At 62.3% G+C, this 54339-nt stretch carries 62 protein-coding genes and 1 tRNA gene (1 of these 63 only partly in view); 17 read left to right on the top strand and 46 right to left on the bottom strand.

The annotated features are described in order from the left end of the window. The 3 genes from JWP26_RS04260 to JWP26_RS04250 form a co-directional block, all read left to right on the top strand. A protein-coding gene (locus tag JWP26_RS04260; protein ID WP_299723969.1) for a serine hydrolase crosses the window boundary here: on the top strand, positions 1-935 show its 3' portion. Its footprint begins 640 nt before the window's first position; 935 of the gene's 1575 nt are visible here — the last part of the coding sequence; its start codon lies beyond the left edge, outside the window; its stop codon occupies positions 933-935. Between the two features lie 130 nt (positions 936-1065). Further along, positions 1066-1335: a hypothetical protein gene (locus JWP26_RS04255; protein ID WP_299723967.1), complete on the top strand. Its 270-nt coding sequence runs from the start codon at positions 1066-1068 to the stop codon at positions 1333-1335. Positions 1336-1394: 59 nt separating this feature from the next. Further along, a complete protein-coding gene (locus JWP26_RS04250) occupies positions 1395-2102 on the top strand; it encodes a hypothetical protein (RefSeq protein ID WP_299723965.1) in 708 nt (235 codons plus the stop codon). Here the strand turns inward: JWP26_RS04250 and JWP26_RS04245 are convergent. The 6 genes from JWP26_RS04245 to mgtE form a co-directional block, all read right to left on the bottom strand. Further along, positions 2099-3322, bottom strand: coding sequence for a GGDEF domain-containing protein (locus tag JWP26_RS04245; protein ID WP_299723963.1), 1224 nt, complete (start codon positions 3320-3322; stop codon positions 2099-2101). The genes JWP26_RS04250 and JWP26_RS04245 overlap by 4 nt on opposite strands. Before the next feature lie 180 nt (positions 3323-3502). Beyond that, complete coding sequence (locus tag JWP26_RS04240; RefSeq protein ID WP_299723961.1) at positions 3503-4393, bottom strand: division plane positioning ATPase MipZ; 891 nt, start codon at positions 4391-4393, stop codon at positions 3503-3505. A 223-nt stretch (positions 4394-4616) separates the two neighbouring features. Next, the gene (locus tag JWP26_RS04235; protein WP_299723959.1) at positions 4617-5477 is read right to left on the bottom strand and encodes a division plane positioning ATPase MipZ; all 861 of its coding nucleotides are present in this window, start codon (positions 5475-5477) and stop codon (positions 4617-4619) included. A 298-nt stretch (positions 5478-5775) separates the two neighbouring features. Beyond that, the gene (locus tag JWP26_RS04230) at positions 5776-6201 is read right to left on the bottom strand and encodes a DUF1489 domain-containing protein (protein ID WP_299723957.1); all 426 of its coding nucleotides are present in this window, start codon (positions 6199-6201) and stop codon (positions 5776-5778) included. Next, the gene (locus tag JWP26_RS04225; protein WP_299723946.1) at positions 6198-6875 is read right to left on the bottom strand and encodes a glutathione S-transferase family protein; all 678 of its coding nucleotides are present in this window, start codon (positions 6873-6875) and stop codon (positions 6198-6200) included. The genes JWP26_RS04230 and JWP26_RS04225 overlap by 4 nt, the downstream gene beginning before the upstream one ends. Positions 6876-7329: 454 nt before the next feature. Then, positions 7330-8745 (bottom strand): magnesium transporter, encoded by a 1416-nt coding sequence (gene mgtE / locus JWP26_RS04220; RefSeq protein ID WP_299723943.1) that lies wholly within the window; start codon positions 8743-8745, stop codon positions 7330-7332. 171 nt (positions 8746-8916) lie between these two features. On the opposite strand from mgtE, the gene JWP26_RS04215 reads away from it, so the two are divergent. After that, entirely contained in the window at positions 8917-9285 is a 369-nt protein-coding gene (locus tag JWP26_RS04215; RefSeq protein ID WP_299723940.1) for an MmcQ/YjbR family DNA-binding protein, read from the top strand. Between the two features lie 537 nt (positions 9286-9822). On the opposite strand, the gene JWP26_RS04210 is transcribed toward JWP26_RS04215, so the two are convergent. The 6 genes from JWP26_RS04210 to JWP26_RS04185 form a co-directional block, all read right to left on the bottom strand. Further along, positions 9823-11364 carry a DHA2 family efflux MFS transporter permease subunit gene (locus JWP26_RS04210; protein ID WP_299723937.1) on the bottom strand — a complete coding sequence of 514 codons (1542 nt, stop codon included), beginning with the start codon at positions 11362-11364 and terminating at the stop codon, positions 9823-9825. A gap of 98 nt (positions 11365-11462) precedes the next feature. Then, complete coding sequence (locus JWP26_RS04205) at positions 11463-12605, bottom strand: HlyD family secretion protein (protein WP_299723934.1); 1143 nt, start codon at positions 12603-12605, stop codon at positions 11463-11465. Further along, entirely contained in the window at positions 12602-13102 is a 501-nt protein-coding gene (locus tag JWP26_RS04200) for a MarR family transcriptional regulator (RefSeq protein ID WP_299723931.1), read from the bottom strand. Before JWP26_RS04200 ends, JWP26_RS04205 begins: the two co-directional genes overlap by 4 nt. Before the next feature lie 150 nt (positions 13103-13252). Beyond that, positions 13253-13690, bottom strand: coding sequence for a pseudoazurin (locus JWP26_RS04195; RefSeq protein ID WP_299723927.1), 438 nt, complete (start codon positions 13688-13690; stop codon positions 13253-13255). A 161-nt stretch (positions 13691-13851) separates the two neighbouring features. Further along, positions 13852-13936, bottom strand: a tRNA-Leu gene (locus JWP26_RS04190). A gap of 273 nt (positions 13937-14209) precedes the next feature. Further along, positions 14210-14443 (bottom strand): FliM/FliN family flagellar motor switch protein, encoded by a 234-nt coding sequence (locus tag JWP26_RS04185; protein ID WP_299723924.1) that lies wholly within the window; start codon positions 14441-14443, stop codon positions 14210-14212. Positions 14444-14580: 137 nt separating this feature from the next. Between JWP26_RS04185 and lipB the strand changes: the two genes are divergently transcribed. Beyond that, positions 14581-15303 carry a lipoyl(octanoyl) transferase LipB gene (lipB, locus tag JWP26_RS04180; RefSeq protein ID WP_299723921.1) on the top strand — a complete coding sequence of 241 codons (723 nt, stop codon included), beginning with the start codon at positions 14581-14583 and terminating at the stop codon, positions 15301-15303. A gap of 65 nt (positions 15304-15368) precedes the next feature. Beyond that, positions 15369-15914, top strand: a complete 546-nt coding sequence (locus tag JWP26_RS04175; RefSeq protein WP_299723918.1) for a DUF4282 domain-containing protein — start codon at positions 15369-15371, stop codon at positions 15912-15914. Between the two features lie 207 nt (positions 15915-16121). Here JWP26_RS04175 and JWP26_RS04170 read toward each other — a convergent pair whose 3' ends face one another. Next, complete coding sequence (locus tag JWP26_RS04170) at positions 16122-16499, bottom strand: DoxX family protein (RefSeq protein WP_299723915.1); 378 nt, start codon at positions 16497-16499, stop codon at positions 16122-16124. Positions 16500-16823: 324 nt separating this feature from the next. Here JWP26_RS04170 and rimO point away from each other — a divergent pair, with 324 nt between their 5' ends. Then, positions 16824-18155 (top strand): 30S ribosomal protein S12 methylthiotransferase RimO, encoded by a 1332-nt coding sequence (gene rimO / locus JWP26_RS04165; RefSeq protein WP_299723912.1) that lies wholly within the window; start codon positions 16824-16826, stop codon positions 18153-18155. A gap of 217 nt (positions 18156-18372) precedes the next feature. Here rimO and JWP26_RS04160 read toward each other — a convergent pair whose 3' ends face one another. Beyond that, a complete protein-coding gene (locus JWP26_RS04160) occupies positions 18373-20256 on the bottom strand; it encodes a diguanylate cyclase (protein WP_299723909.1) in 1884 nt (627 codons plus the stop codon). A 346-nt stretch (positions 20257-20602) separates the two neighbouring features. On the opposite strand from JWP26_RS04160, the gene cysP reads away from it, so the two are divergent. From cysP to cysW, 3 genes are all read left to right on the top strand, one after another. Beyond that, on the top strand, positions 20603-21601 hold the full coding sequence (gene cysP / locus JWP26_RS04155; protein ID WP_299723906.1) for a thiosulfate ABC transporter substrate-binding protein CysP: 999 nt from the start codon (positions 20603-20605) through the stop codon (positions 21599-21601). Between the two features lie 67 nt (positions 21602-21668). Then, positions 21669-22505: a sulfate ABC transporter permease subunit CysT gene (cysT, locus tag JWP26_RS04150; protein WP_299723903.1), complete on the top strand. Its 837-nt coding sequence runs from the start codon at positions 21669-21671 to the stop codon at positions 22503-22505. Further along, entirely contained in the window at positions 22505-23320 is an 816-nt protein-coding gene (gene cysW, locus JWP26_RS04145) for a sulfate ABC transporter permease subunit CysW (RefSeq protein WP_299723900.1), read from the top strand. Before cysT ends, cysW begins: the two co-directional genes overlap by 1 nt. Here the strand turns inward: cysW and JWP26_RS04140 are convergent. Together JWP26_RS04140 and JWP26_RS04135 are read right to left on the bottom strand one after the other, a co-directional pair. Next, a complete protein-coding gene (locus JWP26_RS04140) occupies positions 23317-26025 on the bottom strand; it encodes an autotransporter outer membrane beta-barrel domain-containing protein (protein ID WP_299723897.1) in 2709 nt (902 codons plus the stop codon). The two genes, cysW and JWP26_RS04140, sit on opposite strands and share 4 nt — an antisense overlap. A gap of 190 nt (positions 26026-26215) precedes the next feature. Continuing rightward, the gene (locus tag JWP26_RS04135) at positions 26216-27151 is read right to left on the bottom strand and encodes a phytanoyl-CoA dioxygenase family protein (protein WP_299723894.1); all 936 of its coding nucleotides are present in this window, start codon (positions 27149-27151) and stop codon (positions 26216-26218) included. A 131-nt stretch (positions 27152-27282) separates the two neighbouring features. On the opposite strand from JWP26_RS04135, the gene JWP26_RS04130 reads away from it, so the two are divergent. Beyond that, positions 27283-28140 (top strand): AraC family transcriptional regulator, encoded by an 858-nt coding sequence (locus JWP26_RS04130; protein ID WP_299723892.1) that lies wholly within the window; start codon positions 27283-27285, stop codon positions 28138-28140. Between the two features lie 4 nt (positions 28141-28144). Here the strand turns inward: JWP26_RS04130 and JWP26_RS04125 are convergent, their stop codons facing one another. Then, entirely contained in the window at positions 28145-29356 is a 1212-nt protein-coding gene (locus tag JWP26_RS04125; protein ID WP_299723889.1) for an MFS transporter, read from the bottom strand. 177 nt (positions 29357-29533) lie between these two features. Then, positions 29534-30061 (bottom strand): hypothetical protein, encoded by a 528-nt coding sequence (locus JWP26_RS04120; RefSeq protein ID WP_299723886.1) that lies wholly within the window; start codon positions 30059-30061, stop codon positions 29534-29536. A gap of 18 nt (positions 30062-30079) precedes the next feature. On the opposite strand from JWP26_RS04120, the gene JWP26_RS04115 reads away from it, so the two are divergent. The 4 genes from JWP26_RS04115 (at position 30080) to folK (ending at position 32710) form a co-directional block, all read left to right on the top strand. Continuing rightward, the gene (locus tag JWP26_RS04115) at positions 30080-30838 is read left to right on the top strand and encodes a hypothetical protein (RefSeq protein ID WP_299723883.1); all 759 of its coding nucleotides are present in this window, start codon (positions 30080-30082) and stop codon (positions 30836-30838) included. 170 nt (positions 30839-31008) lie between these two features. Then, positions 31009-31875, top strand: a complete 867-nt coding sequence (folP, locus tag JWP26_RS04110; RefSeq protein WP_299723880.1) for a dihydropteroate synthase — start codon at positions 31009-31011, stop codon at positions 31873-31875. 4 nt (positions 31876-31879) lie between these two features. Next, positions 31880-32260, top strand: a complete 381-nt coding sequence (gene folB, locus JWP26_RS04105; RefSeq protein WP_299723877.1) for a dihydroneopterin aldolase — start codon at positions 31880-31882, stop codon at positions 32258-32260. Positions 32261-32263: 3 nt separating this feature from the next. Then, positions 32264-32710 carry a 2-amino-4-hydroxy-6-hydroxymethyldihydropteridine diphosphokinase gene (gene folK, locus JWP26_RS04100; RefSeq protein ID WP_299723874.1) on the top strand — a complete coding sequence of 149 codons (447 nt, stop codon included), beginning with the start codon at positions 32264-32266 and terminating at the stop codon, positions 32708-32710. Here the strand turns inward: folK and JWP26_RS04095 are convergent. From JWP26_RS04095 to JWP26_RS04070, 6 genes are all read right to left on the bottom strand, one after another. Next, positions 32707-33483 (bottom strand): ATP12 family chaperone protein, encoded by a 777-nt coding sequence (locus tag JWP26_RS04095; RefSeq protein WP_299723871.1) that lies wholly within the window; start codon positions 33481-33483, stop codon positions 32707-32709. The genes folK and JWP26_RS04095 overlap by 4 nt on opposite strands. Next, positions 33476-34150: an HAD-IA family hydrolase gene (locus JWP26_RS04090; RefSeq protein WP_299723868.1), complete on the bottom strand. Its 675-nt coding sequence runs from the start codon at positions 34148-34150 to the stop codon at positions 33476-33478. The genes JWP26_RS04095 and JWP26_RS04090 overlap by 8 nt, the downstream gene beginning before the upstream one ends. Next, entirely contained in the window at positions 34147-35139 is a 993-nt protein-coding gene (locus JWP26_RS04085; RefSeq protein WP_299723865.1) for an RluA family pseudouridine synthase, read from the bottom strand. The genes JWP26_RS04090 and JWP26_RS04085 overlap by 4 nt, the downstream gene beginning before the upstream one ends. Continuing rightward, on the bottom strand, positions 35136-35519 hold the full coding sequence (gene crcB / locus JWP26_RS04080) for a fluoride efflux transporter CrcB (RefSeq protein WP_299723862.1): 384 nt from the start codon (positions 35517-35519) through the stop codon (positions 35136-35138). The genes JWP26_RS04085 and crcB overlap by 4 nt, the downstream gene beginning before the upstream one ends. Then, positions 35519-36835, bottom strand: coding sequence for a replication-associated recombination protein A (locus JWP26_RS04075; protein ID WP_299723859.1), 1317 nt, complete (start codon positions 36833-36835; stop codon positions 35519-35521). Before JWP26_RS04075 ends, crcB begins: the two co-directional genes overlap by 1 nt. Before the next feature lie 781 nt (positions 36836-37616). Further along, positions 37617-39074 (bottom strand): Do family serine endopeptidase, encoded by a 1458-nt coding sequence (locus JWP26_RS04070; protein ID WP_299723856.1) that lies wholly within the window; start codon positions 39072-39074, stop codon positions 37617-37619. Positions 39075-39276: 202 nt separating this feature from the next. On the opposite strand from JWP26_RS04070, the gene JWP26_RS04065 reads away from it, so the two are divergent. Further along, the gene (locus tag JWP26_RS04065; protein ID WP_299723854.1) at positions 39277-40458 is read left to right on the top strand and encodes a hypothetical protein; all 1182 of its coding nucleotides are present in this window, start codon (positions 39277-39279) and stop codon (positions 40456-40458) included. Between the two features lie 154 nt (positions 40459-40612). Continuing rightward, entirely contained in the window at positions 40613-41200 is a 588-nt protein-coding gene (locus JWP26_RS04060; RefSeq protein WP_299723851.1) for an AAA family ATPase, read from the top strand. A 25-nt stretch (positions 41201-41225) separates the two neighbouring features. Here the strand turns inward: JWP26_RS04060 and JWP26_RS04055 are convergent, their stop codons facing one another. The 22 genes from JWP26_RS04055 to rpsC all read right to left on the bottom strand — a co-directional run. Continuing rightward, the gene (locus tag JWP26_RS04055; protein ID WP_299723848.1) at positions 41226-42635 is read right to left on the bottom strand and encodes an MFS transporter; all 1410 of its coding nucleotides are present in this window, start codon (positions 42633-42635) and stop codon (positions 41226-41228) included. 241 nt (positions 42636-42876) lie between these two features. Further along, positions 42877-43905: an NAD-dependent epimerase/dehydratase family protein gene (locus JWP26_RS04050; protein ID WP_299723845.1), complete on the bottom strand. Its 1029-nt coding sequence runs from the start codon at positions 43903-43905 to the stop codon at positions 42877-42879. A 67-nt stretch (positions 43906-43972) separates the two neighbouring features. Then, entirely contained in the window at positions 43973-44401 is a 429-nt protein-coding gene (gene rplQ, locus JWP26_RS04045) for a 50S ribosomal protein L17 (protein ID WP_299723842.1), read from the bottom strand. A gap of 32 nt (positions 44402-44433) precedes the next feature. Then, entirely contained in the window at positions 44434-45453 is a 1020-nt protein-coding gene (locus JWP26_RS04040) for a DNA-directed RNA polymerase subunit alpha (RefSeq protein ID WP_299724239.1), read from the bottom strand. 100 nt (positions 45454-45553) lie between these two features. After that, the gene (gene rpsK, locus JWP26_RS04035; protein ID WP_035102656.1) at positions 45554-45946 is read right to left on the bottom strand and encodes a 30S ribosomal protein S11; all 393 of its coding nucleotides are present in this window, start codon (positions 45944-45946) and stop codon (positions 45554-45556) included. Between the two features lie 79 nt (positions 45947-46025). Further along, positions 46026-46394 (bottom strand): 30S ribosomal protein S13, encoded by a 369-nt coding sequence (gene rpsM, locus JWP26_RS04030; RefSeq protein ID WP_299723831.1) that lies wholly within the window; start codon positions 46392-46394, stop codon positions 46026-46028. Positions 46395-46571: 177 nt separating this feature from the next. Continuing rightward, entirely contained in the window at positions 46572-47135 is a 564-nt protein-coding gene (locus JWP26_RS04025; RefSeq protein ID WP_299723828.1) for an adenylate kinase, read from the bottom strand. Next, complete coding sequence (secY, locus tag JWP26_RS04020; protein ID WP_299723825.1) at positions 47132-48472, bottom strand: preprotein translocase subunit SecY; 1341 nt, start codon at positions 48470-48472, stop codon at positions 47132-47134. Before secY ends, JWP26_RS04025 begins: the two co-directional genes overlap by 4 nt. Positions 48473-48601: 129 nt before the next feature. Then, entirely contained in the window at positions 48602-49102 is a 501-nt protein-coding gene (rplO, locus tag JWP26_RS04015) for a 50S ribosomal protein L15 (protein ID WP_299723822.1), read from the bottom strand. 15 nt (positions 49103-49117) lie between these two features. Next, a complete protein-coding gene (gene rpmD, locus JWP26_RS04010; protein WP_299723819.1) occupies positions 49118-49306 on the bottom strand; it encodes a 50S ribosomal protein L30 in 189 nt (62 codons plus the stop codon). Positions 49307-49332: 26 nt separating this feature from the next. Beyond that, a complete protein-coding gene (gene rpsE / locus JWP26_RS04005; RefSeq protein ID WP_299723816.1) occupies positions 49333-49863 on the bottom strand; it encodes a 30S ribosomal protein S5 in 531 nt (176 codons plus the stop codon). 25 nt (positions 49864-49888) lie between these two features. Beyond that, positions 49889-50251 (bottom strand): 50S ribosomal protein L18, encoded by a 363-nt coding sequence (gene rplR, locus JWP26_RS04000; RefSeq protein ID WP_299723813.1) that lies wholly within the window; start codon positions 50249-50251, stop codon positions 49889-49891. Between the two features lie 12 nt (positions 50252-50263). Beyond that, positions 50264-50797, bottom strand: coding sequence for a 50S ribosomal protein L6 (rplF, locus tag JWP26_RS03995; protein ID WP_299723810.1), 534 nt, complete (start codon positions 50795-50797; stop codon positions 50264-50266). Positions 50798-50836: 39 nt separating this feature from the next. Beyond that, positions 50837-51235, bottom strand: a complete 399-nt coding sequence (gene rpsH / locus JWP26_RS03990; RefSeq protein ID WP_299723807.1) for a 30S ribosomal protein S8 — start codon at positions 51233-51235, stop codon at positions 50837-50839. 12 nt (positions 51236-51247) lie between these two features. Then, on the bottom strand, positions 51248-51553 hold the full coding sequence (gene rpsN, locus JWP26_RS03985; RefSeq protein WP_299723804.1) for a 30S ribosomal protein S14: 306 nt from the start codon (positions 51551-51553) through the stop codon (positions 51248-51250). A 30-nt stretch (positions 51554-51583) separates the two neighbouring features. Further along, entirely contained in the window at positions 51584-52141 is a 558-nt protein-coding gene (gene rplE, locus JWP26_RS03980) for a 50S ribosomal protein L5 (RefSeq protein ID WP_299723801.1), read from the bottom strand. Continuing rightward, the gene (rplX, locus tag JWP26_RS03975) at positions 52134-52445 is read right to left on the bottom strand and encodes a 50S ribosomal protein L24 (RefSeq protein WP_299723798.1); all 312 of its coding nucleotides are present in this window, start codon (positions 52443-52445) and stop codon (positions 52134-52136) included. Before rplX ends, rplE begins: the two co-directional genes overlap by 8 nt. Continuing rightward, complete coding sequence (gene rplN, locus JWP26_RS03970; protein ID WP_299723795.1) at positions 52445-52813, bottom strand: 50S ribosomal protein L14; 369 nt, start codon at positions 52811-52813, stop codon at positions 52445-52447. The genes rplX and rplN overlap by 1 nt, the downstream gene beginning before the upstream one ends. Before the next feature lie 63 nt (positions 52814-52876). Next, a complete protein-coding gene (gene rpsQ, locus JWP26_RS03965) occupies positions 52877-53128 on the bottom strand; it encodes a 30S ribosomal protein S17 (protein ID WP_299723793.1) in 252 nt (83 codons plus the stop codon). Positions 53129-53140: 12 nt separating this feature from the next. Then, positions 53141-53338 (bottom strand): 50S ribosomal protein L29, encoded by a 198-nt coding sequence (gene rpmC / locus JWP26_RS03960; protein WP_299723790.1) that lies wholly within the window; start codon positions 53336-53338, stop codon positions 53141-53143. 11 nt (positions 53339-53349) lie between these two features. Then, positions 53350-53763 (bottom strand): 50S ribosomal protein L16, encoded by a 414-nt coding sequence (gene rplP / locus JWP26_RS03955; protein ID WP_299723788.1) that lies wholly within the window; start codon positions 53761-53763, stop codon positions 53350-53352. 15 nt (positions 53764-53778) lie between these two features. Next, a partial coding sequence (gene rpsC, locus JWP26_RS03950; protein ID WP_299723785.1) for a 30S ribosomal protein S3 occupies positions 53779-54339 on the bottom strand: 561 nt, incomplete at its 5' end.

Raw genomic sequence — 54339 nt, 5'->3', positions numbered from 1 at the left:
TCGACGGCATCAAGACCGGCTATATCAATGCCGCCGGCTCCAACCTGCTGACCGCCGCCCGCAAGGATAATCGCCATATCGTCGTCGTCGCCTTCGGCTTTAACAGCGGCGGCGCCCGCGACCAGAAGGTGCGCGAACTGGTCGCCACCTATCTGCCGAAAGGCCGCCAAGGCAATTATCTGCAAACCGCAATGATCCCGCAACCCGGCCGCCAGGGCAATATCCAGGTCGCCGTGGCGCAATCGCCCGCCGAGACGCCCGCCGCCGGCACCTTTGTCATGCCCATGCCCCTGCCTGGCTTCCGCCTGGCTCAGCTCGTTGCCGGCAACGGTGCCCAGCCCCAGCAAGTGCCGTTCCAGCAGGCCGTGCCCGAAGTCACCCTCGCCAGCGTCGCGCCGCAGCCCGCTCCCATGCCCGCCGATCTGGGCCTGCAGCCGGCCGTCCAGGCCGCCAACACGCTCGCTGCGCCGAGCCAGGCGCCATCGCCCGAATATCCCAGCCAGGACGTCATCGGCGCCTGGCTCAGCGATACCTATAGCCTTGGCGCGCCGCCGGCTGCGCTCGGGCAGACCGCTCCGTCCGCGCCGCTGCTGCCGCCCGTCGGCGTTGGCGCCGAGGGCCAGCCTGTCGATCTGTTGACCAGCGGTTCCATCGGCACCGCCGCCAATGACAACAAGGCAGCCGTGCCGCCCGGTGGCTGGATCGTCCAGATCGGCGCCGCCCCATCCGAGTCCAATGCCCAGGGCATGCTGACCGATGCCGCCGGCAAGGTCGCCACCCTTGGCGATTTCCGCTCCTACGTCGAACGCTTCGAAAAGAACGGCAAAGTGTTCTACCGCGCCCGCTTCGTCGGCTTCGGTGGCCGCGATGCCGCGACCGACATGTGCAACCGCCTCAAGCAGCAGAACCTCTCCTGCCTGGCAATGCAGGGCTGATCGCCAGCCCAACCGTAGCGGACCTGCCGCTGCGGCGATTGAAACGACAATGAGCCGGACGCGCCGTGTATGGGCGTCAAATGTTCGGCCGATAGGGAAGCAAATTGGTGCCTGTGTTTGGAGTAGCCCAATGAGCGAACGTACTGCCTTGAACGAGTTGGCCAATTTCGTCGGCCGTTCCAAGCTTGCCTCCCCCGATCCTAAGGTGCGCCGTCGCACCATGGACGGGATTTCCGCCCGCCTGCTGCATCAGCGCCGCACCGTCGGCGAGCTGCTGGCCGCCGTGCTGGCCCTCTCCTCCCGGACCCGCCGGGTCGTACAGCCGCGCGTGGCCATCGAGATCGACGTCTTCGCCCCCGGCGGCAAGCGCGCCCTCGATCTCACCTTCGGCCAGGACTGAACCGCTTCATTCCCGGTTCACGCAGCTTGGGCTAGCCATCCCTCAACCGGAGGCTGCCAATGTCCAAGCTCACTCTCGCCGCCTTGCTCTGCCTGCTGGCTAGCCCCGCCATGGCCGCCGATTGCGACGGCCTCAGCGACCTGCGCGGCGACAATCCGCATCCCAAAACCTATCAGGTCTCCGGCCCCGGTCTGCTGACCATGCAACCCATGGCCATCGAGGGCTGCCCACGAGGCGGCGACGCCTGCGCGCCGGTCAGCCGCCAATTACATCCCGGCACCGTCGTCATCGTCACCAGCACGATCGGCGACATGGCCTGCGCCTCGATCCTGGGCGATGCCCCCAACTACATGCTCATCAGCGCCCTGCTGCCCAGATCGGCCCTGGTTACGGCCGATTACTCCGGCGCGGTCTGGACCGGCTCGTGGCGCTATTCCATCGAACAGCAGATCGTCATCAAGGGGGCTCCCGAAGGCAAGATCGCCATCGACGGCACAGCCACCTGGGGCATGTTCGATCCGCTGCGGGTCTCCAGCGGCAGGGTCAACCAGGGCAGCATCGTCGCCACCGTCCAACCCAAGAAGGGCAGCGTGGCCTTCACCCAGGACTATGACGAGACCCTCTTGCCCTACGATCCGGCATCCACCAGCTGCTCGGTCCGCATGTGGCAACTGGGGCCCTATCTAGCCGTCGCGGACAACAACGCCTGTGGTGGCATGAACGTCACCTTCACCGGCCTCTATGCCCACGGCAGTTGGGCCGATTAGGCCCGCAGCTTGGCCACCCTGATATCAGTAACATTGCCGAGCAAAGGCGTTGCCGGCGCCATCGGCTTGGCAATTGCAACCACCGCGCGATTGCGCCCGCTGGCTTTGGCCTCGTAGGTCGCGGCATCGGCCTCGTTGAGCAGGTCTTCCAGCACATACCCGCAGATATCCGTCGATGAAATGCCGATGCTGACCGTGCCACGCACGGAGCCGCCCAGCACTTCCACAGTGGTCGCCTGGAACGCCTGGCAAATCCGCTCTGCAGTCGCCTGCGCCTCGCGGATGGTCAGCCCCGGCAGCAGGCAGCAGAATTCCTCGCCGCCCATGCGGTAGCGGAAATCGTCTCGACGCAGAGCGCCGTCGAGCACCGCCCCGAATTCCACCAGCACACGATCGCCGGCATCGTGCCCAAAGCGGTCATTGATCGACTTGAAGTGATCCAGATCCAGAATCAGCAGCGCCAGCGGCGCTCGGTTATACTTCTGCCGGCGCATTAGCCGCTCGGCCTCGGTGGCAAAGGCTCGCCGGTTGGGCAAGCCCGTCAGCGCATCGCTTTCCGCCAATGTCCGCTGCGTGGATTCGCGGCGTTCCTTGGTCATGCTGATCATCAGCACCGTGAGGAACATCGCATGCACGAACGTGATGAAATTAAACGCCGCCGTCGCCAGTGGATGGATGCTCAGCCCGCCAAGCGGAAACGGCAAAGCACCCACCGAGACAATGCGGAACGCAAAAAATAGTCCCGCACTAACGTGAAATGCGATGGCTGCCTTGCGTGATGGCAGAATTTCGAACCGGCCGCGCCAGAGTTCCAAGCCGCCCAGCAGCAGGAAGGTCGAGGCCGGGATTGAGGCGATCACCACCCGAAGGCCCAGCATATTGCTGAAATCGGGAATGAGGAATGAGGACAGCCACAGCGCGGGAGCCATGACCAAGGCCCACCACACAGCCTTACGGCGCTCGAACGCCCGCGCGCCCGTCCACATGCAGCCGAAGCACAGCAGCAGCAATGCGGTGGCCACGCCGGTATTAACGAAGGTTGGGCCACTGGCGCGCGTCCCCAGCAGGATCGCCGCCGATGCTCCGAGCACATAGCTCAGTCCCAGCCAGCCGAACCATGGCGCGCTGCGATCCTGGCGCCACATGTAAAACAACACGAAACCGAGTACGCAGATTACCGCGCCCGATGCAGCCACCAGTGTGAAGTTGTCGATGGCCATCCGGGCTCCGCTTCGTCCAGCGCCGCTACCGGCTAGAAGCCGGCAGGTCGGTCACTCGAACAATAGCGGCCAGACTCGTTTCACTCGAAACGGCCACCCGCATGTTCATCCTATGGTGCGATGGTTTCCGCAACCTGAACGGGGCGACCCCGATAGGGATTTCTTTGTATGGCTCGAAACCTAGATTTCGCTGCCCAGCATTTCTTCAAAGCCCTGCAAATCCGAATCGCCCGTCAGATCTACGGCCCGCCCCGGCTTGCGCATCGGCAAATGCAGCGCCGCCACCAGAGTGCGATATTCCTGCCGCGCGCTCATATGCGACATTGAGGGCAACCCGCCCAGCAATTCGTCATCAAGGGTATCGAACACGGTCATTCCCGTCGGAAACAGCGAGCGAAAAATCACCCGCTCGGCGATGCCGTCCACTACCCGACACCCCAGCCGCGCCGCGATTCGCTCCAGCAGCGTCTGCACCTGCCGCGTATTGCGCGACGACAACATGGAAATGCGGTTGCGCACCAGCACCCAGTCGATGCTTTGGCCATCGACCGCCATCCGCTCCGAACGCGCCCGCTGCACCAGCCGCGCATAATGGCTCATCTCGGTCGGTTCGCCGCTGACCGGATCGATATGGGCCATCACGTTGATATCGATCAGGCTGTCATTGACCGGCGTCACCAGCGTATCGGCCAGGCAATGCGCTAGCCGCGTCATATGCGTGTCGAAACCCGGCGTATCGATGATGAGGAAATCCACCTCATGCTCGACGTCCCCGATCGCCTGCCGGAACAGGTCGAACTCGGCGCCCTGGTTTTCCTTTATGGAATCCCCGCGTGCCAGCGGCAGGTGATAATGAATGGGATGCAGCAGCGTCAGGCCCTTGTTCCGGGCCCAGTCGCGGCGGTTACGCACGTAGTGCGTCAGCGTCTGCTGCCGGCTATCCACATCCATGGTAGCGACCGTATGGCCCTGGTGCAGTAGGTAAACGGCCAGATGAAAAGCGGTCGTGGACTTGCCCGACCCACCCTTCTCATTGCCCACGACAATGACATGCGCCCCGTTCCGCGTCATCCGACACCCCAAATCACTCGGCGCGGAGTGTTGCCGCTTCCCCCGTCGCATACAAGGGGCGGCAAACCGCTTAGAGGCTGTTTGAAAACTCGCTTTGGTGAGTCAGCTGCCGTGGTTTTCGAGAACCGGAGCGCAGCGTACGTTTGGTACGTGAGCACCGGAAGCGGAGAAAATCGCGGCAGATGGCCGCCAAAGTAGAGTTTCCAAACGGTCTCTCAGGGACTTATGCGGATAGAAGCATCGGCTCGGCCGGCAGGTCCGCCTTGGGCTTGATGATCGGCAGGTGCATCGCCGCCACCAGGTCGCGATACTCGTTGCGCGCCGTGATATGGGACACCGAGGACGGCCCGCCCATCAGATCGCCATCCAGCGGATCGAACACCGTCATCCCCGTGGCAAACAGCGAGCGGAAAATCATCCGCTCGGCAATGCCATCGGCAACCCGGCAGCCGAACCGCTCTGCGATCCGCTCCATCGTCGCATGCACCTGCTTGGCATTGCGCGAGGCCAGCATGGAAATGCGATTACGCACCAGCACCCAGTCGATGGTCTTGCCATCCATCGCCAGCCGCTCCGCGCGAGCGCGCTGCACCAGCCGCGAATAATGGCTGGCTTCGACCGGACCGTCCCCGCTCGGATCGATCCGCGCCAGCACGTTGAGGTCGATCAGGCTATCATTGACCGGGGTCAGCAGCGTATCGGCCATGCAATGCGCCAGCCGCGTCAGATTGGTGTCGAAGCCTGGCGTATCGATGACGAGGAAATCGACATTGTCCTCGACCTCGGTCACTGAACGGCGGAATACGTCGAATTCGGCCTTCTGGTTTTCCTTGACCGAGTCGCCCCAGGCCGATGGCAGGTGGAAATGCCGCGGCGTCGGCACCGCCAGCCCTTTTTCCTTGGCCCAACTGCGCCGGTTGCGCACATAGTGGGTGAAGGTCTGCTGCCGGCTGTCCGCGTCGATCGTAGCGACCCGGTGCCCCTGATAGCTCAGATAAATGGCCAGATGGAACGCGGTGGTCGACTTGCCCGACCCGCCTTTTTCGTTTCCCACCACAATGACATGCGCGCCTTGACGCCCCATCGCTATCCCCAAATCACGGAATATTCCTTGCCTTGCAGACAAGGCCGTTATGGTTAACAGCGCCTTAACATCATCCCCGCGAAGGCGGGGCAACGATCAAATATCGGCCTTGACCACGGCCCCTTCGCGCCGCTTGGCGAGAAGGAGCTGCGACCGCAGGACCCGTTGCCAGTCAGCTCAGGCCGAGTCGAAAATGTTGGTTCTCGAGAACCGGACCGGAGCGTACGTCGGTACGTGAGGACCGGAAGCGCAGAGAACCGGCATTTGCAGACCGGCATCAGCTGACTGGCGACGGGTCCTAAATCAGCCCCAGCCGAGCCAAGTCCCGCGCAATCTCTTCCGCCCCTTCATTGCCGTTCGCCGCCAGGTCCGGCGGCGCATCGGCTGGCGGCAGGTAGCGCCAGCCCTGGACCGGCCGCTTCGGATACGGCACCGTCCGCACCATGTCGGGGCTCATAATGATGTCGCAGTAATTCTTGCCCTCGCCGTCGGTGTATTGAGCCAGCCGCAAGATCGGCTGCCGCACCCCGATCACGCCGGCAATCACCCAATAGATCGAAGATTTCCCCTCCATCTCGGCGGCGCGCTTGGGCATCATCCGGGTGCGGTGTACATGCACGTCCTCGCCATAATCGGCGTCCCACCAATGCGCCCGCTCATTGCGATAGCTCTCCAGCTCCTCGATGCTGGATACGCCGACGCATAACTTCACCATATGGATCATGCCAGCACGCCCCGCGCCACGCGGCCCTGAATGACGTCGATCTCGTCGTCGTCGACGATCCACGGCTCATGCAGCGCCAGCCCCAGCCATTGCTGGAAGGCCGGCAGGCTGTAGATCGCCTCGACATAGGCGCCCGCACAATCCGACACCGCAAGCCCGTACGTGCGGATTCGCGTCGCCACCGGCGCGAACATCGCGTCCGCCGCCGTAAATTCGCCAAACAGGAACGGCCCACCCGACTTGGCCAGTAGCTCGCCCCACAGCGTTTCCAGCCTGTGCATGTCCTTGGCCACCGACTCCGGCGAAACCTTGCCCACATGCGAGGCCCGCAAATTCATCGGCGCATGGCCACGCAGGCCCATGAAGCTGGAATGCATTTCGGCGCTTACCGCCCGCGCCATGGCCCGCTGCTGGATATCTGCGGGCCAGATCGCCTTGTCGGGAAACCGGTCGGCCAGATACTCGATGATGGCGATGGTTTCGGGCACCACCAACTCGCCATCGATCAGCACCGGCACCTTGCCGGTCGGCGACCGCTTCGCCAGCGTCTCGCGCCACCCCTCGCCAGACAGCATCAGCACTTCGTCCTCAAACGGAATGCCGAAATGTGCCAGCACCAGCCACGGCCGCAGCGACCAGGTGGAATAATTGCGATTGCCGATGAGCAGCTTCATGGATTTGTCTCCTAGACGAGCAGAAGGGCGCCCCGTGGCTGGGCGCCCTTCCTTGTTCGTTTCGCTAATAAGTGGGGTCCTAAACCCCGGCGACGACGGAAAAAACCAGTCCCATTGAAAGCAGGCAAACCAGTGTCCAGGTTGCAGCCCGCCAGATATTGGCCTTTGGTTGACTTCGCATATGCCGCTCCTTGTCAGCCTCATCCCCCGCGAACTGCCAGTGGTGTGACCCCCCTAGCAGCACCCGGTCATAAAGCGTTAACTGCGACATAAACTCTTGGCAAGCGGCAGAGTTGCCACACTCCACAGCGTTGCGGAAGATTTCCTTAACCGTCCGACATCACAGTCTGTAAAGGTTTAATGACAGTTTGCCGCCAGTCAGGCGAACAAATCGCCGCCAAAAAAACGCCTTGGTCCTGCCACTTGTCCCCAGCCTCGCAGAATCACCAGAGGCTCAGAACAGGTGGAACCACAGCCCCGCAATGCCGAGGAACGCAAAAAACCCGACCATGTCGGTGATCGTGGTCACGAATACCGAGGAGGACACCGCCGGATCGGCTTTGGCCTTGTCCAGCGCTACCGGGATCAGAATCCCCGCCGTTCCGGCCACGATCATGTTGATGACCATCGCCAGCCCGATGACGATGCCCAATTGCACATTGCCGAAGCGAATTGCCGTCACCAGCCCGATCAGGATGGCGAAGATCACGCCATTGACCACCCCAACGACCATTTCGCGCGTGATCAGCCGGCGCAGCCTGCGACCGTCCAGTTCGCGCATCGCCAGCGCCCGCACCGTCACCGTCATGGTCTGCGTGCCCGCATTGCCGCCCATCGAGGCCACGATCGGCATCAGCACCGCTAGCGCCACCATCTGCTCCAGCGTGGCATCGAACAGCCCGATCAACAGCGAGGTCAGCACCGCCGTGATCAGGTTGACCACCAGCCAGGGCGATCGGCTGCGCACGGTGTCCAAGGTGTTGTCGGAGGTATCTTCGTCGCCGACGCCGCCGAGCAGTTTCATGTCCTCGTCGGCTTCTTCGTGGATAACGTCGACCATGTCGTCGATGGTCAGCACGCCGACCAGCCGCCGGCTTTCGTCCACCACGCCCACTTCGACCAGATCGTAGCGCTCGAAATCGCGCGCGGCTTCTTCCTGGTCTTCGCTGGCATCCACCAGGATCACCTGGGTATTCATGATGTCTTCGATCCGCGTCTCGCGGTTCGAGCGCAGGAATTTATCCAGCGGGATAGTGCCCTGCACCTGGTAGCCCGCATCCACCACGTAGATCTGGTAGAATTCGTCCGGCAGGTCCTGCTCGCTGCGCAGATAGTCGATGGTCTGCCCCACCGTCCAGAATGGCGGAATGGCGATGAAATCGGTCTGCATCCGCCGCCCGGCGGATTCCTCGGGAAAGTCCAGGCTGCGCTTGAGGCTCAGCCGCTCGAAAGTCGGCAGCTTGGACAGGACCTCTTCGCGGTCCTTGTGCTCAAGATCTTCGAGAATGAAGACGGCGTCGTCATTGTCGAGGCCCGACACGCCGCGCGCGATGTCGGCATTGGGCAATGCCTCCATCAGTTCGACGCGCACGCTCTCGTCGATCTCGGTCAGCGCCGAATAATCGAAACGGTCGCCGAGCGTCAGCACCAGAGCCAGCCGCTCGTCGTGATCCAGCGATTCCAGCACGTCGCCGGTATCGGCGGCATGCAGTGGCTCCATCAGCGCGACGACGTCCTCGACCTCGCCCTCGGCTAGCGCCTCGCGTAAATTCCATAGCCAGGTCGCACTGATGCGGTCTTCGCTGTCGCGAAGCATATTGGCATTGATCCCGGTCTCGGTTCCGGGTGCAGTATCTGGCTCTGTGCTCATTGGGAGCCCTTTGCGTGTCGCAGGTTTCAGGGGCATTCCAAGCCATAGCCAATGCTGTTCCGATGCGCCAGACTCAGGCAGCGCCTTTCCGTCCGCGCACGATCATTTTTTACAGGTCGCATCTTAAGGCGCGGCCGGCGCATTGTGGCCGCAGCAGAAGGAGTTGATCGCATGACCGATCTTGACGCCGCCTTCAACCGCATCGTCGCCCTGGCCGAGGCCCGCGGCCTGCCCGGCCTGGCGCGCTCCACCAGCTATGGCACTCCTGCTCTCAAGGTCGCCAGCAAGTCGTTCTGCCGCCTCAAGGACGCGCAGACGCTGGTGCTGCTTTGCCCCGCGGAACAGAAGACGCTGCTGATGGAAATTTCCCCCGAGATCTATTTCGAAACCGACCACTATGTCGGCTGGCCAGCGGTGCTGGTCCGTCTCGACGTCATCGCCGACGAGGAACTATCGCTGCGGCTGGAAGACGCCTGGCGCTCTAAAGCGCCCACAGCCTTGGCCCAACAACGCCCGCTCACTACGCGCGCGCCGGACTGAACATCAAGGTAAAGGGCAGGCAATTCGCCGCAACCCACTGCAACCGCCAAGAATCGGCAAAAACGCCTGCCGGTTTTCCGGCGTCAGCCGCCCGGCGATTATTGGCCCGCGCGCCCTGTGGCTCGGAACAATCTTGTCCGGCTATGCAACGATTCAGCACCTGGCGCCATTATGGTCGCATCTTTGCCTTATTAGGCCACGACGTTCACGTGCGCTTGAACACAAATTCAAAAGCAAATCATAAGGTGACTAATGTCCAAATTCCTGCTCGTTCCGGCTGCTTTCGCGCTTGCCCTGACCCTGGCCGCTTGTGGCGGCGACGCACCGAAGAATGCAACGCCCCCGGCAGCCGAAACCACGGCGCCTGTTACCACCCCGGCACCAGCCACTCCGGCGCCAGCAACGCCAGCTCCGGCAACCACCACTCCGGCTCCCGCCGATACGATGGCCCCCGCACCGGCCGATACAATGGCCCCGGCGCCAGCCGCGCCATAAGCCAAACAAAAGGCCGCCCTTCGGGGCGGCCTTTTTCTTTGTCTAGTCGGCCATCGCATGGGCCGGATCAACCTTCACCGGACCCTTCGCAGGTCGCAACAGGAACACGATCGGCATCGACACCAGCGTCACGATCATCATCAGCTTGAAATCGTCGAGGAAGCCCAGCATCGCGGCCTGCTGGCTGATCATGCCGTTGAGCGTGCCGACGACATTGCCGAACCCGCCATGAGCCGCCGCAAAGTCCCGCAGCGGTGCTGAATCCAGCGTAATTCGCGCCGTCAGCTCGCTGTAGTTCACCATCTGCATCTGCGCCAATACGGTCGTGACGATCGAGATGCCGACGCCCTGCCCCACGTTACGAACCAGGCTAAACATCGCCGTCGCATCGACGCGGTACTTGGCCCCGATAGTGGCAAACGCCAGCGAGTTTAGCGGCACGAACACAAAGCCCATCCCCACGCCTTGGATCAGCCCTGATATCAGGATCGGTCCGCTGCCCATGACAATGTCGAACTGGGTCATCATGTAGAGCGAATACCCCATCAGCAGAGTACCGCCGATGATCAGGATGCGCGGATCGACCTTGGCCACTAGCCGGCCCACCACGATCATCGACACCATGGTGCCAATACCGCGCGGCCCCATCAGGATACCGGTTTCGATCACCGGGAATCCCATCAGGTTCTGCAGCATCGGCGGCAATAGCGCCAGGCCCGAGAACAGCGTGATGCCCGTGGCAAAGATCAGGATCAGACCCATGACGAGGTTCCGATCCTTGAACATCGCCAGGTCGATAAACGGGTTCTCGGCCGTCATGCAGTGGGTGACGAACACCCACAACCCCGAGATGGCCAGCAGCAGATAGGTCCAGATTTCGATCGAGTTGAACCAGTCGACGCCCTGCCCGCGATCGAGCAGCATCTGCGTCGAAGCCACGGCCAGCGCCAGCATGCCGAAGCCGAAGAAATCGAAGCGCCGGATCTTGATCACGGTATTGGGCATCAGCCCGAACAGCATGAAGAACGCCAGCGCGCCGACCGGCAGGTTCACCAGAAACACCGCGCGCCAGTTGAACGTCTCGGTCAGCCAACCACCCAGAGTCGGCCCGATGATCGGCCCGAACATGATGCCGGCGCCGAACAGCGCCATCGACTGGCCCAGCTTTTCGCGCGGATTGATATCCATCATCGTCGCCTGCGCCAGCGGCACGAGGAACGCGCCACAGACGCCCTGAACCACCCTGAACAGCACCATCTGCACGAGGTTGCTGGCGACGCCACACAGCAACGAGGCGCCGGTAAAGCCCACAATGGCGATCAGCAGCAGGTTGCGCCGGCCCAGCCGGTCGGAAACCCAGCCGGTCAGCGGCGTGGCGATGGCTGCCGCCACGATGTAGGACGTCAACACCCAGTTGATCTCATCCTGGGACGCACCCAGGCTGGCGCGCATATGCGGCAGCGCCACATTGGCGATCGTGGTGTCGAGCACCTGCATGATGACCGCAACCATGATCGCGGCCGTCAGCAAGCCCTTGTTCTTCACCACCACTGTGGGCAGCGAGTCGGGTATCTGTTGCGCCATTTTTATGCGGCTTTCCGCTCTGTTTCAGAGCACGTGCAAAATCAAGCACCGGCCCACACGGGCCGGCGCAATCATCAGGAATTAAGGCGCTTTGAGCTTTAGAGCAGCTTGTCCAGCACGGTTTTGCCCGTATCGACCGCCACGACGGCGCTCATGCCGGCGCGCAGCAGATCGGCGTCCTTCTGGTCGTCCAGCTTGACCCGCACCGTGATGCGTTGGGTCACCTTAACCCAGTTGCCCGTGGCATTCTGCGCCGGGATCAGCGCGAACTGCGACCCCGTCGCCGCCCCGATGCTGTCCACCGCGCCATGCAGCTTCAGCCCCGGATAGGCATCAACACTCACTTCGACCGGCTGGCCAAGCTTCAGGCCATCCAGTTGGGTTTCCTTGAAGTTGGCTTCGATCCAGGTGTCGGTCGATTTGATCAGGCTGGCGATCGTCGTGCCGGTGGAAACGAATTGCCCGATATTGAGGCTGGCCATCTGGCTGATCACGCCAGCCGCCGGAGCGACGACCGTGGTCTTGGCCAGGTCGCGCGCCGCGCTTTCGCGCGCTGCGATAGCAGTCCGCACCGCAGGGTGCATATCAGTCTGGATATTTGGATCGCCGGCCAGTGCCGCCACCGTGCCCGCCAGGTCTTGCTCCGCCAGCGCCACATCGGACTTGGCGTCCTGCAGCGACAGCTTCACGGCATCCAGGCTCGCCGTCGCCGACACGCCCGTATTGACCGAAGTCTGCTGGCGATCGAACTCACCCTGCCGCAGATCGAGCGTCCGCTGCGCTGCCGTCAGCTTAGCCTGCGCAGTGCCATAGGCCACGCGCAATTGCTCGACATTGACGCGCGCCGATGCCAGCGCCGCTTCGGCCTGGTCCATGGCGATGCGATAGGGTTCGGGATCGATCTTGAACAGCACGTCGCCGGCCGCGACCTCCTGATTCTCCGCCACGTCCACTTCGGTTACGCGCCCGGCGACGTCGGCCGACAGCGACACCTTGACCTGCTGCACATAGGCGTTGTCGGTGTCCACGAAACGCCCGCCATTCAGGTAAAAATACGCGCCGCCCCCGGCCAGCACCAGCGGCAGGCCGAACATCAGCAGATTGCGGCGAAGCCTGCCCTTCTTCTTGGGCGGGGCGACAGCCTCCACCGCTTCCGGCGCCGGCGGCACTGCCGTTACGGGCTTTGGGGCAGCCACCGGCGTGGCATCGGCTTCGGCATTCTTCTTCATGGGAGCGTTCATTTGTCTGCGTCCTTTTGCCGGTCGCTCTGACTGGTCAAATTGTCGAAAATCTTGTTGAGGGAGCGGACCAAAACTTGCCTGTCCGCCTCCGAAATGCCTTCGAGCATCGTCTCGTGCAGCTCGCCCGCCACAGCCTTCATCGCCTCAACCATGGCCGTAACCGGCGGCGTCGCCCGCACGATCTTGGCCCGGCTATCGGCCGGGTCCGGCAGCCGCTCGATCAGCCCGCGCGTCTCCAGCAGTCGCAATATCTTGCTGGTGGTCATCTGATCGGTCTCGATCAGCGCGGACAGAGCCGCCTGCGAGAGCCCGTTCGATTGCACCAATTGCCCCAGCGCCCGCCACTGCGGCAGCGTCATGTCCTGCAACCGCGCCTGCTGCTCGAAAACCCGGCGCATCTGCTTGGTCACCGAGAAAATCAGTTTGCTGATCGGCGCCACGTCGGCGATGCCGCTCGTGGGTTTGCAATCCAGTGTCTGAGTATCTTGCTGATCCATAGTCGCACATATAATAAGTACACTTAGTAAGTCAATTGCACCCATACGTCGTCTGTCATGCGGGCGTCGCATAGCTGCGCCGACGGTTAAGCAAAAAACAAAGGCCACCCCGAAGAGTGGCCTTGTGCATCGTCCTGAAAGTAGAGCTGCTTACTTGATCTGGGGGTACAGCGCTTCGAATCGCTCAGCCGCCTTGGGTGGCACCTTGACGGCCTTGACGGCATCGAGGTTGGCCGGCGCATCGCCCACAACCACCAAAGCCACCATGCCCATGCCAAAATGCGGCAGGCACTTGATTCCGTAGGCGCCGGGAACCGTGAACGTCACCGTGACGTCCTTGCCCGAAGCGCCCTTGAAAGGCTCGGCGCCATCGGGAAGCATGCCCGGGATTGTCTCTGCATTGTGCCCCTTGTCCGTTGCAACAAAGGTCACCGTATCGCCGGGCACGATCGTGGTCAGCGCGGGTTCGAAAACCATCCTGGCATCGTCGCTGCCCTTGTTGAGCATCTGCACCTGATAGTCCGCCGCCATCGCCGACGATGAGAACAGCAGGGCCGCGCCAAAAATTATCCGTCCAATATGCATCATAGTTCTCCTAAAGCAGATTTGGATGATCATGTTTTCCGTGAGTGGTCAACGCACCGGCGCGTGACCTGGCCATCAAAAAACCAATGAAAGCTATTGGAGTTCCGGAAACAAAAAAGCCACCCCAAGGGGTGGCTTGTTTTCGTGTCGCTTTCGAAGGCGACTGGTGCGGTCGAGAAGACTCGAACTTCCACATCTTGCGATACAGCGACCTCAACGCTGCGCGTCTACCAATTCCGCCACGACCGCACGCCATGGTAGAGCTTCCCCCTGCGGCGAAGCGTGATGGGCATGTAGCAAAGCTCATCCGTAACCTCAAGCGGTTAAATTGCCTAAGATGAGATAGTGCGTAAGAGAATTGTGGATGTCCCAGTCAGCACCAGGCGCGTCGAGCTTTGGGGCAGGCCGAGTCGAAAATGCTGGTCGTCGAGAACCGGAGCGGAACGTACGTTCGGGTACGTGAGCACCGGAAGCGCAGACGACCGGCATTTGCAGACCGGCATCCCCCAAAGATCGATGTGCCTAGCCGCGGCGGTAGACTTTTTCGGAGATGAGAACCCGCAACCGCCCCTCATCCACGCGCACTTCGCCATGCGCGACCAGCGTATTGTTCGCATAAATCCGCAGCGGGTCGTTCTCGGTTGTGTCCAGCTCGATCACCGCACCGCGGCCCATGCGCAGCAGATGATGCACCGGCATCGTCGTCGCGCCGAGCTCGACGGTGATGTCCACTTCAATATTGTCCAGAGTGCTCATAGATATGTCTCGAACCTTTGTCCGGCGCGCCACCTGGCGCTGTCGAAATTCAGGGCCGCTTCAGCTAAGCTGCACCGTGACTCTCGGGCGGAATCTCTCCGGGTAATCTTCTGGCAACTATGGTTATCAAAGTGTTAATGCCGCGATCCGACATCGAGCCCCCTGCTCATAAAATGCTGCGGGCCGATGCCAAACCGGTCGAGTGGATCATTTCCGCCACGCCCGTGCCCTACCCCCAGGCGCTCGACGCCATGCGCGCCCGCGCCGCCGCCATCGCGGCCGGCGAGGCGGCCGAGGCCGTCTGGCTGCTCGAACACCCCCCGCTTTACACCGCCGGCACCTCGGCCCACGCCGATGACCTGCTGTCCGACCGCTTCCCGGTCTATGATGCGGGCCGTGGCGGCCAGTACACCTATCACGGCCCCGGCCAGCGCGTGGCCTACATCATGCTCGACCTGCGCGAGCGCGGCCGCGACATCCGCGCTTTGGTGCAGTCCCTGGAACAATGGGTCATCGACACCATGGCCGCCTTCAACATCCGCGCCGAACGCCGCCCCGGCCGCGTCGGCGTCTGGGTTGCGCGCCCCGACAAAGGCATCGGCCGTGAGGACAAGATCGCCGCCATTGGCGTGCGCGTCTCCAAATGGGTGACTTTCCACGGCATTTCGCTCAACGTCTCGCCGGACCTGAGCCATTACGACGGCATCGTCCCCTGCGGAATCGCCGACCAGGGCGTCACCAGCTTCGAGGACCTCGGCCATCTCGTCTCCCTGCCCGAAGTCGATTCGGTCCTCCGCCAGACCTTTGAGGCGCAGTTTGGGCCAACTATTGCCGTCTCAGCAGAGCTGCCAAGCGCGTGAGATTTGCCAGCGCCGCCCCAAATAGTGCAGACATGGCGAAACCGGCCTGAATCGTGGAGACCGAAATGACCCTGGATGACCTCAAGCGCCTGTTTACGAGACAAACGCTGTTCAAGCTCGACTCCATCTTGTCACCGCGCCTGGTGCCGATCCTCTACGCGCTCGGCCTCTGCGCCATCCTGCTCTGGGCCATTGGCCATCTGTTCTTCACCTTCGGCTCCGGCTTCGGCAATGGCCTTTGGGGCCTGCTCGAAATTGCCGTCTTCAGCCTCCTGTCGTGGATTCTCCTGCGCATCGGCTGCGAGGCCTTGCTGGTCTATTTCAAGGCCCACGAATCCAGCAGCGACAGCGTCAACCGCTCGCGCTACTCGGCCTCGCTGCTCGATGAAGTGCGCGACGCCATTCGCGACCTGGCCGAAGAAGGCGAAGACCGCGACTACGCCGAGGCCGACGAATACATCACCCCGGCAACCGAACCCGGCCCCTATTACCCGCAGACGACGCCGGCTACCCCACCGGGCACGCCGCCCCTGCGCGCTCCCGCGACCGAGCCCGGCGAAGTGTTCAAGCCCAAACGCACCGCAAAGCGCACGCCGACACCAAGGACTTAGAGTTCGCGAAGGCGAAACCTCCTCTCCTTTGCGTTGATCCCTCCCCCACTCGATCCTTCCCGGTGGCTTGACCCCGCGGGCCGCTCTCACTACGGCCCAAGCGGCGAACGGCCCGCGGATTAAGTCCGCGGAAGCCCGGTAGATGCCGTAAAAAAGCCGCCGCGAACTCAATCGCGGCGGCTTCTTCATCTTCAGGCCAAAAAGACCCTACTTCTTGTTGACGCTCCACGCGCCCGGCCCTGCAAACACCAGGTACAGGAACACGAAGCAGAACAGGATCGCCGCATCGCCGCCATTGTTGGACGGGAACACGCTGTTGGGAGCATGCGCCATCCAATAGGCAACGGCCATTTCGCCGGCGGCGATGAAGGCGGCGGGGCGCGTGAAGAAGCCGACGAGGATCAGCAGGCCGCCGACGATCTCGATAAGGCCGGCCAGACCGAACAGGCTCATCAGCGGCGGGGAGAATTCCGCTGCGGGAAAGCCGATAAGCTTTTGCGTGCCATGCAGGATGAACAGGATTGCAGCCACGATGCGGAGCACCGCGAGGGCCTGCGGCGCGTAAACGGAGAGACGATCGAACATTGGTGGACTCCTTAAGCGTTTCCAGGAAAAGTGCGAAGCGGTTTTCCGGTTCGGAAGCGCGGCTCAGTTGAAGCAGTTCATCTTCGATGAGCTGCTGCGGATATGACGGCGCCACCTCAACTGACGCTCGAATATCTTCCCCACTAGCTCAGTCCATTGCAACCCATAACCTGCACAGTAACGATCACACTGTTCACCGATCCCGGCTTTCAACCCTGCGTGTTCACCGCTGCGCACACGCCAGCCCCGCGACAGTCACATTGCGTAACCGTCAGATTTTCTGTATGACGCCGCCAACCTTCGAACATTGGAATACAAGCTCACATGAGCCAAGCGCCAAAAATTGGCCTCGTCAGCCTCGGCTGCCCCAAAGCCCTCGTCGATAGCGAGCGCATCATGTCCACCCTTCGCGCGCAGGGCTATTCGTTCAGCCGCGACTATGCGGGCGCCGATATCGTGCTCGTCAACACCTGCGGCTTCCTCGATAGCGCCAAGCAGGAATCGCTAGAAGCCATCGGCGAAGCGCTGGCCGAAAACGGCCGCGTCATCGTCACCGGTTGCCTCGGCGTCGAGGAAGAGCTGATCCGCAAGACCCATCCGTCCGTGCTCGCCATTTCTGGCCCGCATCAGTACGAGAACGTCGTCAGCGCCGTGCATGAGCATCTGCCGCCGGTGCCGAACCGCTTCGTCGACCTGGTCCCCGAACAGGGCCTCAAGCTCACGCCGCGCCATTACGCCTATCTGAAAATTTCCGAAGGCTGCAACAATCGCTGCTCCTTCTGCATCATTCCCCAAATTCGCGGTGATCTGGCTTCCCGCCCCGCTGCCGGCATTCTGGGCGAAGCCGAAGGCCTGATCCGCGGCGGCGTCAAGGAACTGCTGGTCATCTCCCAGGATACCAGCGCCTACGGCGTCGATATCAAATACGCCGAGAGCAATTATCGCGGCCGCCCGGTCAAGGCGAAGTTCTATGATCTCGCCAAGGAACTCGGCCAGCTCGGCGCCTGGGTCCGCCTGCACTATGTCTATCCCTACCCGCATGTCGATCAGGTCATGGAGCTGATGGCCGAAGGTCTGGTCCTGCCCTACCTGGACATCCCCTTCCAGCACGCCTCGCCAAAGATCCTCAAGGCCATGCGCCGCCCGGCCCATCAGGACAAGACGCTGAATCGCATTCTCAACTGGCGCGAGCAAGTGCCTGATCTGACTGTGCGTTCCAACTTCATCGTCGGTTTCCCGGGCGAGACCGAAGAAGATTTCGAGATGATGCTCGACTTCATCGAAGAAGCCGAAATTGACCGTGCCGGCTGCTTCAAATACGAGCCCGTCACCGGCGCCCCCGCCAATGAGCTCGCCGATATCGTCCCCGACGACGTCGCGCAGGATCGTTTCGAACGCCTGATGGAAGTCGCCCAGAACGTCTCGACCGGCCAGCTCGCCAAAAAGGTCGGCCGCACCATCCAGGTGCTGGTCGATGATGTGCAGCCCGACGCCAACAAGGCCATCGCCCGCTCCAAGTGGGATGCTCCCGAGATCGACGGCCAGGTCATCGTCTCCAACGCCACCGGCATCAAGCCCGGCGACATGATCGACGTCCTGGTCACCGACAGCGACGAATACGACCTCTTCGCAACGCCCGTGAAGGCGCTGAACTAGCCTGCAAAATCGATGTCACCCCGGCGCAAACCGGGGTGCATCCCGCGACGCTCGATCTCCACTAGGTTGACCACCGCAAAGTGCGTTGCGCTTCGGGTCAGAGCGAGTCGAACCGAAGCTCCGCGCAAGCGAACACGGTGGGCCTCGAGAACCGGAGCGGAGCGTACTCAAGTGCGTGAGCACCGGAGGGCAGCAAGCCGCCGTTTGCAGACCGCCCTCACCCGAAGCCCAATGCACTTTTGTCGCGTGCGCCGCGCCAGCCCGTGAGCCGATCCCGCCCGGCGAGCTTGGCGCCATACAGCGCCTGATCGGCCCGCCCCACCAGCTCTACCGCCCCGCGCAAATCCTCGTCCGGACGATAGCACGCAATGCCGATGCTGGCCGTGACAATGCCCTTCTCGCTGCCGGCATGGGCCATCCCCAGCGCCCGCAAGCCCTTCAGAAACTCATCGGCGATGGCGAACGCCCCGTCCTCGTCGGTATCGGGTAGGATCGCCACGAATTCCTCGCCGCCATAGCGCGCCGCCACGTCGCTCGACCGCTTCAGCACCCGCTTGAACTCGGCACTCACGGCGCGCAGGCACGTGTCGCCTTCCTGATGGCCATAATGATCGTTGAACGCCTTGAACCGATCGATATCCATCAGCAACAGGCTGATCCAGCTCTTGTCGCGCGCGCTGCGCGCCAGTTCGCCCTCCAGCGCCTCGTCGAACGCCCGCCGGTTCAACAGCCCGGTCAGCCCGTCGGTCACCGCCTGCTGCTGCAGCAGGTTGGTCAGCGCCCGCAGATTGGTCTCCGCCGTCTTGATCTTGGTGATATCCGACACCACCACCATGCTCGCCCCGTCGGGAGACGCGCTGGTGCGAAACTGAACCCAGCGTCCGCCAACCAACGGCACGTCATGTTCGGTGGGCGTATACAGCGCCGCCTCCGTCAGATTGACCCATTCTTCCAGATCATCCACTTCCAGCACGGTCTGCTCGCCGCGTTGCGCCGACGCCCGCAAGATATCGCGCACATGGTTGCCCGGCACGCGCACATCCCGCGTCAGTGGAAAGCTGTCGCGATATTGCTCGTTGCTGAACACCATGATCCCGTTGCGGTCGAACACCGCCACGCCGTCGGCCATCTGCGCCATCGCATAGGACAACTGCTGCTGGCTTTGCTCCAGCGCCAGCTCCAGGTTGCGCCGCTCGGTCACGTCGCGATTGAGGGTGATGATTCCCGCCGCCGCGCCGCTGTCATCGAACAGCGGCACCTTGAGCGTCGACAGCCACTTCGGATTGCCGTCCAGATCGGGCAGTTTCTGTTCGATGCTCGTCATCACGCCCCTGGCCATGACGTCCAGTTCATCCTGCCGGAAGCGGCTCGCCACCGGCGGCGCATAGAAATCCGCGTCGGTCTTGCCGATCAGTTCGGCCGCGCTTTTGGCATGCATCAGCGCCGCGGTCGCCGGATTGGCGGCGATGAACCGGCCATCGCGATCCTTGACGTTGAGGCTGTCCGGCAGCGACTCGATGATGGTGCGGTAGGTCTGGTTTTCGCGCACTGCAATGCGCCGGCGCTCGTCATAGAGCAGCGCCAGCCCCGCCAGCAGGCTCGATATGAAATGCAGCACGGCGCTTGGCACCGCTGTCTGTGCCAGGGCAGCATCGCGATGCTGGCTCGGCAGCACGAACACAATGATGATGCCCATCGCCGCTATCAGCAAGGCGAGAACCAGCACATCGCGGCGCCGCAATTTGCGCCCGCGCGCCGCGGCATAGAGCGCCAGGCTCAGCCCTACGGCCACCGCGATACCGAGGCACCCGCCCCACGCTCCCGCGCCGCCCATATAGAGCCGATATCCGGCCGCAATCAGTGCTGCCGTCAATCCCGCCACCGGCCCGCCAAACAATCCCGCCGACGAAATCAGCGTCGTCCGCAGGTCGATAAACACGCCTTCATCCAACATGAAGGCGCTCAGCATAGCCATCACTGCGCCAATGCCGAACAGCGTTCCCAGCGCAAGGGCGCGCACCCACGGCGACCAGCGGTCGAACATGGCCTGTATATAGGCCCAGCTGGAGACGAAAATCGTCACCACTGCCAGATTTGCCAAGAGTCCGTACCAGACGGGATGCATTCGGTATTTCTACTGACTGTTAAAAATGGGCACTATGTCACTGAACCAGTTTCGCATTTTGCCTATAACGAATGCTTACGCTTTTGCCCGGCATCCACCATTGTCACCCTGTAATCGGTCTCATATCAGCCGGTCAGGCCGCGCCACGCCACCAGACACACGCAACAATTTCGCCTGAGACCTCGTTCCCGCGCAACGCCATTGCCCCTCCCGGCAACATCGTAAATTAGTCATCCACATCAATGCTTTACGTTTGACGCGCCCAAACCCGCTGCTAGGTTCCCTCCACCTTTCCCGCACAGCCCTTCGGAGCCCGCGTCACATGAAGAAGTTCCTCGCCATCGCCGTGGCAGCCCTGGCGTTGGGCGGCACGCCCGCTTTCGCCCAGCCAACGCAGATTCTCAACGTCTCCTACGACATTTCCCGCGAGCTGTTCGAAGCCATCAACGCCGCCTTCATCCCCGCCTACAAGGCATCCACCGGCGTCGATCTCACGGTCGATCAGTCCCATGCAGGCTCGTCCGCCCAGGCCCGCGCCGTGCTTGAAGGCCTGCAGGCCGATGTCGTCACCTTCAACCAGGTCCCCGATATCCAGAAGCTTGCCGATGGCGGTTTCGTTGCGGCCGATTGGGCCACCCAGTTCCCCAACAACGCCTCCCCGTTCTACTCGTTTCCGGCCTTCCTCGTCCGCGCCGGCAATCCCAAGGGCATCAAGGACTGGGGCGATCTCGCCGCCGATGGCGTCCAGGTGATCTTCCCCAATCCCAAGACGTCCGGCAACGGCCGCTACACCTATCTGGCCGCTCGCGCCTGGGCCGATGAGGAATATGCCGGCGACGAAACCAAGGTCGAACCCTTCCTGACCAAGCTGTTCGCCAATGTGCCGGTCTTTGAAACCGGCGGCCGCGCCGCCACCACCGCCTTCACCGAACGCCAGCAGGGCGACGTCCTCGTCACCTTCGAAGCCGAAGTGCAAGGCGTGCGCAAGCAGCTCGGCGCCGACAAGTATGACGCCGTCATCCCCAGCGTCAGCCTCTTGTCCGAGTTCCCCGTCGCCATCGTCGACAAGGTCGCCGATGCCCGTGGCAGCCGTGATATCGCCAAGGCCTATCTCGATTTCCTCTTCACCCCCGAAGGCCAGGAGATCGCCGCCGCCAACTTCCACCGCGTCAACAATCCCGAAATCCTGGCCGCCCACGCCGCCGATTTCCCGGCCATTCGCCTCGTCACCGTCGAAGACGCATTCGGCGGCTGGAAGAAGGTCTCCGAAGAGCATTTCGCCGATGGCGGCCTGCTCGACAAGGTGTTCGTCAATCAGTAAGCACCTGAGCAATCATGACTCTCGACGGCGTGGCACTAAGCCACGCCGTTTGACTTGATGGGATAGTATGGCCGCTCGTCGCTCCAAGCATCTCCTGCCCGGCTTTGGTGTGACCCTTGGGGTCACCATGCTGTATCTCGTCATCATCGTCGTGCTGCCGCTGCTCGCCATGCTGCTCAAGGTGGGCGGCATGGGCTGGCCCGAATTCTGGCGCATCATCTCCATGCCGCGTTCGCTCGCCGCCTACCGCGTTACCTTCGGCTCAGCTCTCGCCGCCACCGCGTTCAACGGTGTTTTCGGCATGCTGATGGCCTGGGTACTCACCCGTTACCGCTTCCCCGGCAAGCGCCTGCTCGATGCCCTGATCGACCTGCCCTTCGCGCTGCCCACCGCCGTCGCCGGCCTGACCCTCGTCACGCTCTTTTCCCAAACCGGTTGGTATGGCCAGTTCCTCGAACCCCTCGGCATCAAGGTCAATTACTCCCAGCTCGGCATCATCGTCGCCATGATCTTCACCTCGATCCCCTTCGTGGTCCGCACCGTCCAGCCGGTGCTCGAAGACCTTCAGGTCGATCTCGAGGAGGCCGCCAAGACCCTCGGCGCCACCAATTGGCAGGTCTTCACCCGCATCATCGCCCCGGTCATCCTGCCGGCCTTCATGGCCGGCTGCGTTCTGTCCTTCGCCCGCAGCCTCGGCGAGTTCGGCGCTGTCGTGTTCATCGCCGGCAACCTGCCCGGCCTCACCGAAATCGTCTCGCTGCTGATCTTCATCCGCCTCGACGAATACAATTACGAAGCCGCCGCCGCCTTGGCGCTGATTCTGCTGCTGACCGCCTTCGCGACCCTCTTCATCACCAACGCGCTCCAGGCCTGGCAATTGCGCTACACCGACCGGACCCGCTGATGACCGAGCTCGTCCACCGCCGCAGCCTCGCCGAACGCATTTTCATCGCGCTGGCCTTCGCCGTCTCCGCGCTGGTTCTCATGGTGCCACTTGCCGTTATCTTTGCCTTCGCCTTCCGCGAGGGCGTCAGCGTCTACTTTTCCAACATCCTTGAGCGCAACACGCTCCACGCCATCGGCCTGACGGTGCTGACCTCGCTTGTCGTCGTCCCGATCAACGTCGTCTTCGGCGTCTGCGCCGCCTGGCTGGTCACCCGCTTCCGATTCCCCGGCCGGCAATTTCTCATCACCGTCATCGAGATACCCTTCTCGGTCAGCCCCATCGTTGCCGGCGTCATCTACCTGTTCCTCTATGGCGGCCAAGGCCTGCTCGGCCCCGCGCTGGCCAGCGTCGGCGTCCAGTTGATGTTCACCGTCTCCGCCATTTTCCTCGTCAGCCTGTTCGTCACCGCCCCCTTCGTGGCGCGCGAACTGATCCCCCTGATGCAGCAACAGGGCTCCGAGGACGAGGAAGCCTCGCTCTCCCTCGGCGCCAATGGCTGGCAGATGTTCACGCTCGTCACCCTGCCCAATATCCGCTGGGCCCTGCTCTACGGCGCCATCCTCTGCAATGCCCGCGTCATGGGCGAGTTCGGCGCCGTCTCCGTCGTCTCCGGCGCCATCCGCGGCCAGACCAACACCCTGCCCCTGCAGATCTCGCTGCTGTTCAACGACTTCAACGTCACCGGCTCCTTCGCCGCCGCCTCGGTGCTCGCCTTGGCCTCGGTCATCACGCTAGTGCTGAAAACCGCCGTCGAATCCAAAGGCTGGCGCTAGAAGCTCACCTGCAAGCCGAACTGCGCCTTGCCCGACGTCCGTTCGCTGCCCAAGCCCCTGGTATAGCTGGCATTCCCGAACACGCTGACCTTCGGGGCCAGCTCTGCGCTAAAGCCAACGCCCACCTCTACCGCCGTGTCATCATGCCGGGTTTCCAGCCGGTCAGCATCGAGCATCGTTTCGGTGCTGCCGAAATCTTGCCAAAGATTGGCGAATAGCGCCGGCTCGATAAACCCGTTTTCCAGCGCAATCCGGTTGTCCAGCCGCACGCCGATACGGCCGGTCGCCCCGCTGGCCTGGCTGAAGCGCACATCGGCAAAGCTGTCCGAGGTCTGGTCCAGCCACAAGCCCTGCCAGATGATCTGACCCTGCGGCTCCAATGTCCACCCGCCCGCCAGCGGCAGCGGATACCCCGCCTCCAGCGACGCTATCAGCCCAAGGCCGGACACATCCACACCCACGTCCCGCGTCGAAGTCGCGGACCCGCCGAGCCAGGAGCCCATCAGCACGCCGTCGACATACCAGCCGGACGGGCCGACCTGGGTCAGATACACCCCGGCCTGCGTCGAATTGAGATTGAGTGTGCCGACATCATAATCGGCCCAACCCAGCGCAAAGCCGCGAATGTCGCCACTCATGCCCGCCATGCCGGTAAACACGCCACCGGTCGTCCGGTATCCGTCGCTTTCCGTGTTGAGCAGGTCGAGCCCGGCCTGAACGCCATAAGTCTGCCCATCGAACGTGGGCGCGACCGTGGCGGTCCAGGATTGTTCGGTGCGCTGCCCATAGACTCGCAGCCAGCCCGGCTGCGTGTCATCCACGACATTACCCTGGCTGCCCCGGCGCTCGTCCAGCGTCCCCAGCGCTTGTAATCCCAGCGCCAGCGCCGCGACCGGCACCACCGCATAAGTGGCCGCTTCCAGCCGATAGAGCGGCACCGCCGCGGCCCCCGCCAGCAGGTCCGCCGTCGGCAGCCGGGCCTGCGACGTGGGCGGCACGATCGACAGGCGCCCCGCAGATGGCGCGGTTCGTGTCGGCGCCGCCACGCCAGGGTCCAGTACCGGATCTGGATCGATCGGCTGCGGCGCGATCGGCGGCACCACCGGCGGATCGGCCGGCACCACCGGCGCTTCCACGTCCGGCACCGGCGGCCCGGGATTGATCACCGGTCCCGGATCGGGCGGCGTCGGCACTGGCTCATTCACCGGCGGCGGCGGTGCGGGCGGCGGTGGCGCCGGTGGCTCGGGCGGCGGCGGCGCTGGCGGCAGCGGCACGTTAATCAGGCTGGAGCGCAGATACCAGTTCTCCCCTGTGTTCGCCTCCACGCCACCTTTGAACAGCAGGTATTCATAAGCCCCCGCCGCCACCGCCCGGTCCAGCGCGAAGGCGTCACCATTTGTTGTCCCGCCATTGATTGCCTGCACCACCATGATGCCGCTCTGGCTAGTGCTCGCGCCTGGTCCGCCCGCATTGACGATGCCGAGCCCCGTCAGCCCGCTTGCCGTCCCAACCGAAATAAGCAACCGGTCCGACGCCGAGCCGTCAGTGCCCAGATAGGTATCGAGCACCACCGAGCCATTCAGGCCTACATAATCACCGCTGATGGTCAGCCGGTCGGTTGGCGTAGTGACCGCGTGGCTCATATAGATCGTGCCCGCATTGCTCACGCGCGCCAGTCCCGCCCCGAACGGGCCGATCGCCGCATTGCCATTGACGATAATGTCGCTGGTCGTATCGATCCCCAGCGAACCGGTCAGCGTATCGCCGCCTCCCAGCACCAGTGGCCGTCCGTCCAGCGTGAACGACGAACCGTTGGTCAGCTCGATAGCCTCCCAATTGGTATAGCGCGCGCCATTGGCGCTCTGCGTGTCGTCGAAAATCAGCACGTCCGTCGCCGGCGTCACCACGCGCGCATCGGTGCCCACGCCGCCATCGATCGACGGCGTCACCGAAAGCGTCGCTTCCCGCAGGCCGCGCAAGGTCGCCAGGTCCCCGTCTTGCCCCATCAGCACACTGCCGAACACCGCGCCGCCGCCGTCCCAGGTCAGCTCGTCATTGCCGAAGCTCATGCGGATTTCGCCGCCCACCGTCCCACCGCTCAGCCGCATGATATCGTTGCCGCCACTGACGCTGATATTGCCGCCTACGGTGCCGCCAGACATGTCGATGGTGTCGAGCCCAAAGCCCGTCACCAGGTTGCCGTGGATGCGCCCGCCCTGCAGATAAAAGAAATTGTCGGCCAGCTTCATGTCGACCCGGCCGATCGTGCCGCCACTCATGACCGCGTAATCGCCGTCCTCGAACGCTCCGGTGATGCTCCCGTCACTCATGTTGAAAGTGTCGTAGCCATCGCCCTGCTGCAGCGAGCCGATCTGCCCGCCGCTCATGGTGAAGTCGTCGATGCCGTTGCCCTGGCTCACGGCCCCCGTCACCTGCCCCGAGGCCATGGTCACCCGGTCCGCGCCGCCGCCGAACGTGACATTGCCATTGATCACCCCGGCGCCGCCGGCTGGAAAGGTCAGGCTGTTATTGCCGCTCGGATCGCTCAGTCCCCCCGATACGCCGCTATCGCAAATATAGGCGTCATCGCCCGCCGTCGGGGCGAACACACAGGCCGCTTCCGCACCGCTCGACCACAGGATCGTGGTGATGGCTGTCGCCGGGACAAGCAGGCATACGCGTCGAAAGCCGAGCTCAAATCGCATGGTGTGACCCCAGCGGTGAGACATACGCAATAAGTTCGACGCTGGCTTCAGAATAACCCAGCCGGAAAAAAACACCAGCCAGTGGCTGGTTTAGCTCAATCCGGCCGCTACCTGTAGACCTCAAACACCCGGGCGCTGCCCTTCGCGCTCCCTTTCAAATGATTTGGGGCGCCACCGGCGCCCCATCATCCTACCAGCTCTTCAGCCCCAGCAACTTCTCCCCCAGCGGGTTCAACTTCGCCGTCTGCGCATGCTTCTTCTCCCACTCGCGCGGGTCCCCCGGGAACGCATCGCGCTTGGGCGAATCCAGTTCCCGCCACAGCCGCACCCGCTCGGCACGGTCGATCACGTCGCCCTCATTGGCCGGATACATCGAGATATACTGCGCCATCCGCACCCGGTCCTTGGAGTGGTTCGGCCGCACGCCATGGGCCAAGAGCGTATTGAAGATCATCAGGTCGCCCGGCTCCATCTCGATATTGGTGATGGTCAGCCCCGTCGTATCCGGATGCATCGGATCGCGATCCGCCGGCTGCGTCTTCACCCAGGTATCGAAGTTGTAGAACAGCTCCGGAATGCACTGGAACCCACCGACGTCCCCATCCTGCTTGACGAGGCTCAACACCCCCTGCACGCCGATCGGCAACGGATCGAGCGAGGTGTCGCTGTCCCAGTGGATGAACCCGTTCGGATTGCCATGCACCTTCTTGGGCACATTCAGGTTCGCCCGGTCGATCGACACCCACAGCTCTTCCAGGTCCCAGATGTCCACGAACGCATCGTACATGCGCTGTTCCATCCGGTTGTCCCACAAGTACTGGTGGTTGTAGATTTCCACCATGCCGGTGCCGTTGAGCTCCTTCATGAGGTGGTCGCGCCGCTGCGGGGCATACCAGGTGCTCTGGTCTGCCGGATTCTTTTCATCAAAATCCCAGAGTAAAGCCTTGAGCCGCTCGACATTTTGCTGCGGAACCGCATTTCGAACAATCACATAGCCCTTCGTCACCCAGTGCTGCCAGTCGGCTGGGCTCAGCACTCTCAGGGGCAGCTTCTTGACGATATCCTTGAGCTGCGTGGTCACGACCTGCGTCGTCGGATGGCTGTCGCGTTTGGCTTCGGCTTGCATGAAACTCTCCCATGTCTCGTCCCCTCAGGACTGTTCGATGGGGTTAACCTACCGCCACGCCGCCACCAAAGCTTGCCTTGGACCGGCAACTATTGATACTATTCTGGCGTCCACGACTGCTCCGGTGCCAGATGAAGCCCTATCTCGAACACCTCACGGTCACTGACGACGCCTCCTGGGCCATGCTCAACCGCCGCCTCGACGACGCCATTCCCTTCCAATGGCATCACCATCCCGAATACGAACTGACCCTCACCCTCAATTCCCGTGGCCAGCGCTTCATCGGCGACCATATTGGCCAATACGACGATGGCGACCTCGTCCTCATCGGCCCCTACCTGCCGCACACCTGGTCGTCCATCGACCAGCCCGATCCGGCCCAGCCGCACATCGCCCTCGTCATGTGGTTCCTCCAGGACTGGGCCGATCACCTGACCGCCAAATTCCCCGAGCTGCGCAACATCGGCGCCATGCTCACCCGCGCCGCCGCCGGCCTGCGCTTTTCCCCCGCGACCGCCGCCGCCGCCCGCCCCCTGATCGAAACCCTGTTTCAGCGGCCCCCAACCGAGCGCTTCCTGCTCCTGCTGCAAGTCCTCAGCCTGCTCGCCGCCGACCGCGCCGCCACCCCCCTCGCTGCCACCGCCCCCAATGCCACCGGCCCCACCGCCGACCGCACCCGCATCGACCGCGTCCTCAACCACATCCACCAAAACTTCGCCGAGCCGCTGACCATCGCCACCTTGGCCGATATCGCCGCCCTCAGCCCCTCAGGCCTGCACCGCACCTTCCTGCGCCACACCAGCCAGACCGTCAGCCAATACCTGATCCGCCTCCGCATTGGCCGCGCTTGCGCTCTCCTGTCCTCCACCGCCATCCCCATCGGCCAGATCGCCGGCGACGTCGGCTATGACTCCCTCGCCAACTTCAACCGCCAGTTCAAAGCCCTCAAGCAAGTGACTCCGCGCCAATACCGATTGGCGTTTGTCTGACGCGTTATTCTGCGGCGGCTGGTGCCCACAGCGTCTCCCGCCGCTCCAGCGCCACCGAAATCCCGAACAACATCAGCCCGCCGACTGCCATCACTGCGCCGACGACCCCGGTCGACCCCCAGCCATAGCCCGCCGAAATCGCCATCCCACCAAACAGTGCGCCCAGCGCATTAGCGAGGTTGAACGCCGCGTGGTTCAGCGTTGCCGCCAGCGTCTGCCCATCCGCTGCTACGTCCATCAGCCGCGTCTGCAGCGCCGTGCCGATTGCCACCGTGAAGCCGACGCACAGCACGCTCAGCGATGCCCCCAGTACCGATTGCGCCATGATCGGTATCGCAGCCAGCACCAGCACGTTGAACGCCAGCATCCCGCCGATGGTCCGCATCAGCGCCTTGTCCGCCATGGCCGCGCCGACAATATTGCCCAACGTCATGCCCACCCCGAACAGCGCCAGCACCAGCGGCACCCAACCGATTGGCACACCCGCCACTTCCGTCAGCAACGGCACCACATAAGTGAACACCGAGAACATCCCGCCGCAGCCGATCGCCGCGATGCCCAGCGTCAGCCACACCTGCGGACGCTTGAGCGCACTCAATTCCTTCAGCGGCGACGCCCCGGCGACCAGCGCCATCGGCACCACAAATCGCGCGATCATTGCAAAGGCCACAACCCCGATCACGCCCACCCCGGCGAAAGTCGGCCGCCAGCCCATGCCCTGTCCCAGCCACGTCGCCACAGGCAGGCCCACCAGCGTCGATATGGTCAGCCCCAGCATCACCCGACCCACCGCCCGGGCCCGATAGCCCACATCCACCATCGAGGCCGCCACCAGCGCCGCAATGCCGAAATAGGCCCCATGCGGCAGCCCGCTGATAAACCGCAGCACGATCAGCGACGCATAATTCGGCGCCACCGCGCTGCCGAAATTGCCCAGCGCAAACAGCACCATTAATCCCAGCAGCAGCGGCCGCCGCCCCAGCTTGGCGCCCAGGATAGCCACCAGCGGCGCCCCCACCACCACGCCCAACGCATAGGCGCTGATCACATGCCCCGCTTCCGGCGCGCTGATTCCAAGGTCTGCTGCAAGGTTAGGCAGCAATCCCATGATCGCGAACTCGCCAGTCCCGATTCCAAACGACCCCACCGCCATCGCCAAGATCGCCAGCTTGGCCCCCGTGGTGAGGCCGCTCGCTACAGATGCAATATTAGACACGGCGCATACTCCGGCGACAGTCAGCCTCGGCTGAAACCGATTTGTCCTGTCGGCAATGTGGATTAGCCGGCTCGGGAGGAGCGGGGCACGCCATAGGTGTACGTGCCTCAACCGGCGCGCCGCAATCGCCAAATCCGCATTGCGGCATTGCAGCGCAGCGGACCGCGTGCCACCCGATCAAAGATCAAGCAGTCCCATCGTCGCCCTTGAGGGCGTCGACGCGGCCCGTAGGGCAAATCGCTCCATGAGAGCTACGCTCGAATGGCTGGTCACGGGTGAGGTGGCAACACACTCGATCCCAGAATTCGAACTTCGCCTCACCTCGCTCCAATTCAGCCCCAGTTCACCCACCAACTGGCACTCCCGCTCCAAACAACCCCGCCCGGAGCGCGCGCCATCGCCACCAGAATCCTCGCCATCGCCCACATCCTCGTCGGCCTGGCCTGCTCCGCCATCGCCATCCCCTTTATCGGCCTGTTCCTCACCGATCCTGGCGCCAATCCCGGCTACCGCGCCACCGGCGGCGGGTTTATCCTGCTGTTCGTCGTCTACTTCGCCCCTAGCGTCATCGGCGGCATTGGCCTGCTGTTCAACGCCCGCTGGTCGCGCCTGCTTCTTCAGGTTCAGGCTTTCGCCTACCTCTTCCTGATCCCGCTCGGCAGCGCGCTTGGCGTTGTAACACTCGTCGTCCTCTTGGGCGGCCAAACGCCCTCCGGCGCGACGATGGATCAATCCGGCGAGGCCGTACCCGCCCCCGGAACGCTGCACAGATTCCTCAACCACCCGCTCGGCAGCGTCGGCAGCGTCGTTGCCGCGATGGCTATTGTCGGCCCCGGATTCATCATCGCCATAGCCCTGCTCTACCACCTCAACGAACCCCGCACGCCGCCCGAACTTGACCAAGCCGCCATCATCGCCCTCCCAATCTTGCTCGTCGCCGTCTTCGTGCTGATCCGCTCCATCCTCATGTCCGACGGCACTACCGCGCCCAATTGGGGTGGCATCGATTTCTTCTACGTCCGCCGGCGCCGCTGGGCTCAGATATCCCGCCTTCGGACCCAAGCGGAACACCAGCGCGTCCAACACCTCGCCGCCGACCCTGTCCTGCGCAAATACGCCGACCTGATCCGCGCCGGCCAACATTGGTCCGACGGCCAGATCGAATATGATCTGGATCCAACCCGCCTCGTCACTTGCATCCACATCCGGCGCATCGAGCGCGCCATGCGCGATGCCGGCATTCCCATTCGCCCGCTTTACGGCGCCCTCGCTCACGCCGCTTGCTGCGTCGATGGCCCGCGCCTCCAAGCCCGTTTCGAGATAACCCACCCCGTCTGGTTTAGCGACGACATCGCTGGCGACCGCCCCTACGACCCCGAAGGTGCCGGCATCATGTGCAGCGAACACGGCTCCGGCATCTGGCTCCTCCACCCCCGTGATGCCAAACCGGAAACGCCAATCTTCCCCACGCTGCCCCACTGAACCATCCGTCTCGTGGGGCGGGCCAGGGGTGGGGGGACGTTTAGCCCCAATCCAACCATTTCCCCGGGTCACCCCGCGAAAACCGAAAACCTCCGCTTCACGCCCTACCCTTGAGTAAAGCCCCGCCGTGGGGGTAAGCCTGTTCAACCTCGATGCGATCGGCACCCACCTTGCACACCACCCACACCATCCCCCTGTCCCATCACCGCGCCCTCACCCTCGGCCCCACGCCCACCCTCATGGGCATCCTCAACGTCACCCCTGATAGCTTCTCCGACGGCGGCGAACACGCCCTCCTCGACGCCGCCATCGCCCATGCCCACGCCATGATCGCCGAAGGTGCCGACATCATCGATATCGGCGGCGAAAGCACTCGCCCCGGCGCCGCCCCGGTCTCGATTCAAGACGAACTCGACCGCGTCATCCCCGTCATCGAGGCCCTCGTCGCCGCCGGCATCACCGCGCCCATTTCCATCGACACCTATAAGCCCCTGGTCGCCGACCAGGCCATCCAGTCCGGCGCCGCCCTCATCAACGACGTCCACGGCCTGCAAGGCGCGCCCGAAATGGCCGACATCGCCGCGCTCCACAACGTCCCCGTCATCGCCATGCATTGGGACAAGGCCCGCGATCTCACCAAACCCATCACCGATGAAGTCCGCCGCTATTTCGATGCCACAATAGCGCTGGCCGAGCGCGCGGGGATAAGCCGCACAAACCTGATCCTCGATCCCGGCTTCGGTTTTTCCAAGTCGCTGGCCGAGAACTATCAACTGCTTCAAGAAATCCAGCATGCTTGTTCAGGAACCACCCAAAACGACCACTTTCCGATTCTGGTCGGCACCTCGCGAAAATCCATGATCGGCAAACTGCTCGGCAATGAGCCGCACGAGCGTCTCGCCGGCACCATCGCCACCAACGTGCTGGCCTACTCCAAAGGCGGGCATATCTTTCGCGTCCACGATATCCGCCCCAATCGCGACGCCCTTCGCGTGGCGCAAGCAACGCTGTATGGTCCCCCCGAAAACCCGAGGTGACCACATGGCCGATCCTTTCACTGGCGACCGTATCATCCTGAAAGACCTGGGCTTTTACGGCTACCATGGGGTCTTCGCCGAGGAAGCCAAGCTCGGCCAGCGATTCTTCATCGATCTGGAATTGGGCGCCGATCTGTCGGCCGCGGCTGAAAGCGACCGCCTCTCGTCCGGGATATCCTACGCGGATATCTATGACGTGGTGAAACAGAGCTTCGAAGACCGCCGCATGAAGCTTCTGGAAGCCGTTGCCAATAACATTATCGAGGCACTCTTCCAGTCTTTTCTAGGGATTAACTGGGTAATCCTGCGCATCCGCAAACCCGAAGCCCCCATCGCCATGGTCCGTGGCGAAGTCGCCATCGAGCTCCACCGCGTCCGGAAATAGTCAATGATGTCAAAAGCTTGGCTCAGTCTTGGCGCCAATATCGGCGATCCACCGGCCCAACTGGCCGATGCAGTCGATCGAATCATTTCGCAGCCGCAGATCGCCCTGATTGCGACCTCGACCGTCATCACCACAAAACCCTGGGGCAAGACCGATCAACCCGACTTCGCCAACATGGCGATGAGCATTGTCACCAGCCTCAAGCCATTGAAATTGCTGGACGTTCTGCAATCCATCGAGCTCGCCATGGGTCGCGAACGTATCGAAGTCTGGGGCCCGCGCCTTATAGATATCGATATCATCGCCTATGACCGGCGGATCGACTTATCCCCGCGCCTGACCCTGCCGCATCCCTATGCGCACGAACGCGATTTCGTCCTCGATCCCCTGCGCGAGATCGATCCCGAAACCGCCGATTGGGTCATCGCCATGGCAGCCAGCAAAGCCTAATTGCGCAGCCATTCCACGACGTTAGCGGCAGTATCGAATTCCAGCCGCCGCTTGGCACGCCGCTCGGCCGCCTCTTCGTCCTGCCCCCAGGCGCGGATCTGGTGATCCTCATCCACATGCGCCGCCGCCCACACCTGGTCCGGCGTAAACAACTTATGCAACAGCCCGATCGCCAGCAGTCCCGACCCCGTCAGCCCGGTGATCGACACCAGCGCCGTCATCACCAGCAGTCCCTCGGCCTGCAGCGAATCGCCTAGCCGCGCCAGCGTCGCCGCCGGCTGCGCCTGGTGGATAATTCCGATAGTGGGTTGAAAACTCACGCCAAAATGGCGCGCCAGCGTTACCAACGACGCGTCCCAGCTTGCTTCCTGTTCGTCCACCAGCGTCTGCGGGGCCTCGGCCCGATACAGCAGTGCATCGCCCGCGGCAAACTTCAGCACCTCGTCGCGGAACGCCGGGATCATCTTCTCCCCGCTCTCCAGCGCCGAATTGATCAATCGTACCATGGGCATAGGATCGGGATTGACAAACTCTCCCTGCGCCGCCCACTCCGCCGCCATCACCGTGGCGATCTCTGCGACCGGCACCACCACCGCGATCTTGCCCGGCGTCTTCACCGGCCGCCCATCCAGCGCCACCGTGAACCCGCCGTCCACCGCTAAGACACTGACCTCCTTATAGAATCGCTTCGGCAGATCCGACTTCACCCGATGATGCGCCCGGCCAAGACCCGCGTCAGCATGCTGGTGGGCATCTTCAAGCTGGTCACGCATCGCTCAACTCCAATACCGTCCTGATCGCCGCATCGAGGTCCTCATAGCGATCGATCACCGCGTCCGCCCCGGCCTCCAGCAATTCCGCCGTCTCATGATAACCCCATGAAACCGCAATAGCTTTCGCGCCCGCAGCCTTGCCCATCTCGATATCGAACGTGGTATCGCCGACGATCACAGTCTGCTCGGCCGTCGCCCCGGTCTCGCTCATCGCCCGATACATCATCCCCGGATGCGGCTTGGACGGATTATGGTCCGGCGTCTGCAGCGTCACGAAATAGTCCTCGATGCCATGCAGCCCCAAAATGCGATGCACCCCATTGAGCCCCTTGCCCGTGGCAATGCCCAGTTGCGTATCCGGCCACAGCCGCAGTCGCTCCAGCGCGGCCAGGGCACCGGGAAACAGGCCCTCTCGCCCCTCATCCGTCACCACGGAGGCGCGATAGTGGCTCTTGTAGCTTTCCACCAACCGCTCGATCAGCCCCGTATCATCGCTCTTGGCCAGCCGCCCCAGCGCCACCGGCAGCGATAGCCCGATCACCCGCCGCGACTCTTCCGGCCCCGGCGCTTCCAGCCCCGCGCCCGAAAATGTCGCCGCCATATGCTCGGTGATCAGGGCCTGCGTGTCGATCAGCGTGCCGTCCATATCGAACATGACGAGGATCATGCGCCCTCCTCCTCCGGGTCCTGTTGCTGGATATCGTACCGATCGGGATCGAAGCCCAGCGCATCAAAACTCTGCCGCATGTGCGGCGGCAGCGGGGCCGAAATATCCAGGCGCTTTCCGCCCCTTAGCGGGAACGCGATACGTCGCGCATGCAGATGCAACGCCTCGCCCAGCCCCGGCGCGCCCTGCCAGTTCTCAATATTGAAGTAGCGCGGATCCCCGATGATCGGCGTTCCCAACTGCGCCATATGCACGCGCAACTGATGCGTACGTCCGGTCACCGGCTTCAGCGTCACCCAGGCAAAGCGCCGGCTGGCCGTATCCGTGGTCGAATAGTAGGTCGTCGAATGCTGCGCGCCCGGCGTGCCGTTCTTCACGACAACCACCTGCTCGCCATCCATGCCACCCTGCTTGGCGAGGAAACACGAAATCTCGCCCTGCTGCGGATGGGGATTGCCGGCGACAACCGCCCAATAGATTTTCCGCGCCGAACGCGAACGGAACACCGTGCCAAAATGACTAGCCGCAGCATGCGTCTTGGCAACAACCAGACAGCCCGACGTGTCCCGGTCCAGCCGGTGCACCAGGCGCGGTGGCTCGCCCTTCTTGTTGGGCAGACTTTTCAGCATCCCGTCGAGATGGCGATAAGTGCCGCTGCCGCCCTGCACCGCCAAGCCGCTGGGCTTGTTGAACACGTAGATGTCGTCATCCTCATAGAGGATCAGGTCGCGCAGGAAATCGGCGTCCTCGTCGCGCACCTTGACCGGCTTGACCGTTTCGGGATCGTCGATAGGTGGAATGCGCACGGTCTGGCCAGCAACCACTCGCGTACTGGTCGTCACCTTGGCCTTGTCGACCTTGACCTCGCCATTGCGGATCAGCTTTTGCAAACGCCCGAAACCGAGCTGGGGAAAATGGTGCGCGAACCAACGGTCCAGCCGCATTCCATCTTCGTCCTGGCTCACCAGGCGCTGTTGAACCGCACTCATACGGGCAGGCCTCTTGTCATCAAAAGCCCCAGATATAGGCAGACGACCGAAACCACAACCGACAACACCACATAGGTGCCCGCCTGCCCGATTTCGCCGCGCTCGATCAAGGCAATCGTATCCAGCGAAAACGAGGAAAACGTGGTGAACCCGCCCAGCACGCCGACCGCGAGGAATAGCCGCCCTTCAGGTGCCCAGCTCGGCATGGCCTTGGCCATCCAGCCGACCAAGAGCCCCATGGCCAGCGAGCCGATAATGTTGATGAGCAGCGTCGCTAATGGAAAGCCGGATGGCCACAGACGGCCTACCAAGATTGATGCCCCGTAGCGAGCCATGGCGCCGATACCCCCGCCGACGCCCACCAATACCACGCCAACCATTACTCGCCCCCGCCGCGCTTTTCCGCCCGCAACCGTTCGAAATATTCGATCCGCTTGCGATATTCCCGCTCGAATCCGCGCTCCACCGGCTCGTAGAATTTCTGGCGACCGATCTTTTCGGGGAAGTATTCCTGGCCCGAAAAACCCTCTGGCGTGTCGTGGTCGTATTGATAGCCGTCGCCGTAGCCAGAGCCCTTCATGAGCTTGGTCGGCGCATTGAGGATGACCATGGGCGGCATCGGCGAGCCCGTCGCCTTGGCAACACTCGTGGCGCCCTTGAAGGCGGTGTAGACCGCGTTCGACTTGGGGGCGAGCGCCAGATAGACGACAACCTGCGCCAGCGCCAACTCGCCCTCGGGCGATCCCAGCATCTGGTAGGCGTCTCGCCCGGCAACGGCCTGCGGCAAGGCCTGGGGGTCAGCCAAGCCAATATCCTCGACCGCCATGCGGATCAGCCGTCGGGCCAGGAACAGCGGATCCTCACCGGCATCGAGCATGCGCGCAAAGTAATAGAGAGCCGCATCGGGGTCCGAGCCGCGCACCGTCTTGTGCAGGGCCGAAATCAGGTTGTAGTGCCCGTCCTGCGCCTTGTCGTAGATCGGCGCGCGGCGCTGCACCACGGTCAGCAGCGCCTGCCCATCCAGCACCTCGCCCGGCTTGGCGGAGGACAGCACTTCCTCGACCAGTCCCAGCAGCGCCCGGCCGTCGCCATCGGCCAATGTCAGTAGCGTTGCGCGCGCCTCATCGTTGAGTGGCAGCGCCTCGCCAGTCAGTTCCTCCGCCCGCTCGACCAGCAGGCCCAGGTCTTCCAGCGACAACGACTCGAACCGCAAAACCTGACTGCGCGACAGCAAAGCGGCGTTGAGTTCGAACGACGGATTTTCTGTCGTCGCGCCCACCAGCACTACGGTGCCGTCTTCCATCACCGGCAGGAAGCCATCCTGCTGCGCTCGATTGAACCGATGGATTTCATCGACGAACAGCAGCGTCTTGTGGCCTGACAGCCGCTCGAACCGCGCCTTCTCGAACACCTTTTTGAGATCGGCGACGCCGGAAAACACCGCCGATATCTGCTCGAACCGATAGCCGATCTGGTCGGCCAGCAGCCGCGCCACGGTGGTCTTGCCGGTGCCCGGCGGTCCCCACAGGATCAGCGACCCCAGCCGCCCCGAAGCGATCATCCGCCGCAGTGTGCCATCGGGCCCCAACAGATGGGTCTGCCCGATCACCTCATCCAGTACCCGCGGCCGCAATTGGTCGGCCAGCGGTCGCGCGGTGTCACTATCGATGGGGTCGGCGGAAAACAGGTCGGTCATGGCCGCATTCTATCAGACTGCTCAAGCGCATACACCGTTCTCGGGCGTCAACTTCGCAGTGATCCCCGATAAAGCGGAGATGCAAGTTTCACCGGCGGTCATGACGAAACGCCGTGCGGCCCGAGCGGCTCACGGTTTTGGAAAGACTGCGGCATGCGGCGGGACGTGCCTCATGGGTTTTGTAGTAAGCGAGACAGCGCCTCGCCGCATGCGATGGGGTTTCTGGCCGCCCGAACGTGGCCTCCATTGTCTCAGGAGACGAACGTCGCGCTGGCCCAGGGATCGCGCGACCGCATTCCCCTCCCACCAAACTCCCCACGGCCGTTCGTCGCGAACCCGCAGCCATTGTGGAGATATCGGGGGTGAGGATAGCGCTGGAATTGGTGGTGGGGAAAAGATGGGGAACGCCGATAAGTCAGATGGGCTTGTGATCATCCAGGCACTCCACCCCCACGGTTCTTCCCGCGGGCTTGACCCGCGGGGCGCTCTCCGCAAACACTGGCCATGGTGCGCGCTGATCGTGGCCCGCGGGTCAAGCCCGCGGGAAGGACAGTGGGTGGGGGCGGAACGTGCCGCAAGGGAGGGGACGGTGGCGCCGATGGATTGTGGCTAAACGACACCCCCACCCTAGCCCTCCCCCATCAAGGGGGAGGTGACCGCTCCACTCGCGGGGCGGGATGGAGTTCAATTCACGCTGTTGAACTCAATTCACCCTTACTCGTCGGCAGACTCCGGGGAGGTTGGGTGGGGGTTCGAGAGCAGCCTGCCGGCCTAGGCCCGCCTAGCCACTCACAATGCTGCGCAACACCTGCCCGCTACGCTCCAACGTCACCTGCCATGTGCGCACGCGCTGGGACGCGGTCTGCTCGAAGGTCTTGGCCGTATCCATCGCCGCATCGTTCAGCGTCATCAGGACATCGTCAACCTGCAGGCCCATCTGGTCCGCCGGCGACCCCTTCGCCACCACAGTCACGATCACGCCCTTGGCGTCGTAAGGCAGCCCCTTGGCCTCGGCGAGGTCCGGCGTGATCTGCCGCACTGTGGTGCCCGAAAACCGTGAATCGCCATTGATGGTCGCCAGCATATCCGGCGTCGGCACCGGCGCAGCCTCGACATTGAACGGCACGTCGTCAGTCTTGCTGCTGCGCAGCCGTTGCAATGTCGTGGCCTTGCCGATGGGCTTGGTGGCCAGCCGGAAGTTGAAGGCGCTGGGATCGTCGATCGCCACGCCATCGACCGACAGGATCACATCGCCCGAGGCAAACCCGGCCTTGGCCGCAGGCCCATCCGGCGCCACCTCGGTGATCAGCGCACCATGCGGCGCCACCATGCCCAGGCTGCTGGCGATATCGGAATTGACCGCCTGCATCTTGGCGCCGAACCACGGCCGCACGATCGCGCCGCCGCGGACCCCGGCATCAGCAACCAGCCGCGCCATATTGGCCGGGATGGCAAAGCCGATCCCCACCGAACCGCCGGTTTGCGAATAGATCGCCGTATTGATGCCCACCAGATGTCCGTCCAGATCGACCAGCGCTCCACCCGAATTGCCCGGATTGATCGCGGCGTCGGTCTGGATGAAGAACTCGTAGTCCGAGCTTTCCACTCCGGTGCGCGCCAGACCCGAGACTATGCCGCTGGTGACCGTCTGGCCCACCCCGAACGGATTGCCGATCGCCAGCACCAGGTCGCCGACCTGCAGCGCATCGGAATCGGCGAAAGTGATCGCCGGGAAAGTCGCGCCCTTGGGATCGCGGATCTTGAGCACAGCCAGGTCCGTCTGCGCATCCTCGACCGCCACGTCGACCGCGAACTCCCGGCCATCCGACAGCGCGATGCGCACATCGGTCGCCCCCTCGATCACGTGACGGTTGGTCAGGATCATGCCGGAGGCATCCACGATCACTCCGGAGCCCAGCGATTGGGACTCCCGCGGCCGCGACTGGAACTGGCCCTGCCCGCCGAAAAACCGCTGGAAGAACGGATCATTAGCAAAGGGCGAACTGGATTGCTGCTCGATCGTGGTCGCATAGACATTGACCACCGACGGCGCCACGGCCTTGACCACCGGCGCGAAGCTCAGTTTGACCTGCGTATCGCTGGACGGAACCGCCACGTCCGGTGCTATGGCTGCCGCCAGGGTCTCGTTGCGCGTGGTCAGCGGTACCAGCGCCAGCGTGCCACCAATAGCCAGAACTGCAAGAGCGCCAATTGCCAAAGCCAAACTGCGCGGTGTCATCGGACCAACCTCCGGATTGATACGTTCGGGGGCAACCGAACGCTAACATTTCCGCAGCAGAACGCCCCGATTCCGGCGCCATTAAGGTGTCATTCGAACCCTACAAAATCGTCATAAATAAACGTTTGCGTGAGGGGGCATGCGGCCCTATATGCAGCGCTCTTCTCACCGCTTTTTGCAGCCCCAGAAAGGCAAGATGTCCATGACAGACGAGCCGAACCACGTGTTCCCGAACACCTCCGCCCTGATCGCGGCGGAAGCCCCGGATTTCCCGGCCTTCCTGTTCTCCGAACGTGAGCTGCACAAGGCCACAAAGGTCTTCAAGAAGGGTTTTGACGGGCTGCTGACCTATGCCGTCAAATGCAATCCCTCGCCCCACATCATCGCCCAGCTGCACCGCGAAGGCCTCAAGGCCTTCGACGTCGCCTCCAATACCGAAATGGAACTGGTGCGCGACAACGCGCCCGGCGCCGTGATGCATTACAACAACCCGATCAAGAACAAGCGCGAGATCGCCCGCGCTTATGAAGAGTTCGGCGTCCGCTCCTTCACCATCGACCATCCCCAGCAGCTCGACCAGCTCGCCGCCGTGGTCTCGCCCTCGCGCGATGTCGAGGTCACCACCCGTTTCAAGGCCGGCAAGGCGCTGAAATCCTACGATTTCGGCATCAAGTTTGGCGTCATGGAACAGGGCGCGGCCGAAATCGCCACCATGGTCGACCAGATGGGCTACACGCCCAGCCTCTGCTTCCACGTCGGTAGCCAGTGCGAAGACGCCTATGCCTATGAGCGCCATATCGCCGCGGCCGCCCGCATCGTCGAGGAAGCCGGCATCGAGCTGAAGCGCCTCAATATCGGCGGCGGCTATCCGGCCCCCTACCCGACCAGCGAAGCCCCGCCGATGGACTATTACTTCGAAACCATCGCGACCGCCGTCAACGATCACTTCGGCGAAAAGCGCAAGCCCGAGCTGATCATCGAGCCCGGCCGTGCCCTCGTGACCTCGTCCACATCGCTGTTGCTGCGCGTAAAGCATCAGCGTGGCGGCCAGTCGGTCTATGTCAATGACGGGGCCTATGGCAGCTTGATGGAAGTCAAGTTCATGCACTTCACCCCGCCGGTCCGCGTCTGGCGCGGCGCCCGCGTGCATGACAATGACGCCGAATTCTCCGAATTCACTGTCTGGGGCCCCACCTGCGACAGCTATGACGTGCTGCCGCAGACCTTCACCTTGCCGTCCGATATCGATGAGGACGACTGGATCGAGTTCGGCCTGATGGGCGCCTACACCCAGGCCTCGCTGACCCCGTTCAACGGCTTCGACCGCCGCGACCAGTTCTGGGTCGACGAGGTCTATACCGGCAAGGACGTGCAGCCGGAGTAAGCTCGGCTTGCCAGCATAGCTGTTCGGGCCTATAGCGCCCGTCCCCAATCCGAATATGGGCTGCTCCTAAGGGAGCGGCCTTTTTCATTGGTGCCTCCGCCGACCATTATTCGCCTTTTCCACCCCGATCCCCTCAAACATATCGGAACTGAAAATGCTCACTGTCCCGCCTCTCGAAAGCTTCGGGCCGCGTATCTGCGTCTGCGGCCCATCCAATGCCGGCAAATCGACCCTGACTGCCGCCATCGCTGCCCATATCGGCGCCGAAGCAATCTTCCTCGATATCCTGCGCCACCAGCCGCACACCGACTGGGTCATGCGTCCGCAATCGGAATTCGAAGCCGCCCATGCCGAAGCGATAGAAACAGAGCGCTGGGTGATCGAGGGCAACTACATGAGCCTGCTGCAGCAGCGCGTGACCCGCGCCACCGGCATCATCCTGCTCGGCACCGATCGCTGGACGGCGTTCGGCCGCTATCTGCGTCGCACCCTGTTCGAGCAGGAACGCCACGGCATGCTAGCCGGCGCCCAGGACAGCCTCAAATGGGATATGATCAACTTCATTCTCATCGAGCAGCCGCGCAAGCGCCAACGCGACATCGCTCTGTTGCGCGCCACCGGTCTTCCCATGGTTCAGTTCGATTCAATGAAAGAACTCCAGGCCGCCTACACGGCTTGGGGCCTCAATCGTAAAGACCTCATGGCCGCTGGGCCACGAGGTCTTCCATTGAGGTCGTTTTAGAGAACACCGATCTGGCGCCCAGACGTCAGGCAATCGGTCGGGATCGTATCGTGAGCAGCGCCAGAATGGCGCCGACAAGCGCGATCCCGCCTGCGCCGAGGAAGGCGGTCGAGAACCCATTGGTGAGCGCGGCCGCATTTCCGAGTTGATCGGCACCGTAAGCGGCAGCAACCGCCGTCATCGCGGCCAGCCCCAAGGCGGAACCAACCTGATAGCTGGTGTTGACGATGCCGGCAGCCAACCCGCCCTCTTCCGGCCGTGCCGCCGAGATCGCGGTGCCGAGCGAAGGGATAAAGGCCAGCGACATACCGAGCGCTGCCAACAGGGAGGCCGGGAGAACATCGACCCAGTAGTTTCCATCTGGTTGAACCAGTGACAGCCAGCCCATGCCGAGTGCCAGCAGCAACAAGCCGACAACGATCGGCGTCTTGGTTCCAAAACGCGCTATCACCCATGGCGCTAGCACCACCATCGCGATCATGGTCAGGATCGTCATCGGCAACAGCGCCGCTCCGGACGGAAATGCCGTGTAGCCCAAGACCTGCTGAAGGTAGAGGTTGAGGAAAAACCACATCGGAATCCACGCGCCGGCGAGCAACATCTGTGCCAGGTTCGCCGCCCCAAGGTTCGGCGTGCCCAGGATCGACAGCCGCATCAGCGGCTCGCGCCGGACAGTCTGGGCGATCACGAACGCAATGAGCAAGACGGCAGCGATACCCAAGGCGATCCAGGTCTCGCCCGATCCCCAACCCACCTCTGGGGCCCGGACGACGCCATAGACAGCAGCGCCGAGACCAAGGGTCACCGTGAGCGCTCCGAAGATGTCGATCGACCCACGGCCGTTCCTCGTCCCCGCTGGCATCAGCACCCTTGCGCCAATGATGGCGATAACCGCGATCGGTATGTTGATGAAAAACACCCACGGCCACGAGATGTACTCGGTGATCACGCCGCCGAGAAACACGCCCGCAGTGCCGCCGGCCGGCGCCGCTGCGCCGTAGAGCGCAAGCGCCCTGGTCAATTCCTTGGGGTTGGCGCCAAACAGCATCATCAGCAAGGTAAGCGCTGATGGTGCGATCAAGGCAGCGCCGATACCCTGGACCGCACGGCCAGCGAGTTCGACCCCGACATTGCCGGCGAGACCCGCAACCAGCGAGCCTACGAGCAGGATGAACCAGCCGCCACCGAACATTTTCCGCGCACCGAACAGGTCGGACATGCGACCTCCAAGCAGAAGCAGGCCACCAAAAACGACCACGTAGGCGTTAAAGACCCAGGACAGGTTGTGCTGTGTGAAACCGAGATCAGCCTGCATCTGAGGCAGTGCGACGCCGATGATCGAGGTGTCCATGATAACCATGAACTGTGCAGTGGCGATGAGGCCAAGCGCCCACCATCGGGTTCTGCGGGCATAGGTCTTCGTTGCTGTAGACATGAAATGTTCCATTGAGGTTCGACGATTCCATGAGGGTGGGCGTTCCAATCATGGGAAGGTCAACCCCAATACATCGCCTCAAAAGCCTTCACTGGAAACCACGCCGAGCAACGTCTCAAACACGGAAACTTCAAGATTCAGGGATGCGGGACATGGCGCTTTGGCACATTCGCCGACGCCGCGCGGGACTGCGGGAACGCCGACTAACGCTGGCGTTTAGGCTTTAGCAGATTGAGCGCGATCAAACTTTCCGCGCTCGCCAGAATGGCCTCCTTGCCCGAAATGAAGGCCCGGCCGAGCAGCATCTCGCCCTTGCTGCGGTCAAAGTGCTTCTCGTTGCCGATGTCGTTGATGATCTGCCGGGTCGGCCCACCAAAGCAGGCGAGCAGCTTGATGATCCAGTCTGGCACGGACTTGGACGTGACCAACCGCTCTGGATACGCCGCGCGCAGGATATTGGCGACTTCGGGAAACGGGACATAATCCGAGGTGGCGAGGTAGCGCTGTCCCGCCGAATCCGGTCGCTCCAGCGCAGCCACATGCATTGCCGCCACGTCGCGCACATCGACGATGGGAATCCATTGCTGGGCATGGCCGGTGTCGTGCCTTCCAGCAGCCCCGAGACCATCCCCAGCGAGATGCTGGCGTCGTCATCAACTGCTGGTCCAAGAATGGCGCCGGGATGGATCGTGGTCAGCTCAAGGCCCTTTTCCTTGGCGAACGCCCAGGCCACCTGCTCGGCCCTGGTCTTGCCGATGCAATAGGCCCAGGTAAACTTCATGCCCTCAAGTTTGGTGAAATGCTCTTCGGTATAGATGCGCTTGCCGCTGGTGTGGCCCTGCCCGTAGCCGACCGTGGCGATCGACGAGGTCAGGATCACCCGCTTGATCCCGGCCTCGGCCGCGAAGCGCAGCACCCGGCGCGTGCCTCCGACCGCCGGCCCGATCACCACATTGGGATCCCTGGGCTCGATGGCGAGGATTTGCGCCGCCACATGCATTACCGCGTCGACGCCCACCATGGCATCGGCCCAGCCCGCATCGTCCATCAGATCACATGTGCAAAATTGTAGCCGATCGTCGCCGCCCAGCGCCCGGGCCGCCGCCCTGCGCACGGCCTCGGCCTTTGCGGCCGACCGAACAGTGCCGCGCACCGAATGGCCGGCGCGGAGAAGTTCGATCACGGTCCATTTGCCAACAAACCCGCTCGCGCCCGTGACCAGAACCAGTCCTTTGCCCGCCATCGCATCCCCCAAAGCAATGATGGCCAAGCACAACAAAAAGCGGCCGCGGATTATCCGTGGCCGCCCAAAATCATTCCGTCAAGTCGAAGCAGTCTTACGCTGCGACGGACTCGTCTTCGTCTTCGCGCGTGAACACTGGACCGCTATCGAGGCCCTTGGCATTGACGTCGCGATCGACGAACTCGATCACTGCCAGCGGCGCGTTGTCGCCGTAGCGGAAACCGGCCTTCAGGATACGGATATAGCCGCCCTGACGTTCCTGGTAGCGCGGCCCGAGGACTGCGAACAGCTTGGCCACCTGGCCCTCATCGCGCATCTGCGCGATGGCCTGGCGGCGAGCATGCAGGTCGCCGCGCTTGCCCAGCGTGATCAGCTTCTCGACGATCGGACGCAGTTCCTTGGCCTTGGGCAAGGTCGTGACGATCTGCTCGTGCTTGATCAGCGCGGCGGACATATTGGCGAACATTGCCTTGCGATGGCTGGCAGTCCGGTTAAGTTTGCGGCCTGAATTACCGTGGCGCATGGTTGTCTCCTAAAGTGCTTGGCAGCGCGGGATCAATAATGATCTTCGTAGCGCTTGGCGAGGTCATCGATATTCTCGGGTGGCCAATTGGCAACGTCCATTCCGAGATGAAGGCCCATCTGCGCGAGCACTTCTTTGATTTCGTTGAGCGACTTGCGGCCGAAATTCGGGGTCCGCAGCATCTCGGCTTCCGTCTTCTGGATCAGGTCGCCGATATAGACGATGTTGTCGTTCTTGAGGCAATTGGCCGAACGCACCGAAAGCTCGAGCTCGTCGACCTTCTTGAGCAGTGCCGGGTTGAACGCCAGTTCCGGAACGGAATCCTGCGTCTTTTCCTTGCTGGGCTCTTCGAAGTTCACGAACACCGACAGCTGGTCCTGCAGGATACGCGCAGCATAAGCCACGGCGTCATCCGGCGAGATTGCGCCATTGGTTTCGACCTGCAGGGTCAGCTTGTCCTTGTCCAGGCTCTCACCCGCACGGGTCGCATCGACCTTGTAGGAAACGCGGCGAACCGGCGAGAACAACGCATCGACCGGGATATAGCCGATCGGAGCGTCTTCCGGACGGTTCTTGTCGGCCGGGACGTAGCCCTTGCCGGTGTCGACCGTAAACTCGATATTGATCTCGGCGCCGTCATCAAGATGACAGATGACGAGCTCAGGGTTCAGCACTTCGATGTCGCCGGTGACCTTGATGTCGCCGGCAGTCACGGCCGCGGGGCCGGATTTGGAGAGCTGCAGGCGCTTGGGGCCTTCGCCGCCCATCTTCAACGCGATTTCTTTCACGTTGAGCACGAGATCGGTCATGTCTTCACGCACGCCCGGAAGCGACGAGAATTCATGCAAGATGCCGTCAATCTGGATTGCAGTCACTGCGGCGCCCTGAAGCGACGACAGCAGCACGCGACGAAGAGCGTTACCCAGGGTAAGCCCGTAACCGCGCTCAAGCGGCTCGGCAACAACCGAGGCCACGCGCGCGTTATCGCTGCCCGAAACAATCTCCAGCTTGGTCGGCTTAATCAGTTCTTGCCAGTTCCTCTGGATCGTCACAGGTTGTGTCCTTTCAAAATCGCGGCCTCGCCCAGGCCGCTCCGCCGCAAACGCAATAAGACTCCCGGCCGCGCGGCCGGGAGCTTCTAAACCGTCTAGATTAGACGCGGCGCCGCTTGCGCGGACGGCAGCCATTGTGCGGGATCGAGGTCACGTCGCGGATCGAGGTGACGTTGAACCCAGCCGCCTGCAACGCCCGGAGTGCCGATTCGCGGCCCGAACCAGGACCGCGTACTTCGACCTCAAGGGTCTTCATGCCATGTTCCTGGGCCTTCTTGGCGGCGTCTTCAGCAGCAACCTGAGCGGCATAAGGGGTCGACTTACGCGAACCCTTGAACCCCATCACGCCCGACGAGGACCACGAAATCGTGTTGCCCTGCATGTCGGCGATGGTGATCATCGTGTTGTTGAAAGAGGCGTTCACGTGGGCAACACCCGACGTGATATTCTTACGTTCCTTGCGCTTAACGCGAGTCGTTTCAGTCTTAGCCATGTAATTCCTCTATTCGATATCGGCGCTGCCGTTAGCCATCCAGCCCCAGCAGCTACATCGAAGAACCCGAAGCGGGTTCTTACTTCTTCTTGCCAGCGATCGCCTTCGCCGGGCCCTTGCGGGTACGAGCATTGGTGTGGGTACGCTGACCACGAACCGGCAGGCCACGACGGTGGCGAAGGCCACGGTAGTTGCCCAGATCCATCAGCCGCTTGATATTCATCGCCACATTGCGGCGAAGGTCACCTTCCACGACGTAGTCGCGGTCGATGGCTTCACGGATCTGGATCACTTCCGCGTCGGTCAACTCGTTGACACGACGATCGGCCGGAATGCCAACCTTGGTGCAGATATCCTCGGCGAACTTGTCGCCGATCCCGTGGATATACTGCAGCGCGATGACAACGCGCTTATTCGTCGGGATATTGACGCCAGCAATACGGGCCACGTCTGCTCTCCTTCATTCAACACCTGCCATCACGGCGGTGTCCTTAAACAACAAGGGACCGGATTTCGACCCCCAACCTGCGTGAGGAACCGAATCCAGCCCAATAATCCATGAGACTGGTGCGGTTCATAAGGATAAGACAGGGCAGTGTCAACTGCCCCGGCCAATCCAAAGCTTTCAGTTTTCGATGGCTGCCTTGATCGCAGCAGTTACCTGCTCGACCGGTGCCATGCCGTCTACCGTTTTGACCAGCCCATGCTGGCGGTAGTAGTCCACCAGCGGCGCCGTATCGCGATTGTACACTTCGAGCCGCTTGCGAATGACGTCCGGATGATCGTCCGGGCGGTTGCTTTCCTTGGCCCGGTTGATCACGCGTTCGACCAGGACCTCGGCATTCGCCGTCATCTCGATCACAGCGTTGAGCTGCATGCCCTTTTGCTCGAGCATTTCGTCGAGCGCCTCGGCCTGGGCAATCGTGCGCGGAAAGCCGTCAAGGATAAACCCGTTATGGCAATCAGCGGCATCGAGACGTTCCGAGACGATACCGTTGACGATATCGTTGGAGACCAGGTCACCACGGTCCATGACGGCCTTGGCCGCCAGGCCCATCTCCGTCTTCGCCTCGATGGCCGACCGCAAGATGTCGCCAGTCGACAGTTGGGGAATACCGTAAGCTTCGACCAGAATCTTGGCCTGCGTACCCTTCCCCGCTCCCGGCGGTCCCAGCAGGATCAACCTCATCGACGCTTACCTCCCCCACCAAGACGGGACTTCTTAACGAGCCCCTCATACTGCTGCGCGATCAGATGGCTCTGGATCTGGCTCACTGTATCGAGCGTCACCGTCACCATGATCAGCAGCGAGGTGCCACCGATGAACTGGCTGACCGCCAGCTGGTTGTGGATGATCTCGGGTATCAAGGCCACGACCGTCAGGTAGAGCGCGCCGACAACCGTGATGCGCGTCAGCACATAGTCGATATGCGCCGCCGTGCGTTCGCCCGGACGCACGCCCGGAATGAAGCCGCCGGAGCGCTTCAGGTTATCCGCGGTCTCCTGCGGATTGAACACGATGGCCGTATAGAAGAACGAGAAGAAGATGATGAACACGGCGAACAGCGTCAGATAGAGCGGCTGGCCACGGCCGAGCATGGCCGTCACCGTCTGCAACCACACCGGCGCATTGCCCTGCGCAGCGAACGACGCGATGGTCGCCGGCAGCAGCAGCAAGGACGAGCCGAAAATCACCGGGATAACACCCGAGGTATTCAGCTTGAGCGGCAGGTGCGAGGTATCGCCCTGGAACATCTTGTTGCCAACCTGGCGCTTCGGATACTGGATCAGCAACCGGCGCTGAGCGCGTTCGAAGAACACGATACCGGCGATCACGACGATAGCCAGCACAAGAATGAAAATGCCAGCAGCAGCCGGCAAGGCACCTGTACGGCTGAGTTCCATCGTCTGCACCAGCGTTGTGGGCAGATTGGCGACGATACCGGCGAAAATGATAAGCGAAATACCGTTGCCGACGCCGCGCGAAGTGATCTGTTCACCCAGCCACATCAGGAACATGGTGCCGCCGACCAGGGTAATGACCGTGGTGAAACGGAACATCCAGCCCGGATGCAGCACGACGCCCTGGCTGGCTTCCAGCCCGATGGCAATGCCATAGGCCTGCACGGCACAGAACACGACCGCCAGATAGCGGGTATACTGGTTCATCTTGCGACGGCCAGCTTCGCCCTCTTTCTTCATCGCTTCGAGACGCGGCGACGCCGTGGCGATCACCTGCACCACGATCGACGCGGTAATGTAGGGAATGAGGTTCAGTGCAAAGATCGCCATGCGCTGCACGGCACCGCCGGAGAACATGTTGAACATGCCGATGATGCCCTGCTGGCTCTGCTCGAAAGTGGCCTGGAAAGCATCCGGGTCTATACCCGGAACCGGAATGAAAGTACCCAGACGATAGACGAGCAGCGCGCCTAGTGTGAACCAGATGCGCTGCTGCAGGGCTTTCGCCTTGGAGAATGTCGAAAAATTCAGATTACGAGCTAGTTGCTCGGCTGCGGACGCCATGTATCGCTCCCTATGGCTTCAAGGCCAGGTGCGCTCGGAGCGCTTCAGGATGCAGATGCATCTGTATCCCCAACGCAACAAACCAGAAGAGCACACCCAACCAATGGCCGGATGTGCCCGTGCCGATAATTAACCAGCGTATGGAGTCTTCTTCCACGTCGCCTTGGTCGGGATGATATCGAGCTTGCCGCCGGCAGATTCAATAGCTGCAGTCGCGCCGGCCGTCGCATAGTCGACCTTGAAGGTCACATTCTTAGCCGTGAAGCCAGCCGAGCCGATCAGGCGCACGCCGTCCTTGGGACGACGGATGACGCGCGCAGCGATCAAGGCAGCGGCGTCAACCACGCCCTTGATGTCCAGCTTGCCGCTGTCGATATAGGCCTGGATACGGTCGATGCGAACCTCGTTCCAATCCCCTGGGTTCAGGGCATTGAAGCCGCGCTTTGGCATACGCATGTGAAGGGGCATCTGGCCGCCTTCGAAGCCGTTGATGGCAACGCCGGAGCGTGCCGTCTGGCCCTTGCCGCCACGGCCGCCGGTCTTGCCCTTGCCCGAGCCGATGCCACGGCCGATCCGCATGCGGATCTTGTTGGCGCCTGGATTGTCGCGAAGTTCGTTCAAACGGGTCATTACGAAGCTACCTTCTTACTCGCCGATAACACGGACGAGATGCGGGAGCTTACGGATCATGCCACGCACTTCGGGCGTATCGATCAGCTCGCGCTCTTTGTTCATCTTGTTGAGCCCGAGACCGATCAGGGTCGCGCGCTGCACTTTGTCGCGGCGGATCGGCGAGCCGATCTGCTTCACGACGAGGGTCTTTTGTTCAGCCATGATATCTCTCCGTCCGGGTTACCGGATCAAGCCTCGACTGTTTCGCCACGACGGGCTTGCAGTTCCGAAACCTTCAAGCCACGACGCGATGCAACCGAGCGAGGGCTATCGACGCGCTTGAGCGCATCGAAGGTGGCCCGCACCATGTTGTAGGGGTTAGCAGTCCCCTGCGACTTGGCAACGATGTCGTTGATGCCCAGCGTCTCGAACACGGCGCGCATCGGACCACCGGCGATGATGCCGGTACCCGGAACGGCGGCACGCAGGATGACCTTGCCAGCGCCGTGACGTCCGGTGACGTCGTGGTGCAGGGTACGGGCGTCGCGCAGCGGCACCCGGATCATCTGGCGCTTGGCCTGTTCGGTTGCCTTGCGGATTGCCTCTGGAACTTCACGGGCCTTACCGTGACCAAAGCCAACGCGGCCCTTCTGGTCACCGACCACGACAAGCGCAGCGAAACCAAAACGACGGCCACCCTTGACCACCTTGGCCACACGATTGATGTGGACCAGGCGATCGACAAATTCGCTATCGCGTTCTTGAACGTCTCTGCTCATAGTATCTTCTTTCTCGCGCCGTGGATCAGAACTGCAGGCCGCCCTCGCGGGCAGCGTCTGCTAGGGCCTTGACCCGGCCATGATAGATGTAGGCGCCGCGATCGAAGATCACTTCGGCAACGCCGGCCTTGGAGCCGCGCTCGGCAATCAACTTGCCAATCGCTGCAGCAGCCTCGGCGGTAGCACCGTTGCCAACCGACGCCTTGACGTCCTTGTCCAGCGTCGATGCGGCGGCCAGCGTACGGCCTGTCGTATCGTCGATGATCTGGGCGTAGATATTCTTGTCCGAACGGAAAACCGACAGACGCGGACGACCGAAGGCACGAGCCTTGAGCGCCTTGCGGACACGGGCCTTGCGGCGATCCGCTCCCTTTGCACTGATAGCCATTGCAGGCGCTCCTTACTTCTTCTTGCCTTCTTTGCGGAAGACGAACTCGCCAGCATAGCGAACGCCCTTGCCCTTGTAGGGCTCTGGCTTGCGCCATGCACGAATGTTCGCCGCAACCTGGCCGACGGCCTGCTTGTCGATGCCGGTGATGACGATTTCCGTCGGCACTGGCACGGCAAGGGTGATTCCCTGAGGGGCTTCATAGATCACTTCGTGGCTGAACCCAAGCGACAGCTTGATGTCCTTGCCCTGAAGGGCAGCGCGATAACCAACGCCCTGGATGTTCAGGCGGCGTTCGAACCCGGCGCTGACGCCCGTCACCATGTTCTGGATCAGAGCGCGCGTGGTGCCCCAGGCTGCCTTGGCAAACCGGGTGTCGTTCGCAGGCGACACAACCAGACCAGCTTCGGTCTGCTCGACATTGATGGCGTCCATGAGCGCGATGCTCAGTTCACCCTTGGGGCCCTTGGCGGAAACGGTGCGACCATTAATGGTCACCGTAACGCCGCTAACCGGGGCTACCGGCTGTTTGCCTGTACGTGACATTCGTAGTTATCCTTGAGTAATCGTCTTACCATGCCTTCATTAGAAGACGCGGCAGAGTACCTCGCCACCAACGTTGGCAGCCTTGGCTTCGTGGTCGGCCATCACACCCTTGGGGGTGGAGAGGATCGAGACACCCAGGCCATTGGCAACCTGCGGAATATTCTTCACCGAAGCGTAAACGCGACGGCCGGGACGCGAAACGCGCTCGATCGTGCGGATAACCGCTTCATTATCCGAGTACTTGAGTTCAATCTCGTACTCGGCAGCGCCGTTCTCGAACTTGGTCTCCGAGTAGCCGCGGATAAAACCCTCGGACTGGAGAACGTCCAGCACCCGACCGCGAAGGGTCGAAGCCGGCGTCGAAACGGAATTCTTACGGCGCATCTGCGCATTACGGATGCGGGTCAGCATATCGCCGATGGGATCTGAAAAGCTCATCTGTCTTTTTCCTTACCAGCTCGACTTAACCAGGCCTGGGATCTCGCCCATATTGCCCAGCTGGCGCAGCGCGATGCGGCTCAGTTTCAGCTTGCGGTAGAAGCCGCGCGGGCGACCGGACACTTCGCAACGATTGCGAACGCGGACCTTGGCGGAGTTGCGCGGCAGTTCCGCCAGCTTGAGCTGGGCGGCGAAGCGCTGGTCTGCCGGGATCGACTGATCCTTGGTCAGAGCCTTCAAAGCAGCGCGCTTGGGCGCATACTGCTTGGCAAGTGCCTTGCGCTTGTTGTTCTTTTCGATGGAGCTGGTCTTGGCCATGTCCTGATCCTTATGCCTTCCCCTGCCCGCTTACGTGCGGAAAGGGAAGTTGAAAGCCTTGAGAAGCGCACGCGCTTCGTCATCACTCTTGGCCGTCGTCGCTATGACGATGTCCATGCCCCAGACCTGGTCAACCTGGTCGTAGTTGATTTCCGGGAAAATGATGTGTTCCTTGATGCCCATAGCATAGTTGCCACGGCCATCGAACGAATTCGGGTTCAAACCGCGGAAATCGCGAACACGCGGCAGTGCGATGTTCACCAAACGGTCGAGGAATTCATACATGCGCTGCTTGCGCAGGGTCACCTTGACGCCCAGCGGCATGTCTTCACGCACCTTGAAGCCGGCGATCGACTTGCGGGCATGAGTGATGACAGGCTTCTGGCCGGCGATCTTTTCGAGATCGGCCGCAGCGGTCTTGACCTTCTTGGTGTCGTTGACGGCTTCGCCAACGCCCATGTTCAGCACAATCTTGTCGAGCTTGGGCAGCTCCATGACATTCTTGTAGCCGAACTGCTCGGTCAGAGCCTTGCGGATATTTTCTTCATACTCGACCCGAAGGCGAGGCATATAAACTGTATCAGCCATCGATCACGTCTCCGGTCGACTTGGCGACGCGCGATTTGACGCCGTCCTTGATCTGGAAACCGACGCGAGTGGCCTTGCCATCCTTATCGGCGAGCGCGATGTTGGACAGATGGATCGGCGCTTCTTTGGTGAAGATGCCGGCATCGGTCGACGCGGTCTGCTTGGTGTGGCGCTTGACAAGGTTGATACCCTGCACGAGCGCCTTGGTTTCGGTCGGAATGACGGAAAGAACCTGGCCAGTCTTGCCTTTGTCCTTGCCTGTCAGGACGACGACCTTATCGCCCTTCTTAATTTTGGCAGCCATTACAGCACCTCTGGTGCGAGCGAGATGATCTTCATGTGGTTCTTGGCGCGAAGCTCGCGTGGAACTGGTCCGAAGATACGGGTGCCGATCGGCTCTTTCTGATTGTTAATCAGAACCGCGGCGTTCTTGTCGAAACGGATCACCGTGCCATCGGGGCGACGGATATCGAAGGAGGTGCGTACGACGACCGCCTTCATAACCTGACCCTTTTTAACGCGGCCGCGCGGAATAGCATCCTTGACCGACACAACGATAATGTCGCCAACCGACGCGTACTTGCGATGCGAACCGCCCAGCACCTTGATGCACATGACACGACGCGCGCCGGAATTATCCGCGACGTCGAGATTTGATTGCATCTGAATCATGACTGGATGCCTTCTTGTTAAACCGACCTACCGTCCCCGGAACTGCCGATCTTGACCTATATCTTACGCCGACGGCGCTGCTGCTGCAGTCGGAACAAGCGTCCAGCGCTTGTTCTTCGAAATTGGCGCGCACTCTTCGATCCACACGATATCGCCGATCTTCGCCACATTAGCTTCATCGTGCGCATGGTACTTCTTGGACCGGCGCACAACCTTCTTCATGACGGGATGCGTAAAGCGGCGCTCGACGCGCACCACAACCGTCTTCTCATTGGTGTCGGAGACAACAGTCCCCTGTAGAACGCGTTTTGGCATGGTCGCCGCTCCTTACTTCGCTGCGTTCTTCTCGGCCAGGATCGTCTTGATCCGCGCGATATCGCGGCGGACCTTCTTGACCTGGGCCGGGGCTTCGAGCTGCTGGGTAGCACGCTGGAAACGCAGGTTGAACTGTTCTTTCTTCAGGCTAACGAGCTGATCCTTCAGCTCATCCGGGGTTTTGGCCCGCACATCTTTGGCAGTGGTCATAACCGCGCCCCTCAGTCTGCAATGCGGGTAACAACCCGCGTCATGATCGGAAGCTTCATCGCGCCGAGGCGAAGGGCTTCCTTGGCAACGTCCTCAGGGACGCCGTCGATCTCGAATACGATACGGCCCGGCTTGACGCGAGCGGCCCAGAGTTCAACCGAACCCTTGCCCTTACCCATACGTACTTCGGTCGGCTTCTTGGAAACCGGTACGTCTGGGAAAATGCGGATCCAGACACGACCCTGGCGCTTCATTTCGCGGGTGATCGCGCGGCGAGCCGCTTCGATCTGGCGAGCAGTCACGCGCTCTGGCTCAGTTGCCTTGAGGGCATACTGGCCGAAAGCCAGGTCAGTGCCACCCTTGGCAACGCCATGGATACGGCCCTTGTGGGCCTTGCGGAACTTGGTCTTCTTAGGTTGCAGCATAATGAACTAACCTTCTTATGCGCGTTCGCGGTCGCGATCGGGCCGCGGAGCACGCTGCTGACCTTCGCCGCCGCCGCTATTGCCACCTTCGGTAGCACGGCGTTCGTGGGCCATCGGATCGTGCTCGAGCACTTCGCCTTTGAAAATCCAGACCTTGATACCGATGATGCCGTAGGTGGTCGCGGCTTCGGCAGTACCATAGTCGATGTCGGCACGCAGCGTGTGCAGCGGAACGCGACCTTCGCGGTACCATTCGGTACGAGCGATGTCGGCGCCACCGAGACGGCCACCAACGTTCACGCGGATGCCGCCTGCGCCCATGCGCATTGCGGTCTGCACCGAACGCTTCATGGCGCGACGGAAAGCCACGCGGCGTTCCAGCTGCTGGGCAATGCCCTGGGCAACCAGCGTCGCATCGGTTTCCGGCTTGCGCACTTCAACGATGTTGATGTGCACTTCGCTGTCGGTGAACTTCTTCACCTTGGCGCGGATCTTGTCGATGTCAGCGCCCTTCTTGCCGATCACGATGCCCGGACGGGCAGTGTGGATCGACACGCGGCACTTGCGGTGCGGGCG

The sequence above is a fragment of the Devosia sp. genome (assembly GCF_028290435.1).
Classification (GTDB): Bacteria; Pseudomonadota; Alphaproteobacteria; order Rhizobiales; family Devosiaceae; genus Devosia.
Note: the sequence above shows the minus strand (reverse complement) of the source record. Positions and strands in the feature narration are given on the sequence as shown.

What these genes read in the sequence shown, in the direction of transcription:
- JWP26_RS04210 (WP_299723937.1), bottom strand. Translation starts at nt 11,364, where the DNA reads ATGGCGCAACAGATACCCGACTCGCTGCCCACAGTGGTGGTGAAGAAC.
- rplN (WP_299723795.1), bottom strand. Translation starts at nt 52,813, where the DNA reads ATGATTCAGATGCAATCAAATCTCGACGTCGCGGATAATTCCGGCGCG.
- cysT (WP_299723903.1), top strand. Translation starts at nt 21,669, where the DNA reads ATGGCCGCTCGTCGCTCCAAGCATCTCCTGCCCGGCTTTGGTGTGACC.
- JWP26_RS04170 (WP_299723915.1), bottom strand. Translation starts at nt 16,499, where the DNA reads ATGTTCGATCGTCTCTCCGTTTACGCGCCGCAGGCCCTCGCGGTGCTC.
- JWP26_RS04065 (WP_299723854.1), top strand. Translation starts at nt 39,277, where the DNA reads ATGACAGACGAGCCGAACCACGTGTTCCCGAACACCTCCGCCCTGATC.
- JWP26_RS04235 (WP_299723959.1), bottom strand. Translation starts at nt 5,477, where the DNA reads ATGGGGCGTCAAGGCGCGCATGTCATTGTGGTGGGAAACGAAAAAGGC.
- JWP26_RS04115 (WP_299723883.1), top strand. Translation starts at nt 30,080, where the DNA reads ATGGATCAATCCGGCGAGGCCGTACCCGCCCCCGGAACGCTGCACAGA.
- rpsQ (WP_299723793.1), bottom strand. Translation starts at nt 53,128, where the DNA reads ATGCCAAAACGCGTTCTACAGGGGACTGTTGTCTCCGACACCAATGAG.
- rplP (WP_299723788.1), bottom strand. Translation starts at nt 53,763, where the DNA reads ATGCTGCAACCTAAGAAGACCAAGTTCCGCAAGGCCCACAAGGGCCGT.
- folK (WP_299723874.1), top strand. Translation starts at nt 32,264, where the DNA reads ATGATGTCAAAAGCTTGGCTCAGTCTTGGCGCCAATATCGGCGATCCA.
- rpsN (WP_299723804.1), bottom strand. Translation starts at nt 51,553, where the DNA reads ATGGCCAAGACCAGCTCCATCGAAAAGAACAACAAGCGCAAGGCACTT.
- JWP26_RS04060 (WP_299723851.1), top strand. Translation starts at nt 40,613, where the DNA reads ATGCTCACTGTCCCGCCTCTCGAAAGCTTCGGGCCGCGTATCTGCGTC.
- secY (WP_299723825.1), bottom strand. Translation starts at nt 48,472, where the DNA reads ATGGCGTCCGCAGCCGAGCAACTAGCTCGTAATCTGAATTTTTCGACA.
- JWP26_RS04070 (WP_299723856.1), bottom strand. Translation starts at nt 39,074, where the DNA reads ATGACACCGCGCAGTTTGGCTTTGGCAATTGGCGCTCTTGCAGTTCTG.
- rplX (WP_299723798.1), bottom strand. Translation starts at nt 52,445, where the DNA reads ATGGCTGCCAAAATTAAGAAGGGCGATAAGGTCGTCGTCCTGACAGGC.
- JWP26_RS04250 (WP_299723965.1), top strand. Translation starts at nt 1,395, where the DNA reads ATGTCCAAGCTCACTCTCGCCGCCTTGCTCTGCCTGCTGGCTAGCCCC.
- cysW (WP_299723900.1), top strand. Translation starts at nt 22,505, where the DNA reads ATGACCGAGCTCGTCCACCGCCGCAGCCTCGCCGAACGCATTTTCATC.
- rpsH (WP_299723807.1), bottom strand. Translation starts at nt 51,235, where the DNA reads ATGAGCTTTTCAGATCCCATCGGCGATATGCTGACCCGCATCCGTAAT.
- rpsE (WP_299723816.1), bottom strand. Translation starts at nt 49,863, where the DNA reads ATGAGCAGAGACGTTCAAGAACGCGATAGCGAATTTGTCGATCGCCTG.
- rplF (WP_299723810.1), bottom strand. Translation starts at nt 50,797, where the DNA reads ATGTCACGTACAGGCAAACAGCCGGTAGCCCCGGTTAGCGGCGTTACG.
- JWP26_RS04135 (WP_299723894.1), bottom strand. Translation starts at nt 27,151, where the DNA reads ATGCAAGCCGAAGCCAAACGCGACAGCCATCCGACGACGCAGGTCGTG.
- rpmC (WP_299723790.1), bottom strand. Translation starts at nt 53,338, where the DNA reads ATGACCACTGCCAAAGATGTGCGGGCCAAAACCCCGGATGAGCTGAAG.
- JWP26_RS04095 (WP_299723871.1), bottom strand. Translation starts at nt 33,483, where the DNA reads ATGCGTGACCAGCTTGAAGATGCCCACCAGCATGCTGACGCGGGTCTT.
- rplR (WP_299723813.1), bottom strand. Translation starts at nt 50,251, where the DNA reads ATGGCTATCAGTGCAAAGGGAGCGGATCGCCGCAAGGCCCGTGTCCGC.
- JWP26_RS04200 (WP_299723931.1), bottom strand. Translation starts at nt 13,102, where the DNA reads ATGGATCAGCAAGATACTCAGACACTGGATTGCAAACCCACGAGCGGC.
- folB (WP_299723877.1), top strand. Translation starts at nt 31,880, where the DNA reads ATGGCCGATCCTTTCACTGGCGACCGTATCATCCTGAAAGACCTGGGC.
- rplO (WP_299723822.1), bottom strand. Translation starts at nt 49,102, where the DNA reads ATGACCCGTTTGAACGAACTTCGCGACAATCCAGGCGCCAACAAGATC.
- mgtE (WP_299723943.1), bottom strand. Translation starts at nt 8,745, where the DNA reads ATGAGCACAGAGCCAGATACTGCACCCGGAACCGAGACCGGGATCAAT.
- JWP26_RS04185 (WP_299723924.1), bottom strand. Translation starts at nt 14,443, where the DNA reads ATGAGCACTCTGGACAATATTGAAGTGGACATCACCGTCGAGCTCGGC.
- JWP26_RS04055 (WP_299723848.1), bottom strand. Translation starts at nt 42,635, where the DNA reads ATGTCTACAGCAACGAAGACCTATGCCCGCAGAACCCGATGGTGGGCG.
- JWP26_RS04090 (WP_299723868.1), bottom strand. Translation starts at nt 34,150, where the DNA reads ATGATCCTCGTCATGTTCGATATGGACGGCACGCTGATCGACACGCAG.
- lipB (WP_299723921.1), top strand. Translation starts at nt 14,581, where the DNA reads ATGCCGCGATCCGACATCGAGCCCCCTGCTCATAAAATGCTGCGGGCC.
- rpsK (WP_035102656.1), bottom strand. Translation starts at nt 45,946, where the DNA reads ATGGCTAAGACTGAAACGACTCGCGTTAAGCGCAAGGAACGTAAGAAT.
- JWP26_RS04025 (WP_299723828.1), bottom strand. Translation starts at nt 47,135, where the DNA reads ATGAGGTTGATCCTGCTGGGACCGCCGGGAGCGGGGAAGGGTACGCAG.
- JWP26_RS04085 (WP_299723865.1), bottom strand. Translation starts at nt 35,139, where the DNA reads ATGAGTGCGGTTCAACAGCGCCTGGTGAGCCAGGACGAAGATGGAATG.
- JWP26_RS04240 (WP_299723961.1), bottom strand. Translation starts at nt 4,393, where the DNA reads ATGACGCGGAACGGGGCGCATGTCATTGTCGTGGGCAATGAGAAGGGT.
- cysP (WP_299723906.1), top strand. Translation starts at nt 20,603, where the DNA reads ATGAAGAAGTTCCTCGCCATCGCCGTGGCAGCCCTGGCGTTGGGCGGC.
- JWP26_RS04075 (WP_299723859.1), bottom strand. Translation starts at nt 36,835, where the DNA reads ATGACCGACCTGTTTTCCGCCGACCCCATCGATAGTGACACCGCGCGA.
- JWP26_RS04225 (WP_299723946.1), bottom strand. Translation starts at nt 6,875, where the DNA reads ATGAAGCTGCTCATCGGCAATCGCAATTATTCCACCTGGTCGCTGCGG.
- rimO (WP_299723912.1), top strand. Translation starts at nt 16,824, where the DNA reads ATGAGCCAAGCGCCAAAAATTGGCCTCGTCAGCCTCGGCTGCCCCAAA.
- JWP26_RS04205 (WP_299723934.1), bottom strand. Translation starts at nt 12,605, where the DNA reads ATGAACGCTCCCATGAAGAAGAATGCCGAAGCCGATGCCACGCCGGTG.
- rplE (WP_299723801.1), bottom strand. Translation starts at nt 52,141, where the DNA reads ATGGCTGATACAGTTTATATGCCTCGCCTTCGGGTCGAGTATGAAGAA.
- JWP26_RS04215 (WP_299723940.1), top strand. Translation starts at nt 8,917, where the DNA reads ATGACCGATCTTGACGCCGCCTTCAACCGCATCGTCGCCCTGGCCGAG.
- crcB (WP_299723862.1), bottom strand. Translation starts at nt 35,519, where the DNA reads ATGGTTGGCGTGGTATTGGTGGGCGTCGGCGGGGGTATCGGCGCCATG.
- JWP26_RS04245 (WP_299723963.1), bottom strand. Translation starts at nt 3,322, where the DNA reads ATGGCCATCGACAACTTCACACTGGTGGCTGCATCGGGCGCGGTAATC.
- rplQ (WP_299723842.1), bottom strand. Translation starts at nt 44,401, where the DNA reads ATGCGCCACGGTAATTCAGGCCGCAAACTTAACCGGACTGCCAGCCAT.
- JWP26_RS04230 (WP_299723957.1), bottom strand. Translation starts at nt 6,201, where the DNA reads ATGATCCATATGGTGAAGTTATGCGTCGGCGTATCCAGCATCGAGGAG.
- JWP26_RS04195 (WP_299723927.1), bottom strand. Translation starts at nt 13,690, where the DNA reads ATGATGCATATTGGACGGATAATTTTTGGCGCGGCCCTGCTGTTCTCA.
- rpmD (WP_299723819.1), bottom strand. Translation starts at nt 49,306, where the DNA reads ATGGCTGAACAAAAGACCCTCGTCGTGAAGCAGATCGGCTCGCCGATC.
- JWP26_RS04255 (WP_299723967.1), top strand. Translation starts at nt 1,066, where the DNA reads ATGAGCGAACGTACTGCCTTGAACGAGTTGGCCAATTTCGTCGGCCGT.
- JWP26_RS04140 (WP_299723897.1), bottom strand. Translation starts at nt 26,025, where the DNA reads ATGCGATTTGAGCTCGGCTTTCGACGCGTATGCCTGCTTGTCCCGGCG.
- JWP26_RS04130 (WP_299723892.1), top strand. Translation starts at nt 27,283, where the DNA reads ATGAAGCCCTATCTCGAACACCTCACGGTCACTGACGACGCCTCCTGG.
- JWP26_RS04175 (WP_299723918.1), top strand. Translation starts at nt 15,369, where the DNA reads ATGACCCTGGATGACCTCAAGCGCCTGTTTACGAGACAAACGCTGTTC.